At 41.9% G+C, this 54220-nt stretch carries 45 protein-coding genes and 2 pseudogenes; 23 read left to right on the top strand and 24 right to left on the bottom strand.

Features of this window, described 5'->3' with window-relative positions:
* The 6 genes and pseudogenes from RRG12_RS17085 to mfd all read right to left on the bottom strand — a co-directional run.
* Nucleotides 1-282, bottom strand: a 282-nt coding sequence (locus RRG12_RS17085; RefSeq protein ID WP_420760102.1) for a DUF5615 family PIN-like protein, incomplete at its 3' end; no start/stop codon positions are given.
* Nucleotides 279-503: a DUF433 domain-containing protein gene (locus RRG12_RS17080; RefSeq protein WP_420760101.1), complete on the bottom strand. Its 225-nt coding sequence runs from the start codon at nt 501-503 to the stop codon at nt 279-281. The genes RRG12_RS17085 and RRG12_RS17080, both read right to left, overlap by 4 nt.
* A 35-nt stretch (nt 504-538) precedes the next feature.
* A pseudogene (locus RRG12_RS17075) lies at nt 539-842 on the bottom strand (TRCF domain-containing protein); the annotation flags it as partial.
* A gap of 44 nt (nt 843-886) precedes the next feature.
* Complete coding sequence (locus RRG12_RS17070; protein ID WP_420760100.1) at nt 887-1225, bottom strand: type II toxin-antitoxin system RelE/ParE family toxin; 339 nt, start codon at nt 1223-1225, stop codon at nt 887-889.
* Nucleotides 1209-1472 carry a hypothetical protein gene (locus tag RRG12_RS17065; protein ID WP_420760099.1) on the bottom strand — a complete coding sequence of 88 codons (264 nt, stop codon included), beginning with the start codon at nt 1470-1472 and terminating at the stop codon, nt 1209-1211. The genes RRG12_RS17070 and RRG12_RS17065 overlap by 17 nt, the downstream gene beginning before the upstream one ends.
* Before the next feature lie 123 nt (nt 1473-1595).
* Nucleotides 1596-5153: a transcription-repair coupling factor gene (gene mfd, locus RRG12_RS17060; RefSeq protein WP_420760098.1), complete on the bottom strand. Its 3558-nt coding sequence runs from the start codon at nt 5151-5153 to the stop codon at nt 1596-1598.
* A 240-nt stretch (nt 5154-5393) separates the two neighbouring features.
* Between mfd and RRG12_RS17055 the strand changes: the two genes are divergently transcribed.
* Together RRG12_RS17055 and RRG12_RS17050 are read left to right on the top strand one after the other, a co-directional pair.
* Nucleotides 5394-6722 (top strand): hemolysin family protein, encoded by a 1329-nt coding sequence (locus RRG12_RS17055; protein WP_420760097.1) that lies wholly within the window; start codon nt 5394-5396, stop codon nt 6720-6722.
* A 232-nt stretch (nt 6723-6954) separates the two neighbouring features.
* Nucleotides 6955-7857, top strand: coding sequence for an ABC transporter ATP-binding protein (locus RRG12_RS17050; RefSeq protein ID WP_420760096.1), 903 nt, complete (start codon nt 6955-6957; stop codon nt 7855-7857).
* Between the two features lie 205 nt (nt 7858-8062).
* On the opposite strand, the gene RRG12_RS17045 is transcribed toward RRG12_RS17050, so the two are convergent.
* Nucleotides 8063-8743 carry a tetratricopeptide repeat protein gene (locus RRG12_RS17045; protein WP_420760095.1) on the bottom strand — a complete coding sequence of 227 codons (681 nt, stop codon included), beginning with the start codon at nt 8741-8743 and terminating at the stop codon, nt 8063-8065.
* 734 nt (nt 8744-9477) lie between these two features.
* Between RRG12_RS17045 and RRG12_RS17040 the strand changes: the two genes are divergently transcribed.
* Both RRG12_RS17040 and RRG12_RS17035 read left to right on the top strand, forming a co-directional pair.
* Nucleotides 9478-9816, top strand: coding sequence for a YbjQ family protein (locus tag RRG12_RS17040; RefSeq protein ID WP_069072825.1), 339 nt, complete (start codon nt 9478-9480; stop codon nt 9814-9816).
* 359 nt (nt 9817-10175) lie between these two features.
* Nucleotides 10176-10811 (top strand): hypothetical protein, encoded by a 636-nt coding sequence (locus tag RRG12_RS17035; RefSeq protein WP_069072824.1) that lies wholly within the window; start codon nt 10176-10178, stop codon nt 10809-10811.
* A 143-nt stretch (nt 10812-10954) separates the two neighbouring features.
* On the opposite strand, the gene RRG12_RS17030 is transcribed toward RRG12_RS17035, so the two are convergent.
* Both RRG12_RS17030 and sufR read right to left on the bottom strand, forming a co-directional pair.
* On the bottom strand, nt 10955-11215 hold the full coding sequence (locus tag RRG12_RS17030) for a hypothetical protein (protein WP_420760094.1): 261 nt from the start codon (nt 11213-11215) through the stop codon (nt 10955-10957).
* A gap of 60 nt (nt 11216-11275) precedes the next feature.
* Nucleotides 11276-11959, bottom strand: a complete 684-nt coding sequence (gene sufR, locus RRG12_RS17025; RefSeq protein ID WP_420760093.1) for an iron-sulfur cluster biosynthesis transcriptional regulator SufR — start codon at nt 11957-11959, stop codon at nt 11276-11278.
* 393 nt (nt 11960-12352) lie between these two features.
* On the opposite strand from sufR, the gene sufB reads away from it, so the two are divergent.
* The 6 genes from sufB to RRG12_RS16995 all read left to right on the top strand — a co-directional run bounded on the left by sufB (nt 12353) and on the right by RRG12_RS16995 (nt 18912).
* A complete protein-coding gene (gene sufB / locus RRG12_RS17020; RefSeq protein ID WP_420760092.1) occupies nt 12353-13792 on the top strand; it encodes a Fe-S cluster assembly protein SufB in 1440 nt (479 codons plus the stop codon).
* A 130-nt stretch (nt 13793-13922) separates the two neighbouring features.
* A complete protein-coding gene (sufC, locus tag RRG12_RS17015; RefSeq protein ID WP_069072820.1) occupies nt 13923-14714 on the top strand; it encodes a Fe-S cluster assembly ATPase SufC in 792 nt (263 codons plus the stop codon).
* Nucleotides 14714-16081: a Fe-S cluster assembly protein SufD gene (gene sufD, locus RRG12_RS17010; protein ID WP_420760091.1), complete on the top strand. Its 1368-nt coding sequence runs from the start codon at nt 14714-14716 to the stop codon at nt 16079-16081. The genes sufC and sufD overlap by 1 nt, the downstream gene beginning before the upstream one ends.
* 35 nt (nt 16082-16116) lie before the next feature.
* Complete coding sequence (locus tag RRG12_RS17005) at nt 16117-17379, top strand: cysteine desulfurase (protein ID WP_420760090.1); 1263 nt, start codon at nt 16117-16119, stop codon at nt 17377-17379.
* Between the two features lie 219 nt (nt 17380-17598).
* Nucleotides 17599-18231 (top strand): Uma2 family endonuclease, encoded by a 633-nt coding sequence (locus RRG12_RS17000; protein WP_420760089.1) that lies wholly within the window; start codon nt 17599-17601, stop codon nt 18229-18231.
* A gap of 48 nt (nt 18232-18279) precedes the next feature.
* Nucleotides 18280-18912, top strand: a complete 633-nt coding sequence (locus RRG12_RS16995; protein WP_420760088.1) for a Uma2 family endonuclease — start codon at nt 18280-18282, stop codon at nt 18910-18912.
* A gap of 30 nt (nt 18913-18942) precedes the next feature.
* Here the strand turns inward: RRG12_RS16995 and RRG12_RS16990 are convergent, their stop codons facing one another.
* On the bottom strand, nt 18943-20280 hold the full coding sequence (locus RRG12_RS16990; protein WP_420760087.1) for a hypothetical protein: 1338 nt from the start codon (nt 20278-20280) through the stop codon (nt 18943-18945).
* A gap of 250 nt (nt 20281-20530) precedes the next feature.
* Here RRG12_RS16990 and RRG12_RS16985 point away from each other — a divergent pair, with 250 nt between their 5' ends.
* Genes RRG12_RS16985 through RRG12_RS16975 form a run of 3 tightly spaced genes read left to right on the top strand, consistent with a single transcriptional unit; the run spans nt 20531 to nt 21901 of the window.
* Entirely contained in the window at nt 20531-21100 is a 570-nt protein-coding gene (locus RRG12_RS16985) for a hypothetical protein (RefSeq protein WP_069072814.1), read from the top strand.
* Entirely contained in the window at nt 21012-21641 is a 630-nt protein-coding gene (locus tag RRG12_RS16980) for an Imm1 family immunity protein (protein WP_420760086.1), read from the top strand. Before RRG12_RS16985 ends, RRG12_RS16980 begins: the two co-directional genes overlap by 89 nt.
* Before the next feature lie 38 nt (nt 21642-21679).
* Entirely contained in the window at nt 21680-21901 is a 222-nt protein-coding gene (locus RRG12_RS16975) for an addiction module protein (protein ID WP_069072813.1), read from the top strand.
* A gap of 35 nt (nt 21902-21936) precedes the next feature.
* Here the strand turns inward: RRG12_RS16975 and RRG12_RS16970 are convergent, their stop codons facing one another.
* On the bottom strand, nt 21937-22635 hold the full coding sequence (locus RRG12_RS16970) for a Uma2 family endonuclease (RefSeq protein WP_420760103.1): 699 nt from the start codon (nt 22633-22635) through the stop codon (nt 21937-21939).
* Nucleotides 22636-22769: 134 nt separating this feature from the next.
* On the opposite strand from RRG12_RS16970, the gene RRG12_RS16965 reads away from it, so the two are divergent.
* The 3 genes from RRG12_RS16965 (at nt 22770) to RRG12_RS16955 (ending at nt 26169) form a co-directional block, all read left to right on the top strand.
* On the top strand, nt 22770-24344 hold the full coding sequence (locus RRG12_RS16965) for a type II CAAX prenyl endopeptidase Rce1 family protein (RefSeq protein WP_420760085.1): 1575 nt from the start codon (nt 22770-22772) through the stop codon (nt 24342-24344).
* Nucleotides 24345-25032: 688 nt separating this feature from the next.
* Nucleotides 25033-25308, top strand: coding sequence for a TM2 domain-containing protein (locus RRG12_RS16960; RefSeq protein WP_069072810.1), 276 nt, complete (start codon nt 25033-25035; stop codon nt 25306-25308).
* Nucleotides 25309-25902: 594 nt separating this feature from the next.
* Entirely contained in the window at nt 25903-26169 is a 267-nt protein-coding gene (locus RRG12_RS16955; protein WP_069072809.1) for a TM2 domain-containing protein, read from the top strand.
* A gap of 499 nt (nt 26170-26668) precedes the next feature.
* On the opposite strand, the gene RRG12_RS16950 is transcribed toward RRG12_RS16955, so the two are convergent.
* The gene (locus RRG12_RS16950) at nt 26669-28030 is read right to left on the bottom strand and encodes a transposase (protein WP_420760034.1); all 1362 of its coding nucleotides are present in this window, start codon (nt 28028-28030) and stop codon (nt 26669-26671) included.
* A 582-nt stretch (nt 28031-28612) separates the two neighbouring features.
* Here RRG12_RS16950 and RRG12_RS16945 point away from each other — a divergent pair.
* Together RRG12_RS16945 and RRG12_RS16940 are read left to right on the top strand one after the other, a co-directional pair.
* Entirely contained in the window at nt 28613-31189 is a 2577-nt protein-coding gene (locus RRG12_RS16945; RefSeq protein WP_420760084.1) for a heavy metal translocating P-type ATPase, read from the top strand.
* 409 nt (nt 31190-31598) lie between these two features.
* Entirely contained in the window at nt 31599-32039 is a 441-nt protein-coding gene (locus tag RRG12_RS16940; RefSeq protein WP_069072807.1) for an FHA domain-containing protein, read from the top strand.
* 200 nt (nt 32040-32239) lie between these two features.
* On the opposite strand, the gene RRG12_RS16935 is transcribed toward RRG12_RS16940, so the two are convergent.
* Nucleotides 32240-32587: a hypothetical protein gene (locus RRG12_RS16935; protein ID WP_069072806.1), complete on the bottom strand. Its 348-nt coding sequence runs from the start codon at nt 32585-32587 to the stop codon at nt 32240-32242.
* Nucleotides 32588-32945: 358 nt separating this feature from the next.
* Between RRG12_RS16935 and RRG12_RS16930 the strand changes: the two genes are divergently transcribed.
* On the top strand, nt 32946-33911 hold the full coding sequence (locus RRG12_RS16930) for a TIGR01777 family oxidoreductase (RefSeq protein ID WP_420760083.1): 966 nt from the start codon (nt 32946-32948) through the stop codon (nt 33909-33911).
* A gap of 126 nt (nt 33912-34037) precedes the next feature.
* Here RRG12_RS16930 and RRG12_RS16925 read toward each other — a convergent pair whose 3' ends face one another.
* The 3 genes from RRG12_RS16925 to RRG12_RS16915 all read right to left on the bottom strand — a co-directional run bounded on the left by RRG12_RS16925 (nt 34038) and on the right by RRG12_RS16915 (nt 35298).
* The gene (locus RRG12_RS16925) at nt 34038-34295 is read right to left on the bottom strand and encodes a hypothetical protein (protein ID WP_069072804.1); all 258 of its coding nucleotides are present in this window, start codon (nt 34293-34295) and stop codon (nt 34038-34040) included.
* Between the two features lie 131 nt (nt 34296-34426).
* Nucleotides 34427-34849, bottom strand: coding sequence for a tetratricopeptide repeat protein (locus tag RRG12_RS16920; protein ID WP_069072803.1), 423 nt, complete (start codon nt 34847-34849; stop codon nt 34427-34429).
* A gap of 92 nt (nt 34850-34941) precedes the next feature.
* Nucleotides 34942-35298: an iron-sulfur cluster assembly accessory protein gene (locus RRG12_RS16915; RefSeq protein ID WP_069072802.1), complete on the bottom strand. Its 357-nt coding sequence runs from the start codon at nt 35296-35298 to the stop codon at nt 34942-34944.
* A 624-nt stretch (nt 35299-35922) separates the two neighbouring features.
* On the opposite strand from RRG12_RS16915, the gene RRG12_RS16910 reads away from it, so the two are divergent.
* From RRG12_RS16910 to RRG12_RS16895, 4 genes are all read left to right on the top strand, one after another.
* Nucleotides 35923-37551 (top strand): DUF6930 domain-containing protein, encoded by a 1629-nt coding sequence (locus RRG12_RS16910; protein ID WP_069072801.1) that lies wholly within the window; start codon nt 35923-35925, stop codon nt 37549-37551.
* Nucleotides 37552-39251: 1700 nt separating this feature from the next.
* Nucleotides 39252-39416, top strand: a complete 165-nt coding sequence (locus RRG12_RS16905; protein ID WP_069072800.1) for a CopG family transcriptional regulator — start codon at nt 39252-39254, stop codon at nt 39414-39416.
* A 279-nt stretch (nt 39417-39695) separates the two neighbouring features.
* Entirely contained in the window at nt 39696-41135 is a 1440-nt protein-coding gene (gene zds / locus RRG12_RS16900; RefSeq protein ID WP_420760082.1) for a 9,9'-di-cis-zeta-carotene desaturase, read from the top strand.
* 123 nt (nt 41136-41258) lie between these two features.
* A complete protein-coding gene (locus RRG12_RS16895) occupies nt 41259-41702 on the top strand; it encodes an SRPBCC family protein (protein ID WP_069072798.1) in 444 nt (147 codons plus the stop codon).
* 148 nt (nt 41703-41850) lie between these two features.
* On the opposite strand, the gene mtnA is transcribed toward RRG12_RS16895, so the two are convergent.
* The 8 genes and pseudogenes from mtnA to RRG12_RS16855 form a co-directional block, all read right to left on the bottom strand.
* Nucleotides 41851-42912 (bottom strand): S-methyl-5-thioribose-1-phosphate isomerase, encoded by a 1062-nt coding sequence (gene mtnA / locus RRG12_RS16890; protein ID WP_420760081.1) that lies wholly within the window; start codon nt 42910-42912, stop codon nt 41851-41853.
* 116 nt (nt 42913-43028) lie between these two features.
* Entirely contained in the window at nt 43029-45038 is a 2010-nt protein-coding gene (locus RRG12_RS16885) for a cation:proton antiporter (protein ID WP_420760080.1), read from the bottom strand.
* Nucleotides 45039-45432: 394 nt separating this feature from the next.
* Nucleotides 45433-45576: pseudogene (locus RRG12_RS16880) on the bottom strand (IS4 family transposase); the annotation flags it as partial.
* Nucleotides 45577-45672: 96 nt separating this feature from the next.
* Complete coding sequence (locus RRG12_RS16875; protein WP_256091185.1) at nt 45673-45795, bottom strand: hypothetical protein; 123 nt, start codon at nt 45793-45795, stop codon at nt 45673-45675.
* A gap of 150 nt (nt 45796-45945) precedes the next feature.
* A complete protein-coding gene (locus RRG12_RS16870; protein WP_420760079.1) occupies nt 45946-49170 on the bottom strand; it encodes a M10 family metallopeptidase C-terminal domain-containing protein in 3225 nt (1074 codons plus the stop codon).
* A gap of 357 nt (nt 49171-49527) precedes the next feature.
* Entirely contained in the window at nt 49528-51435 is a 1908-nt protein-coding gene (gene dxs / locus RRG12_RS16865) for a 1-deoxy-D-xylulose-5-phosphate synthase (RefSeq protein WP_420760078.1), read from the bottom strand.
* A 598-nt stretch (nt 51436-52033) separates the two neighbouring features.
* Nucleotides 52034-52480, bottom strand: a complete 447-nt coding sequence (locus RRG12_RS16860) for a hypothetical protein (protein WP_069074765.1) — start codon at nt 52478-52480, stop codon at nt 52034-52036.
* A gap of 475 nt (nt 52481-52955) precedes the next feature.
* The gene (locus tag RRG12_RS16855; RefSeq protein WP_420760077.1) at nt 52956-53918 is read right to left on the bottom strand and encodes an aldo/keto reductase; all 963 of its coding nucleotides are present in this window, start codon (nt 53916-53918) and stop codon (nt 52956-52958) included.
* Nucleotides 53919-54220: the final 302 nt, after the last annotated feature.

Below are 54220 nucleotides of genomic sequence, written 5' to 3'. Positions count from 1 at the left end.
ACTTTGCGATTTACTGAAAATTTCTTGCAACCGAGCATTTGATGTGTTTCCGCAAGTTAACCAGATAATTTGCGGTGGTGTTCCCAAACGCTCAACCAAGTCAACAAAGTCGCTATCCTTGGTTATCAAGATAACTCCTTGAGCTTTTGCTGCCTCAAAAATCTCAAGGTCTTCAGCATCTCTCAGACCAACATCACGTAAAGCTAAAGCTGTTATACCAAAAGTATTGCTGATCCAAGTTGCGATCGCAGGGGATAAATGTGCATCTACCCAGATTGTCATGCTACTAACACTGGATGATTAAGCTTCCGCGAAGCATATATTAGTGCTGCTTTGAGATCATCGGCTTCAAGATCAGGCATTTCTTCTAAAATTTGTTCTGCACTAAGTCCAGCAGCAAACAAGTCCAGTACATCTGATACCCGAATTCTCATGCCCCGAATGCATGGACGACCACCACATTGTTTGGAATTAACTGTAATTCTTCTAAGTAAGTCTGACATAGGTTTTCACTTGATGACTAATCTTTTTCTACTGATCAAACAACAACCGCCTCTGGAATCGCACCCTGCATTCTCCCGAAAGCATCAATCAAATTCTGCAATTGTTGATCTGCTTTAAAAACTCCTAACCCGCGCACCGTCACTTTCCCAGGAGAATACACAAAGCGCGTCTTCAGATTGTCTGGTAAAATTCCAAGTGGGTTCTTCCATCGGTGTTTCTAAAACGACGTGCTGCTTGTTTTCTGGTTTTATTCGGCTAAATCCGAGTTTTTTTGCTAGCTGTTTGAGTTCCATGACTCGCAAAAGTTGATTTGCAGGGACAGGTAAAGTACCATAGCGATGTTTGCGACGGACTTCTCTACGAGAGGCTACGCCTTGAAATGCTAAACTCCGCCTTCTAACTCCTCTAGGTCATCTGCTGTCAGTGGTGCTTGGCCGCTGTGGCGCACATACAACACATTAACTGTAATACCTCGAATCGTAAAAAGTATTCGGTATAAGTTTTTGGCTTTCCCATAAAGGAGTTGGCGTACTTCTTCTGGAAAAATTTCATGTTCGACTGCTAAAGCACAACGTTGGGGCTTCTCTTGTAAGGTAGCAATAGCATTCATCAATCCTCGAAACCAACGATCAGCAAATTCAGGATTCCGCTCTCGATACCAGCGATAAGTTTGCTCAATCTGGGTTTCCGCGATTGGGGTAATCTCAACCTGAAATGCCATACTTTTGCTGCATTTCTTGGAAAAAATCCCCAATGGGGCGAGTTTGACCAGCGTTGAGTTCCTCGAAACCTTGTCCAATTCCAGCAATTGTCTCCAACTGATCAATCAGTTGGCGTAATTTGGTAGGGTCGATTTTGCCAGGATCTAGAAAGGTAACAAGAACTTGAGAGCGATCGCTAATATCTTGCGGTAGTTGGGTAAGGTGAATTTGTCCATCCTGATAAATGCCTTCGATAGTTTTTATCATGAGTTGAAGTTGGGTTGGTATTTCCTTTAATTCTACTAATTAGTCTCAAAGGTCTGGGTCTGGAATTCCCGCCTGCTCAAAATGACATAGGTTTTCACTTGATGACTAATCTTTTTCTACTGATCAAACAACAGGCGCCTCTGGAATCGCACCCTGCATTCTCCCAAAAGCATCAATCAAATTCTGCAATTGTTGATCTGCTTTAAAAACTCCTAACCCGCGCACCGTCACTTTCCCAGGAGAATACACAAAGCGCGTCTTCAGATTGTCTGGTAAATTCGCCGCCAACAAATTCCAAGCTGGTTCTTCCATCGGTGTTTCTAAAACAACGTGCTGCTTGTTTTCTGGTTTTATTCGGCTAAATCCGAGTTTTTTCGCTAGCTGTTTGAGTTCCATGACTCGCAAAAGTTGATTTGCAGGAACAGGTAAAGTACCATAGCGATCGCTCCACTCGGCTGCAATTAGCTTTAATTCTGATTTAGATTTGGCTGTAGCTACCGCCCGGTAAGCACTCATCTTTTGATCCAAATCGGTGATGTAATCTGCTGGAATAAACGCTGTCAGGTTGAGGTCAATTTGGGTATCCTCCACTTTCGGAATTTCTTGTCCTCGGATTTCCCGAATTGCTTCTTCTAGCATTTCCATATACAAATCAAAGCCAATGGCGTCCATTTGACCAGATTGTTCTGCACCTAGCAAGTTACCCACGCCTCTAATTTCCATATCGCGCATCGCTAGCTGATATCCAGAACCTAATTGAGTAAATTCCTGAATTGCTCTTAATCGTTGCCGTGCCGCGTCAGATAACGTCCGCTGTTTTGGATAAAATAACCAAGCGTGGGCTTGGATACCTGCACGTCCCACACGACCGCGTAATTGATACAACTGTGATAACCCAAAGCGGTGAGCATCTTCAATCAAAATGGTGTTGACTCGCGGAATATCTAAGCCAGATTCAATAATTGTCGTACAAACGAGGATGTCTGCGTCGCCATTGCTGAAAGTGAGCATGGTTGACTCTAACTCGCTTTCATCCATTTGACCGTGAGCGATCGCAAATCTAGCTCCCGGTATCACTTCTCGCAAATTTGCTGTTGTCTCTTCAATTCCATCTACTCGTGGAACTACATAAAATACCTGTCCACCTCTGTCTAATTCTTGACGAATTGCAGTGCGGATACTTTCGGAATTAATTGGTGAAAGATGGGTTTTAATTGGTCGTCTGGTTGGGGGCGGCGTGGTAATCAAACTCATTTCCCGAATTCCCGACAAGGACATATACAAAGTCCGGGGAATGGGAGTAGCCGAGAGGGTAAGCACGTCCACTTGAGTTTTCAGGCTTTTAATTTTCTCTTTCTGATTCACCCCAAACCGCTGTTCTTCATCTACTACCAATAGTCCTAAATCGCGGAATGTCACACCTTTACCTAAAAGTTGGTGTGTACCAATTACTACATCTAATTCACCAGTTGCCAATCGCTTTTGAATATCACGGCGTTCTTCAGCGGAGCGAAAACGGTTGAGTAAACCGACATTCACAGGATAGGGTGCAAAACGCTCTTTAAGTGTGTGGTAGTGCTGCTGGGTTAAAATTGTCGTCGGCGCAAGGAGTGCCACTTGTTTACCGGCGGTAACTGCTTTAAAAACAGCACGAATCGCTACTTCCGTCTTCCCGAAACCGACATCACCACAAACTAAGCGATCCATTGGGCGATCGCTTTCCATGTCTCGTTTCACATCTTGGACAGCTTTGAGTTGATCCGTCGTGGGTTGGTAGGGAAAAGAATCTTCCAGTTCTTCTTGCCAAGGCATATCACCTGGGAAGCGAAAACCTTCTTGTTTCGATCGCGCTGCATACAGTTTCAACAAGTCCACCGCCAGTTTCTTAATGGCTTTGCGGACTTTATTCTTGGTATTTTCCCAAGCTTTACCAGTCATCCTGTTAAGTTCTGGTGCTTTATCACCTGCGGCGCGGAACCGAGATAAAGCACCTACTTGATCGGCTGCAACTCTGAGTAACCCATCAGCATACTGCACCACCAAATAATCACGGGTTTCGTTATTAATCGCCAAACTTTCCAGCTTGACAAATTTGCCAACACCATGATTTCTGTGAACTACATAATCACCTGGACGCAGCTTATTAGGATCAACTTGCTTAGAAGTAGCTTTGTGACGCTTGCGGATATAGCCGGGAGTCGCCAAGGAATGCTGCCCAAAAAATTCCCGATCTGTAACGATTACCAAACGGTATGTAGGCAGGATAAAACCTTCTAGTTCCGCAAGCCCAGAATATTTTAGGGCTATGGGAATATGGTTAATTTGCAGCTTATCAATCGCTTGGTAGTCACGGGGATTCGGGATAAACTGAGCCGGACAATCATGTTCTTGCAACAGCGAGACGGAACGCGAAGGTTGAGCAGAAAGCAGCCAAATCGAGAAATTGCGATCGCGTTCTTGGCGGATGGTTTCAGCTAGTTTAGCAAACTGGTGTGGCGTGGCTGGAACAGGACGACTGGCAAGATTTATCCCACTATTTTCTTCTGAAAGTTCCGATAAATACAACGTTTTAAACTTAGCAACATCAGCCAAACACTCATCAAACGAACGGTGAATTTTCGGCAATGTTACGGGAGTAGACGTAGATTCTTCCCCATGCCCCATGCCCCATGCCCTATGCCCAATTCCCCATTGTTCCTCAGCATTTTCTACCCAGCGATCGCTATGAGCATGACACTGTTCTGGCTCATCAATGGCAATCAGGGTATTTTCTGATAAGTAATTTAGCAAAGATGCTGGTTGCTCAAAAGCCAACCCCAAAAAGCGACGACTCCCTTCCAAGAGTGATGAGTTCTCAGGGCTAATTTCTGAGTTAATTTCTGACTCAGCACTCAGCACTAGGAACTGGGCACTATTTTGGAGTGCCGCCATGACGATAGGAGCAAAGCTAGTAGGGGTAAGAATTAACTGGCCAACTTTGTCAAGTGCGGAACGTTGGGTTGCTGGGTCAAATTCCCGCATTTGCTCGATTTCATCGCCAAACCATTCCAGCCTGACTGGAAACTCAGATGAAACCGGGAACACATCAACAATATCGCCCCGCCGACTCCATTGCCCTTCTGTTTCCACCAGAGGGACTCGTTCGTACCCCAGAATCGTGATTTTCTCACTGAAGGCATTCAAGTCTAATTCCATCCCCTTTTTCAGGGTAAGACAGAATTGCCCAAAAGCTTCTGGCGGAGGTAAATGGGGTTGTAGCGCCCCTTGAGTAGCCACAATCGCCATCTTGGGATTGGATGGGATCTGGTTTTCTTCCCCATGCCCCATGCCCAATGCCCCATGCCCCATTCCCAAATCCGCCAATACCTGCATTTGCCCCCAACTCATCTCAGTTTCCGGGTCAAAAGGTTCGTAGGGAGAAGCCTCGGAGGTGGGGTAAAAATGTACTGTTTGCCATCCCATTGCCTCCAGTTGTGCGTAAATGCGTCCAGCTTCTTCCAGAGTGGCGCAAACTACGAACAAATCCTTGCCCTGAGCCTGTGCTAATGCCGAAGCCACCAGAGCCTTGGGCAGTCTGGGAATGCCATTTAACCGCAATTCTTGTTGTCGATTCAGCTTAGAAATAAATTCAGTAGTGAGCGACGATCGGCCTAAGGCACGCACAATAGAAGAAAATGACATAAGTACTACTAGCGATGGGAGTCTTTGTGGATCAGCAAGTCTTGAGGCAGTTTATGTCAACTATTTTAAAAGTGTTAACAGCCTTCTTATTCCTTCGGTGGAAGAATAAACTACAGCGACTAATAAACTTAAGAACTATAACTATTACTTTGTGTACAGTCAAAGCATTTATCAAAGCACCTTTAATACTAGATACTAGGGATTGAGCTACGTTCGCTCTGATAAGCGGCAATTTTAAACATGTCCTCCATCACTTTTGAAATTTTAATCATTTTGGTGCTAATTATTGCCAATGGCTTGTTTTCTATGTCTGAGATGGCGATCGTCTCGGCACGGAAAGTTAGGCTACAGCAGCTTGCTAATCAAGGAGATGTCAAGGCAAAGGCAGCATTGAAACTAGCGGAGTCTCCAAATCATTTCCTGTCAACTGTTCAAGTGGGTATTTCCCTGATCGGTATCCTGACTGGTGCTTTTGGAGGAGCAACAATTGCCAGTCGATTGGCAGTCTATGTAAAACTTGTCCCCTTGTTAGCACCTTATAGTGAACCGCTATCTTTCGGAATAGTGGTTTTGATTATTACCTATTTGTCACTGATTGTTGGTGAATTGGTACCGAAGCGTCTGGCGTTAAATAACCCAGAAAGGATTGCATCGATTGTAGCGATTCCAATGCGTGCCTTATCGGCGATCGCTTCTCCAATGGTTTATCTCTTAAGCGCTTCTACAGATTTGATCCTGCGATTACTGGGAATTACAGCTTCTACCGAGCCGCAAGTCACCGAAGAAGAAATTAAAATCTTAATTGAGCAAGGCACTGAGGCAGGAACTTTTGAGGAAGCTGAACAGGATATGGTGGAGCGAGTCTTTCGTTTAGGCGATCGCCCTGTCAACTACTTAATGACACCCCGTCCCGATATTGTCTGGCTCGATTTAGACGACTCTCCCGAAGAAAATCGCCAAAAAATGGTTGATAGTGCCTATTCTCGTTATCCAGTTTGTCAGGGGGGACTTGACAATGTGCTGGGTGTTATCCCAGTCACCGATTTATTAGCCAGGAGTTTCCGAGGAGAACCACTCGACTTAACTATCGGATTGCGGCAACCAGTATTTGTGCCAGAAAGCACCCGTGGCTTGAAAGTTTTGGAATTGTTCAAGCAAACCATTACTCACATGGCGCTGGTAGTCGATGAATACGGCGTGATTCAAGGATTAGTCACTCTCAACGATATTATGAGTGAAATCGTGGGTGATGTTCCTTCAACAGATGGACAGGATCAACCACAAGCTGTGCAACGTGAAGATGGTTCCTGGCTTTTGGATGGGATGTTGCCTGTAGAGGAGTTTTTGGAACTTTTCGGTATGGAAGAGTGGGAATCTGATGAACGCGGCAGTTATCAAACACTAGGCGGTTTTGTCATCACCCATTTAGGACGTATTCCTGCCGCAGCAGATCATTTTGAATGGCAGGGGATGCGAATTGAAGTGATGGATATGGATGGTAACCGCGTTGATAAAGTGCTAGTCGTGCCAAAGGCAAGTAAATCAGCGGATACGAAAAAATCTGACTAGCGATTCGCTTGAGTACTGGGCATTGGGCATTGGGCATTGGGCATTGGGAATTGGGCATTGGGAATTGGGCATTGGGCATTGGGCATTGGGCATTGGGCATTGGGCATTGGCCATTGGGCATTTGACGATTATAAAGTCATGCTGTGTGCAACTTTTACTTAAACGAATACAAGTCCCTACATTTATGTATAGGGATGGTTAATTTTGAATTTTGAATTCGGAGCGAAGCGACGTGACTGCTGCTGTCTTTTTAGAAAACGTCTACAAGTTTTACAACAATGTACCTGTAGTCAATGACCTATCATTCAAAATTGAAGCGGGAGAGATATTTGCTCTACTTGGCCCGAATGGTGCGGGTAAATCAACCACAATTCGGATGCTGACTACACTCACGAAACCATCCCAAGGACGGATAGAAGTAGGTGGATATGATGTGATGAGCCAAGGAATGTTGGCAAAACAGAGTATTGGTGTAGTCTTGCAACAAGTCAGTGTGGATAATGATTTAACCGTCTGGGAAAATATGGAACTGCACGGGAGACTACATCACATTAGTAACCCGCAGCGACAAAAATTGATTAATCAATGGCTAGAGTATGTTGAACTCACAGAAAAACGCGATGATTTGGTAAAAACCCTGTCTGGGGGTATGAAACGACGGTTGCAGATTGCGAGAGCTTTATTACATCAACCGCAAATTTTGTTTTTAGATGAACCAACGGTAGGACTAGACCCCCAAACCAGGCGACGCCTCTGGGAAATTATTCGGGATTTGAATAAACAAGGGATGACGATGCTACTGACGACCCATTATATGGATGAGGTCGAATATTTGTGCGATGCTTTCGGCTCTACCAAGCCAGGACGCATCGGTATTATGGATAGCGGTAAGCTGATTTCTTTGGGAACTTTACAACAACTGCGTTCTGCTCACGGTGAAGGTTTGGTGATGAAACAATTAGGTGTGTCTGATGTGGGAAGTGATGGCGCTCGTAGTTGGGAATATCTGTTTTTCCCATCTTTGGAAGCAGCGAATATCTACTTGGATGAACAGCCCGATAAAACCGGAATGATGGTGCGTCCCTCTAACCTGGAAGATATTTTTGTGGAATTAACGGGACGCCAGTTAGATTAACGAACTTTGGGGGTTTAAGTCCCCTGCCTCTATAGGCAGCCCGTTTTGGGTCGGGGTCTAAATCTCCGGACGCTCTCTACGAGACGCTAAAAGCGTAGTTTGCTTCTCTGAAAGAGTACGCGGACTCGCTACCGCAAAACGTAATTGCGAATTGCGTTAGCGGAGCGGGGCGTTAGCCCATTGCGAATTGCGAATTGTTTTAACCTCATCCTCCTAACTGTCGCAGCATGGCTTCTACCCTTTCTACGCCATCTGAGTCATTGCGTCGCTTGTACAAGTCACGCGCTTTCTGAAGCAAGCTGTTCGCTTGTTTGGCTTGTCGTCGCTGTTTATACATCGAACCCATCAATTCATAAGTCTGGGCGTTGTTTTTATCTAAGCTGATTGCTTGCTCATAAGCCCAGGTAGCAGCAGTATAGTCTCCCATACGCGATTGCGTTACAGCCAATCCTAAATAGGCGTTAACGTTGTTACGGTTCAGTTGTATAGCACGACGGTAGCCTTCCTTTGCCCCACGTGTGTCGCCCAAATTGGCTTTGATGTAACCCACAGCGTAGTAAAAATCACTATTGTTAGGGTTGATACCGATCGCACGACGATAAGCTGTTAATGCTGCCTGGTAATTTCCCTGTTGAGCGTATAAGTAGCCAATACCTGAATGGATTTTCGCATTTTTGGGATCTAGCCTAGCTGCTTGCTGATAAACTGCGATCGCACCACCATAATCACCAGCATCTACTAACCTCCGTCCTTCTTCTAGTAGTTGCTTTAACTCTGGGTTTTTGGCTTGCGCCACTAATACCTGAGCCTGAGCTACTGAAGGTATGGTGAAGGTAAAACATCCTAGTAACACCACACTAAACACGAATGATGTTGGCTTGTACACAGTAAATTTCCTGAAATTTTAGAGGACTTTTTTTCTTGTACATTAAAACAAAAATATGGACTTTTGAAAACTGTATTTCTTCGTATTAATTAAGATGTCGATATTCCATCCACTCTTTCCTTTACAATCGGCACTACATAACAGAGTTTTTACTGAAGGATAAAGTGTAAGATATCAAGTTTCAGATGAAGTTAATCTACATATAGGAATCCGCTTTAGGCAAGAAGGCTTCTGAGTTGTACTGAGTTTTTTCACCAAATCAAATATGAGTCCTATAGAAATCGGTACAACCGCGAAATAACACTGTTTTTCGTCAGTAGTTATACGTGTTCCCTAGAAATCCCAACAGCCATCTGACTTAATCCAAAATATTGACTTACCAAGCTTACAGGCTTTGAAATTCATTCCTGTTTTTTATGGAGTTTAAGAATTTGCTGACTCTGTATCAAACTTGGCTCATCTTTTTAGTCTTTGATACTACCCTTTGAGAAGTAATGATCCAGGCGTTAACATCCTTTTTTTTTCATTACACGGTAAGATAAACTTAATCAGTCAAATGTTCCTTTATGTCCTAGTTTATGTTGAGGAAAATATTACAGATGCAAACGCGATCTAAAATTGTGTGAAAAACATTCTCTCACAATTATCTTCTGTAATCGAAGTTACAATTGCTAAAGTATTTGGATAAACACTTTGATAATAAATATCAACTATTCTATCTAGGAGGCTAATTTATGATTATAACTACCACTGATGTAATTCAAGGAGCCATGATTGAGTCGTATTTAGGCATTGTGACAGCAGAAGTAGTCTACGGAAGCAATTTCTTGCGGGATTTTTTGGCTGGTATTCGAGATATTATCGGTGGACGCACTGCTAGCTATGAGCGTCTATTTGAGCAAGGTCAACGCAAGGCACTAGAAGAATTAGAACAACGAGCACAACGTTTAGGAGCTAATGCTGTGATCGGGATTGAAATTGATACTGGCACAATCAATCTTGACCAGTCAGGAGTTCTTTTGCTGATTACTGCCACAGGCACAGCTGTAAGGATGCGTTCAAATAATTCGTAATTTGTAAAATTCGTAATTCGTAATGACGCTCCCGGACTTGCTAATTGGCAATTCAGTTTTGTATTAAGTCTAATTGCATACACAATTAAAGCTAGGTTCTTGTAAAAGTTAATAATTTAATCCTAATTTAAAAATTTTAATATTGATAATTTCTAAATAATTATTTTAGACATTAATAAATACTAAATTATATTAAAACTTGTTAAACAAAAGTCTGTTTTTTTATCACTAAAGACAGAGGTATTAACTCTTTCTATTGATAGAGATAAAAGTAGGTGATTTAGTTATTTAATCTTAAGCATAAAGATGAATATACCTGAGCAGGAACTTTGCTGAAAAAGCACTGGAGAACATAAGCTATGTCATACGTAAATCGAACAGGCAATGACGTTATTCCTACTGACACTGTGGTAGCAGGTCGAGTAGCCGAATATCATGACCGTGTTCGCTGGGGGCCAATTATTGCTGGTTTGTTGGTTTCTTTAGCTACACAACTAATTTTGAGTTCTATAATTGGTGCGATCGCAGCTGGTACAGTGGAAGGTTCAGGTGCGCCCAGATCAATTGCCCCTAACGTTGCAGGTAGTGCGGGGCTTTGGTCAACTATTGCTTTATTAATTTCCCTATTTGTTGGTGGTTGGGTTACAGCCCGTGCTTGTGGGCCAATGAACCGCAATACAGCCCTTCTTAACGGCGCAATTCTTTGGGCAACAACTTTGGCAGTTAGCTCATGGCTATTTGCAAGTGGAGTATCGGGTGCTTTTGGTGTTGCGGCTTCCAACGCCGGGGAAGTGATAAACCAGGTACAACAGCAAGGTGCTGCCCCCAACATTCCACAAACAAACGTAACTGCTCAACAAGCTCGTGAGATTGCAGCAAATGTGCGATCGGGATTGTGGTGGTTTGTGTTTGGTTCCTTATTGGGTTTAGTAGCTGCAATGATGGGAGCCGTAGCTGGTGCTCGCAGTCCCCGCACTAACAATTACACAGCTTAAATTATCTGAAAAATCAAATGTTAATAACCCAGATCCTCCACTTTTTGCTAAAAGTTGGGTATCTGGGTTATTGGTGTAGGTAATTGGTCTTTGAAGACGGGATTTATCGCGTCTCTACATGAGGGTTGACTTGTATCCTTAGTTCACCATTTCAGATATGAACCTTCAATCCCCTCTTCACGCCGAATTTTGCCATCTTTTTCAAACCAAGCAATTACTTGCTGCGTTGTCAAATCTTCAATAGCAACATCATACTCTTGGGCGATATGCTTCAAAAGCTTAAGTGATGAAATTGTCAATCTTGTTAAAAACTTTTCTGGCGAAGACAACAAAGCCGCGTCAACTTTCGCTGACTCTTCCAGAGTTAAAAATTGTGCTGATGGTTGCTGTGGTGGTACATCCATAAATGCTATCTCAAATTTAGTTGGGCATTAGTTATTAAAAAAAGGACTAATGACAAATGACTAATGACGAACTTGTACCAAATAGCCGCAACGATGTTCGCCATCAATAATCCAGTGGGTGCGTTCTACAGTACAATCTGGTAATACAGCCGCAAACATTTCTAATTCGTGACCACAGATGCTAGGGAAAGACTCGGCAACGTTAGAAATGGCACAGTTATGCTCCATTAAGATAAAGCGATCGCACTCAAAGGAGTCATTCACATCAACAGCGTGATACTCTGCCATGAAGCCTTCCGCTTTTCTGAACTCCACTAAGTTAGCTACCCGTTCTCGCAGTGAACCATTACCCAAGCGATCGCGGTATTCTTGAGCTTTGCGCTGCCACTGTTTCTCTAAAATCGATTTAAATTGGTCGTGTCCCACCGTTTCGGCTAAGGTGTCTAGCAGCGAAACCGCAAAATTTCCGCTTGCATCACCAAAGCGATCGCTCATTGTTCGGTGCAAGCGATCGCGTCCTTGACGACTCAATTCATAAAGGTGCTGCGGACGCCCCATCCCCGCCGTCTGCACTGATGTAGAATACAAAACTAGCTCCTCCGTCTCCAAATCCTTGAGATGGCGACGAATCGCTTGCGGGGTAACGTCTAAAACTTCAGCTAGCTCCAAAGCCGTTGCTTTTTCGTGTTTGTGCAGATACTCAAGGATATCTTGCTTGGTTGAGGACTGGTGGGTAGTCGCCATCTTCATTTGGTGCGAGACGTTCAGCGAACGTCCCAAAAATTTCTTTGAAAATTTGACCGTGCCGATTTTGGATTTTGGTTTTTTTGGATTAAAAAAGTTTTTTGGTATATGCCCCACTACGCGATCGTCAATCTAAAATCCCTGAGCCAAGCACCCTTGTGGCCTCTTTCAATCCAAAATTGCAAATCTAAAATCCAAAATTGTTTGACTTTGACAACATTGTTGTTGTTAATTTAGCGTAAAATGAAGATACATTAAACAACAAAGCTGTTGTTTTACTCTCCACCACTATTCTAGCAGGCGTGTAACCATTCCGTAACGGGAGATGGGAATCGGTTAGCCACAGCCCGCCTCCCATCCTAAAAGAGTTCCGAACACGAGAGATTATTACTGATGAGTGCCACTGTCAAAACCTTAGTCAACCAACCCTACAAGTACGGCTTTGTCACAGACATTGAGTCCGACACCATACCGCGTGGACTAGACGAGGACGTTATCCGCTTGATCTCCTCTAAGAAGAACGAGCCGCAGTTCATGCTGGATTTTCGCCTCAGAGCTTATCGCCAGTGGCAAAAAATGACGGAACCCACTTGGCCAAATGTCAAGTATCCGCCAATAAATTATCAGGATATCATTTACTACTCAGCGCCAAAACGCAAGAAAGACAAACTAAACAGCTTGGATGAAGTTGATCCAACCCTTTTAGAAACTTTTGAGAAGTTAGGCATTTCCCTATCTGAACAGAAGCGACTGGCAAACGTCGCTGTTGATGCGATTTTCGATAGCGTCTCTGTCGCCACTACATTTAAAGAAAAGTTAGCGGAAGACGGCGTTATTTTCTGTTCGTTTTCGGAAGCGTTGCAGGAACACCCAGAACTAATTAAAAAATATTTGGGTAGCGTTGTTCCCATCGCTGACAATTATTTTGCCGCCTTAAACGCCGCCGTATTTAGCGATGGTTCTTTTGTCTATATTCCTAAAGGCGTAAAATGCCCAATGGAACTATCTACCTACTTCCGCATCAACTCTGGTGACACGGGACAATTTGAGCGGACTTTGATTGTCGCTGAAGAAGGTAGTTATGTTTCTTACCTGGAAGGTTGCACTGCACCAATGTATGACAGCAACCAGTTGCACGCAGCCGTTGTGGAACTTGTCGCCCTTGACAACGCCGAAATTAAATATTCCACCGTCCAAAACTGGTACGCTGGCGATGCCAACGGTAAAGGCGGTATTTACAACTTTGTCACCAAGCGCGGTTTGTGTCAGGGCGTAAATTCCAAGATTTCCTGGACTCAAGTAGAAACAGGTTCGGCAATTACTTGGAAATATCCCAGCTGTGTTTTGGTGGGTGATAACTCTGTGGGTGAGTTCTACTCGGTGGCGCTGACAAATCACATGCAGCAAGCCGATACCGGCAGCAAGATGATTCACGTTGGTAAGAATACCCGCAGCACAATTATTTCTAAAGGAATCTCCGCAGGTAATTCTAGTAATAGCTATCGGGGTTTGGTGAAAGTCAATCCGACGGCTAAAGGGGCGAGAAATTATTCCCAGTGCGACTCAATGCTGATTGGGGATAATGCTCACGCGAATACTTTCCCCTATATCCAGGTGCAAAACAACACTGCGAAGGTGGAGCATGAAGCTTCTACTTCCAAGATTGGGGAAGATCAGTTATTTTACTTCGCTCAACGAGGTATTTCCTCAGAAGATGCTATTTCGATGATGATTAGCGGCTTCTGCAAGGATGTTTTCAATCAGCTACCAATGGAGTTTGCAGTGGAAGCTGATAAGTTGTTGAGTTTGAAGTTGGAAGGCAGTGTTGGATAGCGCTTGTAGTCAGCACTTGAGTGCTGTCAAGTTGCTGGGAACCGAAAAAATTAACGCTTGTAGTCAGCACTTTAACGCTTTTCTCCAGCACTAAAGTGCTGACTACGAACCAAAAAAGAAGAGAGAAAACATGATTATTGAAAATAGTGAAATTGTGCTGTCAGTAAAGAATCTGACGGCTAATGTTGATGGTACACCGATTCTGAAAGGCGTGAATCTGGATGTGCGATCGGGTGAAATTCATGCGATTATGGGGCCGAATGGTTCTGGTAAGAGTACCTTTTCTAAGGTATTGGCAGGACATCCGGCGTATGAGGTGACTGGCGGTGAGGTAATTTTCCAAGGGCAAAATCTCCTGGAATTGGAACCAGAAGAACGCGCTAGAAGCGGTGTATTTTTGGCGTTTCAGTATCCGTTAGAAATTCCCGGTGTGAGCAATTTGGATTTCTTGCGGGTGGCGTACAATTCCCGTCGCAAGGCGCAAGGATTAGAGGAAATAGACGCTTTTGATTTTGACGATTTGATTGAAGAAAAGCTGGATGTGGTGAAAATGAATCCCAGTTTTCTCAGTCGGAGTTTGAATGAAGGGTTTTCTGGTGGTGAGAAGAAGCGGAATGAAATTCTGCAAATGGCGCTCCTGGAACCCAAATTGGGAATTTTGGATGAAACAGATTCGGGTTTGGATATTGACGCGCTTAGAATTGTGGCGAATGGAGTAAATCAACTGGCAAGTCCAGAAAATGCCACAATTTTGATTACCCACTATCAGCGATTACTCGATTATATTGTGCCTGATTTTGTGCATGTGATGGCACATGGGCAGATTATTACGAGTGGTGGTAAGGAACTGGCGTTGGAATTAGAGTCTCGCGGTTATGACTGGGTACTAGAAGAATTTGCAACTGCTGGGGTGAGTGTGTAATGAGTATTCAAGTATCTCCTAGTCCAATACCCAACTCGAATTTAGTCAGTTTGACATCGACTCTGTTAGATAAAGATACCTATCTAACTGAATTGTTAAATCAGGTAACTACACCCAAAACAGAGGGTTGGTTACAGGAATTACGCCAAAGTGCTGCTAATTGGGTACGCCACTCAACTATCCCGACTACCCGCGAAGAAGAATGGCGATTTACTGATTTGTCGTCTCTGCGAAAGGTGCAATTTAGTGTAGAGACGGGAAATTACGCGTCTCTAGAATTTGATATTTTGCCAGAAGCGGCTAACAGTCGTTTGGTATTCGTCAACGGCGTTTATGCGCCGGAGTTATCCGCAGTTTCAGATTTACCATCTGGAATTGTGGTGAGTAATTTGGCTGGCTTATCTGCGGTTGAGCAGGAAGGTGTACAGCAGTATTTAGCTCAAGCTGAAGGAGCGCAAGAAGTTTTTACTGCTCTCAATACGGCTGGGATAACTGATGCAGCTGTGGTATGGGTGAAGAAGAATGTGGTAGTTGAGACACCAATTCATCTGGCGTTTATTTCGGTTGCGGGAGAGACTGCAACAATTTCGCAGCCGCGCTGTTTAGTGGTGGCGGAAAGTGGTTCGCAGGTGAGTTTGGTTGAAGAGTATACAAACCACCAAGGTGCAGAGAAAGAGGCAGTATATTTCACCAATGCAGTTACAGAAATTTGGATTGCTGACAATGCCCAAGTGAGTCACACTAGGGTTGAGTCAGAAGGTGCAGAGGCTTTTCATATTGGGAAAACTGCGATCGCACAGGCTCGTGATAGTCGATATACTTGTCATGCCATAACTCTAGGTGCAAAGCTGTCTCGGCACAATTTGGAGATTTTGCAAACTGGTGAGCAAACCCAAACTACTCTCAATGGTTTGACGATAATCTCTGGTAAGCAATTGTCTGATACTCACAGTGCGATCGCACTTAACTATCCTCACGGTACAAGTGACCAATTGCATAAATGTATTGTAGGCGATCGCGCTCATGCAGTGTTCAACGGTAAAGTCTTTGTCCCCAAACGAGCGCAGTTGACAAATGCAACCCAGTTGAATCGGAATTTGCTGCTATCATCGAAAGCCAGAGTTGATACCAAACCCCAATTGGAAATTACAGCGGATAATGTCAAATGCGCCCACGGTGCTACCGTTAGCCAATTGGAAGATGACGAAATATTCTATCTGCAAAGTCGGGGAATTGATGAAAACGATGCTCGTAAGTTGTTAATTAACGCCTTCGCTGCTGAAGTCATCAATAAAATACCAGTTCCTTCTCTCCGAGAAATCCTGTTAAACACAGTCAATAATCTTAAGTCTCTGACGAATGACTAATGACGAATGACGAATGACTAATAACTAATCTACCAATGACTTTCACCTCTACCAAAACCCTTGCTGATAAAGTTCGCGCTGACTTCCCGATATTGCATCAGGAAGTCAATGAGAAACCCTTGGTTTATCTCGATAATGCTGCGACATCGCAAAAGCCTTTGTCCGTATTAAATACCCTACGGGATTATTACGAGCAATATAATGCTAACGTGCATCGCGGTGCCCATACCCTCAGTGCTAAAGCTACTGATGCTTATGAAGGTGCTAGAGATAAAGTTGCCAAATTCATCAATGCTGCTTCGCGTCAGGAAATTGTCTACACCCGCAACGCAACTGAGGCGATTAACCTAGTAGCCTACAGTTGGGGAATGAACAATTTGCAGCCGGGAGATGAGATTATACTCTCGGTGATGGAACACCACAGTAATATTGTGCCTTGGCAATTGGTGGCACAAAAAACGGGTGCAGTACTGAAATTTGTAGAATTAACACCAGAAGAAACTTTTGATTTGGAACAGTTTAAAAAGCTGATTTCTGAGAAAACTAAGCTGGTGTCGGTGGTGCATATTTCTAATACTTTGGGTTGCATTAATCCAGTAGAAGAAATTGGTGCGATCGCTCACAAATACGGTGTTAAATTCTTAGTAGATGCTTGCCAAAGTGTTCCTCACTACCCCATTGACGTACAGAAAATAGATTGTGATTGGTTGGTAGCATCTGGTCATAAAATGTGCGCCCCAACTGGGATAGGATTTCTGTATGGCAAGTTAGAATTGTTAGAATCAATGCCACCATTTTTTGGTGGTGGTGAGATGATTGCAGAGGTATATTTAGACCATTCAACTTATGCAGAATTACCGCATAAATTTGAAGCCGGTACACCTGCAATTGGAGAAGCGATCGCGCTTGGTGCTGCGATCGATTATCTTAGCAATATCGGCATGGATAAAATCCACGCTTACGAAGCAGAATTAACAGCTTATTTGTTCCAACAATTAGAGCAAATTCCCCAAATTAGAATTTACGGCCCCAAACCAAATGCGAAAGGGGAAGGTAGAGCCGCACTTGCGTCATTCACCGCCGGGGAAGTCCACGCTAACGACTTATCTACATTATTAGATCAAGAAGGTGTTGCTATCCGTTCTGGACACCACTGCACACAACCATTACACCGTTACTTAGGACTTGCTGCAACCGCACGAGCAAGTCTATCTTTCTACAACACCCGCGAGGAAATTGATATTTTTATCAAAGCGCTGAAAGAAACTTTGGAATTTTTTGCGGGTTTCCTTGCTTAAAGTTAGAAAATATTTAGATCCTGATTGTGCCAAATATCAGCAACATATCTTGCTAATAGTTGGCACAATTTAATTATCTGGATTATTTATAGGAAAAACTAAAGTTTTTGAAGCTCATTGGGCAAGTGATTGAAATTGACTTGAGCGAGTATTATATTAATAACATAGTTAAAATTATCGGGATTTTATCTAACATCCTGACAGAATAAGTATTGTAATATGCTTGTCAAGTCAACGCCTGCTGAACAAAGAACAGTGCTACAGAACATTAGCTGGGAAACCTTTGAAGCCTTGCTGAGAGATACAGGTGAGGACAGAGGCTCAAGATTTGCTTATGACTGCGGTGTTTTAGAAATCATGACTCCACTTTTTGAACATGAAAATCCTAAAATTCAGTTTGACCGATTGATATTCGCTTTAGCAGTGGAATTAAAAACTAAAATTAGAAGTGCTGGTTCTACAACATTAAAACGTAAACCAATAGCCAAGGGAATAGAACCCGATAGTTGCTATTATATTCAAAATGAGCCACTAATTAGAGATAAACAAGAATTAGATTTAATAACAGACCCAGCACCGGATTTAGCAGTTGAAATTGATATAACTAGCACTTCTATTAATAAATTTAATATTTATGCGGCTTTAGGTGTCGGAGAATTGTGGAGATATAACGGTGAAATTTTAAAATTTTATCAACTAGTAGCAAGCGAATATATTGAAATTAAGTCGAGTATTGCTTTCCCTCTAATTTCTGTTAGTGAAATGAATAGATTTATCCAGCAAAGTAAAACTATGGATGAAATTGATTTGGTGCAATCCTTCCGCGCTTGGGTGCAGAGTAAGATAGGGTAAAGTGTACTTACATCGATAAATATAATTACTGGCTTATTTTTTTAATCTATGCTTGTCAAGTCAACGGTTGGTGAACAAAGAACAGTGCTACATAACATTAGCTGGGAAACCTTTGAAGCCTTGTTGAGAGATACAGGTGAAGATAGAGGTTCTCGGTTTGCTTATGATTGCGGTGTTTTAGAAATCATGACTCCACTTTTTGAACACGAAAACCCCAAAAGTAATTTTGGGAATTTTATTATTGCTTTAGCTGAAGAATTAGGGATTGAATTGAGAAGCGCTGGTTCTACAACATTGAAGCGGAAAATATTAAATCGGGGAATAGAACCAGATACTTGCTACTATATCCAGAATGAACTAGCTATTAGGGGTAAGCAAACTTTAGATTTAGAAAATGATCCGCCGCCTGACTTAGCAATTGAAATTGACATTACCAGCAGTTCAGTTAACAAATTGGGGATTTATTCAGCGTTGGGTGTAACTGAACTTTGGAGATATGATGGGCAGGATTTAAAATTTTATCAGTTGATAGAGGGGCAATATGTTGAGTGTAAGTTTAGTATTGCCTTTCCTATAGTATCGGTGAGTGAGATAAGTAGATTTATTGAGCAGAGTAAAAGTATGGGGGACATTGCTTTGCTTAAATCCTTTCGCGCTTGGGTGCGAGAGAAGTTAGAATAAATTCCCACCTTTTACTTACCAAGGTTACAATTACTTATGCTTACGTCGATAGTGAGGTTTAACATAAGTTCCATCTTTGCGTCTATAGCCTCCGACATATTTTTTATTAATCGCTGTATCTAAAGCTTCGTAAGTAATTTTACTTATATTCCAAATAATTTTTGCACTGTGTTTGTCTAGATGATGTTGTTCACTAGGTTGAATCTGTTTTTCTGAGCGATCCTGTTCATCCTGCCAACGCTGCTTTTGTAAACTACGCTGTTCATTTTGCAAACGCTGTTTTTCTAAGCGTTTCTCTTGTAAGCGTCGCCTTTCCTCTCGGCTACGATTGTCCTCTTCTACTTTAGCTATATTGATATTTTCTTTTGCTTTTTCAATAATAAAACTTGGCACTTTTAAGATGGATTCATTGTCTTTTGGATAAAAAACGCCAGAAATCCAACTAAATATAGAAGATTTTGGTAAAGCTTTTTCGGTTAACCAAAGTTTGACAGTTTTATCCCAACTACTACTAGCAATAGCAAATCCATCAGCACAAAAGCTAATTGAACTAATACCTGCTGAATGTGCATCAATATTAGTTATAATTTCGCCATTGACTATATGCCAAATCTTTATTGTTTTGTCATCACAACCACTTGCAATAGTTTGTCCATCAGGACTAATAGCCACAGACCAAACATTGCCTGAATGCCCAGAATATGTACGGATTAATCTGCCAGCTTTTACATCCCATAATTTTATGGTTTTATCATCACTTCCACTGGCAATAAGCTGTCCATTAGGACTAAAAGCAATTGTACGCACAGCACCTGAATGTTCAGATAAGGTGAGAATTTCTTTTCCCATCTTCCAAGCCCATAGTTTAATTGTGTTATCACAACTACCGCTAGCAAGTATTTTTCCATCAGGACTAAATGCTACTGACTGAATATAATTTGAATGACCAAACAAAGTGCAAACTTCATGACCAGTTTTTAAACACCAGATTTTTATAGAATGATCATCACTAGCACTAACAATAAATTCTCCATTATTAATAGCAATATTGGTGACTGATTTAGAATGCCCATTTAAAGTAAGAATATCTTGAGAAGTTTTCCAGTTCCATATTTTTATAGTTTTATCATCACTGCCACTGACAATTCTTTCTCCATCTGGACTGAAAGTGATTGAACGAACTGTATCTAAATGTCCAGATAAAGTGAAATATTCCTGACCAGTATTTAAATTCCATAGTTTGATATTTTTGTCATCACTACCACTTGCCAAAGTTTGATTATCAGGGCTAATTGCAACTGAACGAACTCCCCCAAACCAACCTGAATGCCCTATGAATGTATGTGAAAGATACCATTTTTGAGTCATGGTTGTATTTATGATGTTAAGTATTTATTTGAGTTATGCATATTTTAAGACATCATTATTTGAAGAGTAATGTAGGAATTACCGTATGTTCAGTTATGAAAAATAGAATCTAACTAGAAGAAGATAAGTCTTAGTAATGGTGTGATAATAGCCACATCGTCTCCCAACTCTGACGGGGCAATCAAACGCGATCGCTCCATCACTCCCTAACCCAGTATTATCTTTCTTATGATGTGTGAGGATTACTAGATTGGCTGATATCGGCTCGTATCGGGTGCGAATCCTAACTCAAGAGAGGGGCGAACAAGAGGCTGTCATTTCTCCTGCAATAGTGGATGATATGCCAAGCAATTGGACTTTTCATTGGCAAGAGTTATGGCGACGTACTGACTTTGACTTACAAAGCATTGTTAAACTGGTATATGATCGGCAAGTCTGGGGATTAATTAGGTACATTGTCTTTCCTTACCCAGGTACACCGGAGACTTTAGAAATTCAGCATCTAGAAAGTAATCCTGTGACTAGAGGCCAGGAAGCTAACCGCCTGATTGAACCGATAGGAAAATGGCTATTTTGGTATGCAACGCAAGTGGGATTGCAGTATTGTTCCGGCGGTTTGAGTGATACTCGTATTATTCTTGTATCTCTAGATTCAGCTTTTGACTACTATAGAGACATAATCGAAATGCAGTATGTGGGCGCAACAAACATTGCCCCAGGAGAAGATGGCTATGTGTTCAAATTCTCAAGAGACAACGCCGCAGCCTTCATCAGAAGACACGAAAGCCAATGGGGAATCCCCACGTTTGTTGACTCCTGAGCAAATTCGGGTAGGAACAAATGTGATAATGACCTATGCTGAACGTCAAGCCTTTTGGAAAAATTCTGAGATTGGTAAGTTACTTGGTTTCGATTGCTGGCCAGATTTGCCACAAAAAACCGAAACAAGTTTAGTATTCAAGCTATCAGCAGAAACATGGCTTACTAATAGCAATCAAGGTGAATTAAGAAAAGATCCAAATTGGCTTCAAATTGAAGCAGTTATCCGCGATTTAGATGGCAAAAACAAAAGTTTAGTAACTTTGAAATCTAATGATGAGACTTACATAAATATTGGAGGCGGTAAGTCAGATAAATATGTTGTGACTGCGACCTTTAATAACACAAAATTTTATGTTTTAGTGGATTTATCAAAATCTGATGAAATAGAAACATTAGTAGTCGGTGGAGAAGAGAAAAATTATCCTGCGAAAATGTGTGTTGATTTGCTGCACTGTTTAGTAGCTGCTAGAACATTTACCGAATCAGGTAAACTTGATGCTTTACTTGATTGGGAAGAAGATAAGTCATTTGTAATTTAAAAATAAGATTATATTGAGCAAATAGATTAATAACAACCATGCAACCTATATTAAAAGTCGATATTTCTGAACTAAGTGTATCTGAACGTATACAGCTTGCCGAGGACTTATGGGACAGCATTCTTACCACACCCGATAAAGTTCCTCTCAATGATGAGCAAAAAAAAGAATTAGATAGGCGCTTGGAGATGCATCGCCAAAATAAAAACCAAGATTCAACATGGCAATCCGTCAAAGAAAGACTAGGTTTATCTAAATGAGCTATCAGTTAATAAAGCGATCGCACCCCAAAAAGTCAACTCAAAGAATCTGGATCTATCCCTAATTTTCGCAATTCCTGTGCCAGCCTTTGAGCGCGTTCTTCAGCGGTGGTAGCGCGTTGTTCGGCAGCGATCGCACGTTCTTCTGGTGTTAAATATCTGACTCCTTGTTTGTCATACCAATACAACCAATCCCGCGTAATTCCCTGATAGGTTCCCCGTTCATAACCAATTGCTAAACCTATCTCTGACAACCAAACGAGATTTCCTGGCTGCAATACATATTCACCATTTACAAAGCGATAAACTTCTAAAGGTGGTTTTCTCCGGCGTTGGGGATTATAGACAACATAATACAAAATCTCCATCTCAGCATAAAGTTTCTTTTTGCTGGTGTATTCCCCACGCCGTCTGTGAGAAACAACTTCTAATGCCATAATCGGCATCACCTTTTCTTCCCACAACACATAACTTAAACGCAAGTTCTCATCAAAAACTCGCTCGACTCCTAAACTTAAAAACCCATCAGGCACAATCGGCGGTAATTCGGGATCGTAATATATCCCCATATCAACGCCAAAAAACCAATCCATCTGGTTTGTCCACAGCCAAGCTAATATGGCTTCTAACAAGCCAGGAATCAAATGTTGTAGTTGATTATCCACAGGTTCATCGTCAGAATCGGGCAGATCCTCGGCGGAGGGTAAGCAGTGCAATGGGTTGTAATTTAACATGGTGGGTGCGTAGGCGTAGCCCGTCGTAGACATCGCAAACTTATAATATTGATGATATCTATCCACCTCTGACTTTTTCTTGCGATAATTCCCAAGGGGGACGCGCTCCCCACTGGTTAGTCAAAGGTGGATAGATGACACTCAAGCGGTTAGTTTTAATTTTTGTGCTGACGCCGATAGCAGTTCTGTTGGCGGTTTCCTCTTTATTCAGTAGTTGGCAACAACCTCAATTTCAAAGTCGCCTGGAACTATATCAAACCAATATTGCTTTACAAGCTCAAGCTTGGCAATCAGAAGATAGCAGCGATGACAATCTCCAAGGGATTCGGGAAGCAATACTTGGTGAGCAACCCCTGGAAAGCGCTACAAAGCAGTATCAGGAGGCGCGTCAATCAGTTCAAGCTAATTTGGACAAAGTTAACAATCAACTTACACAATTACGCTCTCAACCTGAAATAACTCCCACACCTCCAAAACCTCTACCTGATGTTCCTCCCACGACTAAAACCTCTAAACAGGGACAGCAACAGTTAGAGCAGTCTTTTAAGCAATTACAAAAATTACTAGCTGAATTAGACCTGCGGCTGGGAATTTTACAAGCACAGCAAGGACAGGCGGATACAGCTCTCAAAACTTGGAGCGAATTACAAAAACGCTCAGATATCAATCCAGAATTTGGAGAAACCGCAGCTGTATTAAGTGGACTGTGGAGCGATCCTCCCCGTCTGCTGCAAAATTCTCAAGAACGAATTCAAAAGAATTTAGAAGGTTGGTTTCGCTCTACTACTTTGGTTCAACTATACCAACTCCAGCAACGACAAGATGCTTTATCAGCAGTTAAAGCTGCACAACAAGAATCTGCTGCTCAAGCAGTGTTGAAATTAGCGGTTATTGGCACTATTCCGACATTGGCAGCTTTAAGTGGTCTAATATTGCTGATTTTCTTATTTGCTCAACGCTTACTGAAAGGAAAAGCCTCTTTACTAGCTCAAAATGCTGATATCCCTTGGTCAACGCCTTGGGATGGTGAAACGATTTTGCAGGTTTTTGTCGTCGGCTTTTTCTTTATGGGGCAAATTTTTGTCCCTTTAGCCCTATCGCTACTCCCTATCCCGCGTCCCGCCTCTGATGTGCGACTTCAGGCTTTTTATGTTTTGGTTAGTTACTTGCTGGTAGCATCGGGTGCGCTGTTAGTGCTGTATTTTTCTCTAAAGCGCTTTTTTCCACTACCAGAATTTTGGTTTCGCTTTCGTTTTCAAGATAAGTGGTTTTTGTGGGGGCTGGGAGGCTATTGTGCGGCTTTACCTATAGTTGTGGTGGTATCTTTGATCAATCAACAGCTATGGCAAGGACAGGGTGGTAGTAACCCGCTGTTACAACTAGCGCTGGAAAGCCAAGATAGTGTAGCACTTGGCATATTTTTCTCCACAGCAGCGATCGCAGCACCATTTTTTGAAGAAATTTTATTTCGCGGCTTTTTGTTACCTTCTCTAACTCGCTACTTACCCGTGTGGGGATCGATTCTGATTAGCAGTTTGTTGTTTGCGATCGCTCACCTCAGCTTGTCGGAAATTCTTCCCCTCACCGCATTGGGGATCGTTTTAGGGGTCGTTTACACGCGATCGCGAAACCTCCTCGCTCCTATGCTCCTCCATAGTCTCTGGAATAGTGGTACACTATTAAGCTTATTTATTTTAGGTAGCAATTAGCACAATAATATTACTGTTGCTTAAAACGAAAATATTTGCTTTTATCTCCATAAGTGGGTACAATTGACGAATTACGTTGGCGCAGCATCTCGTAGAGAGCGGCATTACGAATTATTTTAATTGTCTTCCCAAACCGTTTTAGCTGTCATAAATTTGATTGCAATTCCGTTTTGCGCTTATGAAAGTAGGGATTGGCAACTAAAAACAGGTTAGAAAAATATGGAAGATGTCTCTTGCACTTCTATATTCAACTAGTCTCGTAATGGTGCGATGGCGTTTCACGCCCACTGGAAGCGATGTCTACGACGGGCTGCGACTACACAGAAAAATCCGGAAATAATACTGACGGACTTGTAAAAAGTAGTGTATGTAGCAGCTTTTGCTGATTACTGAGGTTCATTTTTCTCAAGAAAAATGTCTTACCTAAAAATCTGCAAAACTGCCGCACCAGGGTTTGCAATCCTCAAATCCACCAAAATTCATTAAGGAGCGTCAGATTTTTAGATTATGCTGCAAGACATCCTAGCGTCCCCTCTGGAATAGAAGTGCGCTAATTTTGCTTATTTGTCTTGGGCTTACTCATACTGGAAAATTTAAAAATTTATTGATTAAGCAAATATATTTACTTGCTTTCATTACAATAAAGACTTTATTTTTATACTCACTTATCAAGGAGCAAGACTCAATTATGTCAAATCTCAACCCCAGTCACCCAACCAAACAACTTCTATCTGGTTACTGTGGCATTATCCTTGGAGCATTTGGGGTTCATAAGTTTATTCTAGGATACGCTTCGGAAGGCTTTATCATGTTGGTGATTTCCGTAGTTGGGGGTTCTTTCACCTACGGTATTGCCTTGTTAATTATGCAACTTGTAGGTTTAATTGAAGGCATGATCTATTTGAATAAGTCCCCTGAAGGATTTGTAAATACCTACTTTGTAAATAAGCAGGGTTGGTTTTAGAAACTTATATTTCACGTTTGCATTCTCGCGTGAAGTTACGTATAACGAATTTGTCAAAATAATTAATAATTTCAACCTGTGAGAGTGCAGAGCTAACATTGAATTTTTGATTTAGTGTTGACTCTGTACTCATTCTTTAATTATGAATTATTCGATTAATGCTTACATCTAGCAAAAAACTTAGGTGTGAATTTATAGAACTGCTGTCGTATTTTTGAACAAGACCCAGTACGTATCTATCCCTTGTTTCCTTTTAATAGTTCTCTGCCCAATTGACATCCTCACCCGCGGTGATTCTGGAGTAATGAGTAATAAGTAATGAGTAAATACCCATTTTTCATCCACTCATTACTCATTACTCCTTACTCATTACTTTAAAGCATTGCGTGAAGCACGGGGCTTCTCTACGAGACGCTTCGCGAACAGACCCAAATATCTGGTAAGTAAACTCTCCGAATAAAACCAGATTTCTATATATCTTCTAAATTGGGTAAAATTTGACAATTTATTACTGCGAGAGATATGGAGATGCCAAGTAAGAATAATTACATTAAAATTGAGGCTGTCATTTATAGTTGAGGAGTATGACTCATAGTGTCTAATATCAGCCCCAGTGATACTAACAGCAAAAAAGTTGCAGCTGGCATCTGCGCTATTTTGTTAGGAGCTTTAGGTATTCACAAGTTTATTCTTGGTTACAAGACTGAAGGTCTGATCATGCTGCTTGTCACCCTACTTACATTTGGTTTGGGTGGGGCAATAATGGGGATTATCGGTTTGGTTGAGGGTATCATCTACTTAACTAAGACTGATGAACAATTTCTCAATGCTTACATTGTCGAAAAGAAAGGCTGGTTTTGATTACCTGCCTCTGAGGTTTTGTTTGCCGTTTTAATTTAATGTTCATTGGTGTTTGAATTATCGAACAGAATTCAGGAGTCAGGAGTCAGAATTCAGTTGGGTATTCTGTATGACTGGCGGTGCTTCGTAGCGTTAGCGAGTCTGCGATAGCGCAGCGGTAGCGAGTATTCGAGCGTCGCGTCTGAAATAATTGGGTTTAAGACCCAGCCCTTTCAACGCGAACAAATGAACTATATGCTCTTTTTGATAATTCAAGTTGTGAATTGCTAGAAAAAAGGCATTTTTTAGCAATTACAACGGTTCAAACTATTGAATTAGATAAATTCATACATGAATTTATTAAAGTTCAGTAATGCAATCATATATTAAGAGATTTAAGAAGCTAAAATCATGATTTTTTACAAAAAATAAATAATAAAATTTCTCTGCTTGTACCATTTTTTACATCAGGTAAGCCAGTATATTTAATCAGTTATGTAGTCGTGATTAACTGCTTTTTTTATGAATTATTGTACTGTTCTAAGAGTCGATTAGTTGAAATATGTCCCTGTTTACTATTATAAATTACTGGTAATTTCGGCTTCTTTTTTCCTCTAGTCGCTTTGACAAACTGTTTGAGATTAACACCCGTTGCCAATTGTTGTAAAAGTTGTGCGATTCTGACTATTGAAACAGTTTTGAATATCTCCCACTCCGAAGCTGGAATTGCAATCATCATTCCTCTATATGTACCTTGAATCTCATCAACTAAATAAAAATCAGATAAACCAGCTTCAATTTTTTCAACTCCATGTACACCCCCTAGAGCGGCTCTTAATGTTGCGAGTATATTGTACGCAACTAACGCCATTGAAAATGAAAATAAAGCTGCTTTTGGATAAGCTAGAGTTTGAATTTCACCGTTGAAATTTTTAGTTACTGTTTGAAATAGGCTTTCTAGAGTCCAACGATTACGATATATTTCAGCTATTTTCGCTGCTGGTACAGCGCTTGGTAAATTGCTGAAAATTGCTATTTCCCATTCTTTATCTCGCGTTGCGACAAATAACTTTACTACAACCCGCCTTAATGTTAAAGCTTTCCCTTCGTAATTTATTTCTACCTTTTGCTCAAATAATTCTCCGGTTTCTGTTGAGCCTAATGGTTTTAATTCCTCTAGTTCTTTAAATCCCATCCCCTTATGTTGTCTGATTACAAAAGATGCTTTCTTCTCTTGAATCGTAAACAAAAACTTTAATGTACAAAAATTCCTGTCTCCACACCATAAATCTTGTGGCAAAACTTTCTTTAATACTGAGTCAAATTCGGAACGTTCTTGTGCATGACCGTCTTCAATGAGAAAAATATCTGTGACTAATTTTGACAATGGTTCGAGTACTACTATCGCTTTCCCCGGTAGTGCAGATGCCGCTAGATTTCGGATTGCTTTTAGTCTGTGGTCTGTTCCTTTCAAACAAGTCCCATCTACTACTTTCATGCAATACCCTGGCAATATATTTGCTTGCTCTCCACCTACTAATTTCACTAATTCAACTAAGTCTTGTGCTGTTTCTCTTATTAATGCTTGACTTACCCCCACCTCAACACCACAAAGCTTGTTATACAATGCTGTTGTACTTACACTTAAATTCGCTGCCCTCGCTTTATAAGCTGCATGAACTGATTTCTGCATTCCACATACCACCAAGCTCATCAAATCTACAAGACTTGAAAATAGCAAATCTTGTTGGTACTGCACCTGAGCATGTCTTCTAAATAACCCATCCATCCGCTCAGATGCAAATATATGTGACATTAATGCTTGTGCCATCACGCTTACTGGACTTTCTTTTACAAATTGCTCAAAGATGGAGGACAGCATTTTTAAGCACCCTGGTACTAATATGCCAAGGATACCTTGAATTCATCTTCATAACCTATATTAGGAGCGGGTTTTAGCCTTGGCTTTAGTAGTTCATTTGTTCGCATTGAAAGGGCTGGGTTTAAGACCCCCACCAAATTGAAAATTTGGTGGTGCAACAATTCCTGCGCCGGTCTGAATCCCCGACTGATTTATTCTGACTCCTGTTAGCGGATAGCTAAGGTTTAGCCCATTCTGACTTCTGAATTCTTCTTCAATCCTACTTCTATGCCAACTATCAAACGTAAACAGCTAATCTGGATATTCTTCTTGTTGTTGGGCTTAGGCTATTTCAGCGCTATGTCTAATTTGGAAATTCACAATTTTTGGAAAAGCCTAATTGTACTCATGCCAATGCAGGTTGGAGCTATTGTTTATGTAACTTACCTACGATGGAGCCGTCAGTGACCCTCAGCAGAGTAGGATAAATTAAGAAATTTAATAGGGTTGACATACAGTCGTAGTTCCATATTTAGCCTACGCTCAAATTAGAGACGCTTTTAGTCAGGCGTTGAATTTCTGTAGCGAATCTAAACACTTGCCATGCAACTTGTCCCAAAAACTAAGCTAGCCCCAGAACTCGACCCAATCTTAGAGAAAATTATTCTCGATGTTGGGGGTATGAAGTGTGCTGGGTGTGTCAACGCAGTAGAGCGACAGCTAACTCAACATCCAGGAGTCAAGAGTGCTTGTGTGAACCTGGCCACAGAGGTAGCTGTTGTAGAGTCAGAAGTTGGTGCAGTAGATGTAGATGCACTGGCAGAGCGATTAACAGCCGTTGGATTCCCAACTCAACCCCGAAAAGCTAGCGGCACAGTCACAGGCGAAATATCTACTTTACCAGACCCAGCAGAACGACAACGCCGAGAAATGCGATCTTCTTTTAGGCAGTTGGCGATCGCAGCAATGTTGCTAATATTGTCGGGAAGTGGGCATTTTGGTAATCTTGGTAGCTCAGTGCTGCCAGTGCTGAATAACATCTGGTTTCACTGTGGATTGGCGACAGTGGCACTATTAATTCCCGGTCGCCCGATTTTAGTAGATGGTTGGCTGGGCTGGCGGCGAAATGCACCCAACATGAACACTCTGGTGGGATTAGGAACGCTGACAGCCTACATTGCTAGTTTAGTAGCGCTGCTCTTTCCCCAATTGGGTTGGGAATGCTTCTTTGATGAACCAGTAATGATGCTGGGCTTTATTCTTTTGGGAAGGACATTAGAACAACAAGCTAGAGGTCGCGCCGCTGCCGCATTTAGGAAATTACTAGCACTCCAGCCCCAAGTAGCGCGATTAATTGCCAACCCAGAGAAAGGAGGAGTGGGATCTTCTAGTGTAGAAATTCCCGCTGAACAAGTGCGTGTTGGTGAATGGTTACAAGTGCTGCCGGGTGATAAAATCCCCGTTGATGGTGAATTGATGGTTGGTCAAACAACGGTCGATGAATCAATGTTAACTGGGGAAGCCGTACCAGTAATTAAGCAACCCGGAGATACGGTGACAGGGGGCACACTAAACCAGTCAGGAGCGATCGCTATTCAGGCAACCCGTATTGGAAGTGATACAACTCTAGCTCAAATTGTCACCCTAGTAGAAGCCGCCCAAACTCGGAAAGCACCAGTACAAAAATTAGCAGATACGGTAGCTGGTTACTTTACCTACGGTGTACTGACAGCATCTATATTGACATTTGTCTTTTGGTACTTTTTCGGCACTCACATCTGGACTGATATCACCATGTCTGGTGGCATGGAAATGATGAGCCACGCTCCACATAATGCTCACCACTCCCCACTTCCCACTCCCCAATCCCCTTTATTAATTAGTTTAAAACTAGCGATCGCAGTTATGGTAGTCGCCTGTCCCTGTGCTTTGGGACTTGCTACCCCAACAGCCATTCTTGTCGGGACTGCGATGGGTGCAGAACGGGGTTTATTGATTAAAGGTGGTAACGTTTTAGAAAGAGTACACCAATTAGACACTGTAGTATTTGATAAAACCGGCACTTTGACCACAGGTAATCCCATCGTCACAGATTGTCTGTTAATTGAGGAAATGGGGAAGGTGGGGCCCCCTCTGGGGATAAGGGGTAATGGGGAAAAGGCAGAGGAACAGGAGAAGAATAACAATGCCCAATGCCCAATGCCCAATGCCCAATCCCTAATACAATTAGCAGCAGCCGTAGAAAGCGGTACTCACCACCCTCTAGCAAAAGCGATTCAGCAAGAAGCACAACGGCAACAGTTATCTATTCCAAATGCTGTGGATTTTCACACAGAACCAGGATTAGGGGTGTCTGCTGTGGTGGAGGGTACAGTTGTACTCTTGGGTAACTGGGACTGGTTGAGTTGGCACGGTATTTCAAGTAGTGAAACCGCACAGCAGGTAGCACAGGATTTAGCAGCAGATGGTAAAACAGTCGTTTGCGTAGCAGTTGGGGGAACTTTCGCCGGACTAATTGCTGTTTCTGATACTCTCAGACCAGATGCCCGTTCTACCGTAGACAAGTTGCGTCAGATGGGCTTACGGGTAATGTTGCTCAGTGGCGATCGCAAAGAAGCAGCGATCGCTATAGCCAAACAACTAGGAATAGATAGCGTTGATGTAATAGCAGGTGTCCCCCCAGCCAAAAAAGCGGCCGCAATACAATCTCTCCAGTTAGAAGGGACAAGAGGACAAAGAGCTTACGAGGGAACAAAGAAAACTCCCAACTCCCCACTCCCCACTCCCCACTCAGCACTCACCACTCAGCACTCAGTAATCGCAATGGTAGGAGATGGAATCAACGATGCTCCAGCTTTATCCCAAGCAGATGTAGGAATTGCTTTACACTCAGGGACAGATGTGGCGATGGAAACTGCTGAAATTATCCTAATGCGCGATCGCTTAAATGATGTCGTCGAATCTATTCAGCTTAGTCGCGCCACCTTCAACAAAATCCGCCAAAATTTATTTTGGGCTTTTGCATATAATACTGTTGGTATTCCTTTAGCAGCAGGTGTTTTGTTCCCTAGTCTGGGTTTTGTCCTTAACCCATCTGGTGCAGCTGCACTAATGGCTTTTAGCTCTGTTAGCGTCGTCACAAACTCAATATTATTACGGCGATTAGCTCATCACTCGTAGAATAGTCTTTTACAGGTAAATTCCCAAGCACAAATCTTGGTTATTTCCATATAAAGTTAAACTGAGTTGTATTCAGTTTTTACGCAGCCCAAAAAGCTTCTTAAGACACTTACCAAAGCTATCATAACTACTGGAGTAGAACAGATATCAATACTGCTCGGTTAAGAATTTTTAACTCGGAATTGGTTAAGGGGAAAAGGTTAAAGGGAAAAGTTAAAGGTTTTTTCTTTCCCCTTTCCCCTTCCCCTTTTCCCCTTAACCGACAAGTATTGGAACGGATATGTTCTACTCTTTCAAGGTATCATGCAATTTTAAAGCTTATTTAGACCGGCACCACATACTTATGGTGCGCGAAAATGAAAAAATACGATACTAAAAAATCTTGAATCACAGTTTCACAAATTTGTCAATGGCAGCAGAAAATAATGAAAACCATCTACTGATTATTGAAGACGATCAAGGTCGCAAAGAATTTTCTCTAGAGCAACCCGTCTACTCTATTGGTAGAGATCGCGAATGTAATATCCGTTTGATGTCGCAGTTTGTCTCCCGACGCCATGCCACATTAGTGAGATTGCCACGAGAGCATAATAGTCATAGCTACTATTACCGGATTGTAGATGGCGATGCTAAAGGTAAGTCTAGTTCTAACGGTTTAATGATTAATGGACGCAAGATACCATCTCACGATCTCAGAAATGAAGACGAGATCGTTTTTGGGCCTCAAGTACGTGCCATTTATTACCTTTTAAGAAACACTCAGCGTTTGGGACAAACGGATTCGAGCGAGTACGATATTACACTAATAAACCCCGGTATGGCCGAGGATTTAGAGGATATAGAAGACTGAATTATAACTACCAATCAAAGTTTGACCAAGCCCCGTTGGGGCGGGAGTAGGGAGTAGGGAATAGGGAAAAAAATAGCCCCAACAACCACCGGGATACAAGCCCCGTTCAATGCTGTCTTCCCCACTCCCTACTCCCTACTCCCTTCTTGTTGACATTCCCACAACTTCAAGCCGTGGGAGTGTCAACTCAACCACCAACGCTATCCTGCAAGACTTTCAATCAAATGCCAATGGCGGCTATTTTCAATAGCCTGCTTGATGAATTCAAACATTTGTCGGCAGTAATTATCTAGTTGAAGTGGTAGTTCTTCATTTTTAAGCACAATACTCATCCGGGTTTCTGTTTCAGTACATTTTGATTTATCAATCAGTACTTCTACTGTTACCAATTTAGGAAAAGGAACATTGCCAGGAACCTCACGAGCGATAATGTAATCGGCCGTATTGTATTGAATATCCAACTGACAGTCCTGTAGAAGTTCTACAAGTAACGGCAACAGATGGTCACTAGGAACAGAAACAATAAATGAACAGGTATAGCGAGCCATAATAGCCCCACGCCTTGCAACACTCCGTCCATCCTATAATACCGAAGTATCTAAACGGAAAGTCATTATAAAAGCAAAGTTTTTGAGTTTTGAGATCAGGCATGATCAAAATATACAGTTTACCCAATTTTGTGAAGAAGGCAGGAGGCAGAAGGCAGAAGGCAGAAGGCAGTGTAGGCTTCAGACCTACACTGATTGCAGGACACCTGTGGCAGAGATTTTGGAATGGGTCTTAAACCCAAGACTCGTCTGGTCGCGGTAGGAAACAAAGGGCAGTTCTCCTCCTGCCCTCTGCCTTCTTTGGTAAGCTGAAAGTTTGATCAAAAACTTTACAATAAAGGTTTGGCTGAGGTAGAAAATGAAAGTCGCAATTACTGGAGCAACAGGATTTGTTGGTAGCCGTTTGGTACAACGACTCCACGGAAAAGGTCACAAAATAGTAGTATTAACTCGGAACACCACCTTTGCTCAAAAGGTTTTTCCATCTGAGGCTTTCCCCAATGTAGAAATTGTTGCCTATACACCAAATGCATCTGGTTCTTGGCAAAGTGTCATTGCGAGTTGTGATGGCGTAGTTAATTTGGCAGGAGAACCTATCGGTGAAGGACGCTGGACACCAGAACGGAAACAAGAAATCCTCAATAGTCGGAAGTTTGGTACTCAAAAAGTAGTTGAAGCAATAGCCAACGCTAACCCCAAAACGGCAGTCGCTACAACTGGGGGAACCCCCGCAACGCGCTGCCTCCCAAGTGTGTTAATTAACGCTTCAGCCATTGGTTACTACGGCACTAGTGAAACGGCAATCTTTGATGAAACAAATATATCTGGTAACGATTTTCTTGCCCAAGTCTGCCAAGCTTGGGAAGCTGAAGCGAGAAAGGTAAAAGATGCTGGTGTCCGACTGGTAATTCTACGTTTTGGGATTGTTTTGGGCAATGGTGGTGCTTTAGGTAAAATGATTCCGCCTTTCAAACTCTTCGCTGGTGGGCCTATTGGCAGTGGTCGGCAGTGGTTCTCATGGATTCACGTAGATGATTTAGTTAGCCTGATTCTGGAAGCTTTAACTAAACCGGAAATAGAAGGCGTATATAATGCAACCGCCCCTAATCCAGTTCGGATGGCAGATTTAAGCCAAACTTTGGGAGAAGTCATGAATCGCCCTTCTTGGTTGCCTGTTCCTGCTTTTGCGATCGAAGCTCTTTTAGGAGACGGGGCTATAGTAGTTTTAGAAGGTCAGCAAGTCATCCCAAAACGCACGTTAGAAACAGGTTTTGAGTACAAATATCCTAATTTGCAATCAGCATTAACACAAATTCTTAATTAAATGGGAGTGGGGATTGGGCATTGGGCATTGGGCATTGGGCATTGGGCATTTAAAAACTTTTCCCTGTTCCCTGTTCCCTATTCCCTGTTCCCTATTCCCCAGTACCCAGTCCCTAGTCCCCAGTCCCTATTTCCCAGTCTCTTGACTAGAGAGAAATTTCCTGGAAACCCAACTGATAATACCGCTGAGAATAGCACCACCCATGAGAATACCAATTGCTGGGTTAAACACAGGTTGCCACAGTTGATGCCACAAATCCAAACCCAGGTTTATTCCCACAGCATCACCGATCGCAGCGATCGCTAACCAGCCAAAGCCAAACAAAACCAAAAAAACATCTGCGACTAAAACCATGTTTAGCCAATTTAACAATTTATCTTTCATGATTCGATTGGGGAATGGGGAATGGGGAATGGGGATTGGGGAATGGGGAATGGGGATTGGGGAGAAAAAGTATTTTTTTATTCTTCCCCTTGCCCCCTGCTCCCTGCCCCCTGCTCCCCACTCCCCATCATTTACTTTTCAAACAGCCAATTTTTGACTTTTGTCAAACTCTGCCAATCTGGTTTTCTACTTAAACCGTCTTCAATACTATTTTTTATTTCATCACTCCATTCTTCATTGACAAATATCAACTGCTGTGCTATGTCAATGTGTTCTCGCAAACCTTTTTGACCCGTTTCCAGCATTGCTAAGGCGAGATTGATTCTAGCTTGTGGATCTTGTGGGTTTAACTTGACTGCCTTTTGTGCGGCTTTGTATGCCAAGTTGGGTTTGCTATCGAGTAGATACAACCACGCTAAACAAATCCAAGCAGCACTAGTTTTAGGAGCGCGATCGCATACTTCTTTAAACACAGGGATTAAAGATTCTACTGATTCTCCAGCTTTATAGCGTTCTAAACCTGTATCAAACAGGGATTCAACTGTATTAGTCATTTGTCATTAGTCATTGGTCATTAGTCATTAGTCATTAGTCATTGGTCATTTGTGAGGGACAAAAGACAAAGGACAAATGACAAATGACAATATTACACCCCAAATGACTTACCGCAACCACAAGTTTGGCTGGCATTGGGGTTAGTAAATTGGAAGCCACCGCCAATCATGGCATCGCTATAATCGAGCATTAAACCGTAGAGATATAACAGGCTCTTGCGATCGCTGACAATTTTGAAGCCATCGTAGTCAAAAACTTCATCCTGAGGGGTGATCTTGCTAGTGTCTTCAAAGTCCATCATGTAAGACATCCCAGAACAGCCACCCTGACGGACTCCCACCCGTAAGCAGAAGTCTGTGCCTTGCTTGTCCCGGAGGGATTTTACCTGCTTCAATGCGGCTTCACTCAACAGAATTCCGCGTTGTTGAGCCTGAATTGCTTGTGTCATCTACTTTTTCACTCCTTAATTTAGTTTAAGCTTTACCCTATATCAGCTTGTTAATGCCTGTAGGTTGCCCTTGGTGTTTTTGTATTCATTCTAGCGGCTTAGATGCCGCTAGATGCCAAATTGTAAACACTCCGTTAAAAGCAGCCAAAAATTTTTATTCTAGAATTGAGAGACTCAGTGTGTTTATACGAGAAGGCAGGAGGCAGGAGGCAAGAGGCAGGAGGAAATAATTATGAATGAAAGTTTTAATTCTCGGTATAAGATTCATTTTAAAAAGATGAATTGTATCGAGACATATATCGGAAAATACATTCGTAGCCGATCTGGTCTTCTCCATTGGCGTCTCCCTTTCTTCTACAAGGAAGTAAGCTACGCGCAGTGTCTCCTAGAGAGAGTCTAGGATGCATTCCAAATGGATTATTTGGCATCGTTGTCCACAGCCTAAGTCTCACGCTTTTAAATATGGGTTACTCCTGCCTCCTGCCTCCTGAAACATTCGGTATTTTTGAAGTTCAAGCCTTGTGGCAACCTGAAAAGCAACCACCTTCAGGTGCAGCCATAAAAATTTAATCTGAGGCTAGCTATCCTCCAAAGTTTACTTCCAAATTGCTTCTTTTGATCTCTATGACAAGTTTTAATCGCTCTACCAGTCGTCGGTTGAAGAAATTAACTCAAATTCCTTCTGTATGGGAGGGCGATCGCCGTCCGTTGTCATCACCAAACCAGTTCTCAGACTCAGAGGCAAAGGGAGAATGCATTCTTTGGGTAGATTACTCCCAAGGTGTTGTCCGAGGAATGGATGTGGTAGCTTCAGATATCGGCCCAGAAGCAATTGTTCGCACCTTAATGCAAGCAATGGAGCATCCCCAGAGTCCGGCAAGACCTGCTAGACCCCAAAGAATTGTAGTCAAAGACCGCGAGATCCAGTTTTACCTGCGGGGAGTGCTACAAGATTTGGATATTGCCATTGATTACGCACCAGAACTGCCTTTAATTGACGAACTATTTCGTGGATTTGCCGACATCCTCGATAGTCAAACCCCCGACTTACCCCCACAGTATGCACAAATCTTGCGAGAAAAAGCATTTGCAATTTGGCAAGCAGCACCTTGGGAATTTTTGGAAGAACAGCAAATTTTATCCATTGAGATTAATAAGTGGGATGTTGGCACACTCTACGCCTCAATCATGGGAATGCTGGGAATGGAGTATGGGATTTTGTTTTATCGCTCAGAAGAGTCTTTAAAACAGTTTCGTGCCGCTGTTTTAAGAGATGAAGAATCAACGGAGCATCTAGAAGAAGCATTCCTTAAGCAAGATTGCCTATTTCTCACTTTTGAGACTGCTGATGAAGATGATGAGGATGAGGATGAAGATGATGATTTGGTCGATCTGCCATTATCAGAAATTGACCCCACCTTCGGTAATATCCACCCCTTAGAAGGACTGCGTTCTGTTTTGTATGACGAAGAAGCATTGGTAATCTTGGTTGCGATCGAAAGCCTGATCCGCTTTATTCGCGATCACCGTCGCCCGCTTCATGAAGACATCTTTCCTACCCTCAGCCGTCGCTATCGGATTGCTCTACCACAGTCGGAAGAATCAACTAAATCTGTACCTGTGACAGTCTCTACAATGCCGCAGTTAGCCGCAGAGTTAGAGGAAATGGCAGGTTTTGGTGTTGATGATCAAGAGATTGACAATCTTGATTTCCAATCATTGCAAGATGACTTGATACCTGAAGATTCCTTCCTGAGCTTAGGTGTGGTGTCCTGGGAAATGTTGGAACACCTGCGTAAGGGAGTCAGCTACCATCCGGCTGGTGAAATCAAACACGTGGGTGATGGTTTGCCGGTGATTTTAATTCAAACTTCTCGGCCCAAGGCGAAGACTGTAATTGAAAGAATTGAAACAGCAGGTGGATTGAGAGCAATTTGTTTTAATCCAGGTGCCGACCCCTTCGATGGCGATCGCTACGACCTGGGTTTATTACAAACTCAAAATGGCGAATTGTTCCTATTCGGTGAATTTTTAGACGAAGATCCGATTCATGTAGAAGCCCGAAAGAAATGGAATCAACGGTGTAAAAATACTAAGGGCTACTGTGGCTTAATCATTGCTAAAGGCTTAACGGGAGCTTCCCGTGGCAATCCTCAGTTACGAGATATGATGGCTTTGTTTGAAGCGCGATCGCTTTCACCAAAAGATTTAGGTATTGGCACTCTCCAACTGATGCCCCAATTTAAACTTTGAATAGTTGCACCAATTGCTGCAATCCTTAAATCTCAAATTATAAGTATGAAAAATTAAGTCAATGTGTATTTGATTTACATGTTAACTGAAATTGCACTTGGGAGGGGAAAAGGGAAAGGCTTTCTTTACCTTTTAAAATTTACCGAAAAAAGCAGAGGGCAGGAGGTAGGATAGCGCAGCGTTAGCGAGTTTGCGAGCGTCGGCAGAAGAAATGATTCCTGCCCTCTGCCTCCTACCTTTCTTTGTAAAAATACTCAGGGTTATCGCATTTGTACATAGCTCACCTTTAAATGATTGGAAGTTAACTTTACCTCAATTTCATGAAGTACCTATATTTTCATCGTTTCCCAGTTATTTTTATTGGGATGTTTTCAGTATAAATAGCTACGAACTACCTACGAATTACCTGCAAAGTTGGGTTTAATCAAACCTAGCTGACAGTCTTAGATAGCGGAATCTTTTTTACAAGTTTTGCAGTTTAGCATCTTGTTTATATATCAATATCATTAAGCAAAGGTTCAGATGTATATCTTTTTCTTTGTAAGTTTTTTATAAAGGATAAAAATGAGATTGTTTAGTCTCTAAATGAAGATTATTTAAAGTGCGGAAATAATGGCTATAATAAACACACCAGCAAAAAACATTGAAATATACAATTGTTTTTACGGGTATACTTACCAAATACAAAATGATTGAAAATCAATACTTTTTTGAAAATGATTTATCTCTTAGTTTAAATCTAAGAAGAAGGTTTGTTGTCAATTTTTTAGCGCCATAATTGGCTAAAAATGATTTTACTAACCTCTAGATAGATGAATACAAACAATGGAAAAAATCTCTGGGTTGAAATTAAACTATATCGCTAGAGGGAAGATAAAAAATAGGCAAAATTTCATCGTATCTTTACGGGAAGTTATTGTAAAAGCATGAAACAAAACTAAAATATTATTATCGGCAACAGTCAACTAACATCATAACTATTACGGGCTAATTCATCTGTGTAAAATTACAGATAATGCTGTAAAATTTTACCAATGCGCTGGGCTATTGACACCCAGTAAACTGAGTTTTCTCCTCTTTTTTCTGGTTAATATATTGGCATGTAAAAGCAATGAGCTTGATTGAGGGAAGCCAAAAATCATAGCCATTCAAGTCGCTCTTAACTTATTGGGTGCAGATGGGTGTTTGTTATGGAGCGATCGCTTATTTGCCTACTTCATAGGGGATTATTCACGATCTACAAATACCACTCTAACCTGCGTGTAAGGTAGCATTTCAGCATAATAATGATTCTGAAAGCCTCATTTTATGGTGTTTTAGCAGATATTCTCTCTGAGTGGGTTTGGCAAGCTTGCTCAAGAGATAAGGTCGAATGCTTTCAATGAAGAATAACTTTGGAAATCTTAATTGAGCCAACATTAGGTGTCTCAATTCATCCATCAAATTTAATTCTCAGGCTTTACTCATGCTGTTAGGAGGGTTATTATCTTCAAAAGCAACAATGTGCTTTTTCTGCTGTCGCAATAGTAACCAATTAAAGTGTAGTTCTTTGATTTTTTTAGAAAATGATGAATCCTTGGACAAAACGAATATTTTTAATATTAATGATATGACTTGTTTCCTGAGACAAACTCTGATAATGTTATCGGTTCCCTCTTTACTTAGACTCTTTCGACAACCTAAAATATACAGCAGATAGCATGATAATGACAAATAAAAAATGGGCGGTTAAACGTATAACAGTCAATCTCGCAACACAGGAAGCGGAAAAACTGGAAAAATATTGCCAACAAACAGGTAGACCCGCAACCGATGTGATTCGTGAACTGATTAGAAGTTTGCCTGTTTCCGAAGACGGCAAATAGGTAAGAGGATGCTTTAAGTACTTATCCAGATAACTGCTTTGCCACCAAAAAATAGCTATCATACCTTTTTGAGTCCACGGCTATGGACAATACTTTGTCTAGCTGATACAGACGCGAGAAAAACGCGTCTGGTAATCTTTAGGGACTAAAAAAAGTGATCAAAGAGGTTTTAGTATCAACATTGCCATAACTTAATATGCTGGTGGAGTTGATATTAAGTAGCAAATTCCGACACCAACCCAGTTACAATCTGTAAAGAAACTGAAAAGGAACGACGGAATGCGCGTTGCAATCGTAGGTGCGGGACTGGCTGGACTAGCAACCGCAGTAGATCTAGCTGATGCTGGTTGTGAAATCGAGATTTTTGAGTCTCGTCCGTTTGTGGGTGGTAAAGTTGGCAGTTGGGTCGATGGAGATGGCAACCATCTAGAAATGGGGTTGCATGTATTTTTTGGGTGCTACTACCAACTATTTGACTTGATGAAGAAAGTGGGGGTGTTAGAAAACTTACGCCTCAAGGAACATACCCACACTTTTATTAATAAAGGGGGGCGCACCGGTGCTTTGGATTTTCGCTTCCTCACAGGTGCGCCTTTCAATGGCTTAAAGGCATTTTTTACTACTTCTCAACTATCGTTGCAGGATAAACTGCAAAATGCGATCGCTTTGGGTACTAGTCCGATAGTTCGAGGATTGGTAGACTTTAATGGGGCGATGAAAACCATCCGCAATTTAGATAAAGTTAGCTTTGCCGACTGGTTCCGCAGTCACGGTGGGAGCAATGGCAGCATTAAGCGTATGTGGAACCCCATTGCCTACGCATTAGGATTTATTGATTGCGAAAATATGTCTGCTCGTTGTATGTTAACCATATTCCAGCTATTTGCAGTTAGAACTGAAGCTTCAGTTTTGCGAATGCTGGAAGGTTCACCATCTGAATATTTACACAAACCCATTCTGGAATATCTCGAAGTTAGAGGCACGAAAGTTTACACGCGTCGGCAAGTCAGGGAAATCCAGTTTACAGAGTCAGACGGACAAACCCGCGTCACTGGTATAGTAGTTGCCCAAGGTGATACCGTAGAAACTATCACCGCGGATGCTTACGTTTTTGCTTGTGATGTTCCAGGAATTCAACGCATCCTCCCCAACGAGTGGCGTAAGTGGTCAGAATTTGACAATATTTACAAACTGGATGCAGTGCCAGTGGCTACAGTGCAGTTACGCTTCGATGGTTGGGTAACAGAATTGAACGATGGAAAGGAACGTAAACAGCTAAATCATGCGGCTGGAATCGATAATTTACTTTACACAGCCGATGCTGACTTTTCTTGTTTTGCGGATTTGGCGTTGACTAGCCCTGCTGATTATTATCGCCCAGGACAGGGGTCTTTGTTACAACTAGTGCTGACACCGGGAGATCCGTTTATTGCACAAAGTAATGAAGCGATCGCACAGCATGTCCTCAAGCAAGTTCATGAACTATTTCCCTCGTCGCGGGAACTAAATATGACTTGGTATAGCGTAGTAAAACTTGCTCAGTCTCTCTACCGAGAAGCGCCAGGTATGGATGCGTACCGTCCCAACCAAAAAACACCAGTGGATAATTTCTTCCTTGCAGGGAGTTATACTCAGCAAGACTACATCGACAGCATGGAAGGAGCAACTATTTCTGGGCGGCGTGCGGCCAAAGTGATTTTGGAGAGTTTGAAGAATTGACATAGACACGGAGTGGCTTGCCACAGGCTACCGCGTTCGCGTAAAGGGAAGGGCGCAAAGGGCCCGTACTCCTGCAAACAAGCAAGCTACGCAAAGCGTCTCGTAGAGAAGGAAAAATAGATCATGTCAGATTGGTTAGAGCATACTGTGCAGGTAGAAGTAGAAGTTCCTATAGATTTAGTATGGAGCCTCTGGTCTGATTTAGAGCAAATGCCTCGGTGGATGAAATGGATTGATTCGGTGAAAATTCCCCCAGAGAATCCAGATATATCTCTTTGGAAATTAAAAACTGGCAGTCTAGAATTTAATTGGCAATCCCGAATTCTTAAAGTTATTCCCAATCAAATTATCCAATGGGAATCGATTGATGGTTTGCCCAATCAAGGAGCAATTCGCTTTTACGATCGCCACAATAGTAGCATTGTTAAAATGACCATTTCCTATGCGATTCCTGGCATTATTGGCAAAATTATGGATAACTTATTTTTGGGACGGATAGTTGAATCGACGATTCAAGCTGATTTGGAAAGGTTTAAAGAATATGCGCTGAATATTAAAGCTAATTGATACATAATTGATATCAATACTTGTCGGTTAAGGGGAAAAGGAGAATGGGAAAGGGGAAAGAAAAAACTTTTAACCTAAACTCAGTAATCTTTTCCCCAAACCAAATTCCAGTTTAAAATCCAAAACTCCAGCAGTATTGGGATTAATTTTAGGCTACTTGCTGTGGCTGAGATTTCACTAATTCACCAGGAGCAAATACTCCATTCTCTGTAATAATTGCTGTAATCAACTCAGCTGGAGTGACATCAAATGCTGGATTGTAAAACTCTACACCCGCAGGTGTGAGAATAGTATCACCAACTTGATAGATTTCTGTTGGTTCGCGTTCTTCAATGGGAATTTTGCTGCCATCGGCTAATTCAAAATCAACGGTGGAAAGGGGTGCAGCCACAAAGAAGGGTATATTATGAGCTTTAGCTGCGATCGCAACACTATATGTACCAATTTTATTAGCAGTGTCGCCATTAGCAGCAATTCGGTCAGCACCCACAACTACAGCATGAATCAAACCCTGTTTCATGCAATGGGCTGCCATATTATCAGTAATTAATGTAACTGGAATACCTTCTTGGACACATTCCCAAGTAGTGAGTTTTGCACCTTGTAAGCGGGGACGGGTTTCATCGGCAAATAAACGCTCCAAACGTCCTTCCCTCCAAGCAGAACGCACCACACCCAAAGCAGTGCCATAGCCAGCTGTCGCTAATGCCCCGGCGTTACAGTGAGTAAGTAGCCTTAGCTTTTCTGGGGTATTAGGTAACACTGCCAAACCATGATCGCCAATTGCTTGACAAGTTTGCAAATCTTCAATATTAATCGCTTGGGCTGTTTGGAAAAGGGTTTGCTTAATGTCTTCTACTGTTCCTAGAGTTTCGTTGGCGGCTTTGATCATTCGGCTAATTGCCCAAAATAAATTTACCGCCGTCGGACGAGTAGAACGCAACAACTGGGCTACTTTATCTAAGTCTTGCAAAAAATCGTGGCGATCGCTTGTTTCAATTTCTCTTGCACCAAGATACATTCCATAAGCCGCAGCTACACCAATTGCAGGCGCACCCCGGACAATCATGGTTTTAATCGCCCGCGCCATATCTTCACTGCGGTGAATTTCCACAAATGTATATTCGTTGGGTAAGCGAGTTTGGTCAATTAGTGACACTGAGTTGTTGTGCCAAATAACGGGATAAACTTGGTTTGGGGAAGGTGTCACGTTGCTTCGCTCCGAATTCAAAATTAAAAATTCAAAATTTAAAAGTCATAGGAAGATATTGGGTATTGAGGATTGGACATTTTCACCTCTTCCCCTACTTCTTCCTCATCTTGGGACTATTTGGGAAAGTAGGCAATAATCATAGCAACTTCAGGATGATTGCGAGCGATCGCTTCTGGTATTCGACCAAAAAGTGAAACTAGTTGAGTTTTCTGTTCAACAGTCCCGTTTAACACTAGCAGATCGTTGGTTTTGAGTAAACGAGAAACTTGCTGCACAAAATTGCCTCGCACTTTTTGAATTGGTGTATCTTCTGGCAATCCGGTTTTAGTCAAATCGATATCTACTCCTTGTTTTGTGACAACTTGCAAAAGTTGTACGGTAGCTTTGAGTTCCGTTGCCAAACTTTTGACTAATTGAATACTTTCTCCAAAAGAACTAGCATAAGTTTGTTGGGTGGTGAAAGCCAGAAAGACTCGTGTTGTATGCTCAATTGGCAAGGGGAATCGAGTTACCAAAACAGGCACCGTACTGCGATTCACAATCTTGTCAATGACACCGCCAAAGAGATTTTCCTGATAAGTAGAGTAACCTTTCCAGCCGCAGACAATCACACTGGCCTGCTTTTCTTCTGCTACACGAGCAATTCCCTTATCAATTGATTCGTCAATCCGACCAATGGGACTAACATTGACCACGGCAGCATGGGCAATCATTTCTGCGGTTGATAGTAATTGGCTTTGTCTGGCTTTGTCCCCTGGAGAAATTGGGGAACTTTGTTCTAGTAAAATATGGAGTGGTAATAAAGTCCCGTCTGCTGATTTTGTTAAGAGTATTGCCAACTTCAGCAAGTTATCTTCAGTGCTAGGGTTGGCAACTGGTACTAAAACGCGATCGCCTAGATTTCCTAACTGATGACTTTCAATACTAGTTTCTCCTGGCCTGATTTTTTTCCCCCACCGATCTGTCACCCAAGGAGAAGCAATGCAGGTAACTAAGATCATGGCGATCGTACCATTCACTGTTAACTGATCGACCAACTCGATTTTGTAAGCAACAGTGATTGCAGCTAGGGTAGAGGCTGCCTGAGCTACTGATAGCCCAAACATCAACATGATATTGTCAAAGTTGAATCCGAATAACTTGCCCGAACCCCATGCAGGAATGAACTTAGCGATAATGGCAACAGTTACCATAACAGCGGATACTAGAAGCGATCGCGGTTCTTGAATCAGAATCAGGGGATTCACCAACATTCCCACAGAAATCAAGAAAAAGGGTACAAACAGCGTATTTCCGATAAATTGAATCCGATTCATCAGAGGACTAAGTTGGGGAATTAGCTGGGTAATAGCAACTCCAGCTAAAAAAGCCCCAATAATCGGCTCAATTTGGATTAATTCTGCCCCATAGGAAACCACAAACAGGGTAGCTAGGACAAAAGTAAATTCTGCCCCTTCATCGTGTCCAAACCGCTGAAAGAACCAGCGACCAAGACGAGGTAGACCCCATAGTGTCAGAAATGTGTAGATAATTAGTGAAGGAATCAGGAATAACCAAAACTGTATGCTTAAGCTGCCTTGATGCGCTCTCACTACCACCGCTAAAACCAAAAGTGCTAAAACATTGGTGATTAATGTGCCTCCGAGAGTGGTCGTCAATGTCTGAGAGCGCATAATTCCCAATTTACTGACTATCGGTAGTGCTAGTAGCGTATGGGAAGCAAAACAAGAAGCAACTAAAATGGCAGGTAATACACCATAGCCAATGGCCATCATGGCTGCGGTACCTAATACCATCGGCACACCAAAGGTAGCTAATCCGAATATGATTGCTTTATCAGCGTTATATTTCAGATCATCCAAGCTAGTTTCCAGTCCTGCCATGAACATGAGAAATAGCAAACCAACTGTGCCTAAAAGCACAATTGTGTTATCTCGTGCCAATAATCCCAGTCCATTTGGCCCGACTACAACACCGGCCAAAATTAATCCGACAATACCCGGTAGTTTGATTTTTTCAAATAGCAGGGGCGCGATTAGCATAATCCCCAACATCATCAGAAAAACCGGTACTGGGTCTTTAATTGGTGTAGATAATACAGAAGCTAGTAAAAAATTTGTCATACTCTGCTCTAGAGTTGCGTTAACATCTGAATTTCATCCGAGAGCGTTAATGGGACAAAGCCCAATGTAGGCACACTCATACTTTGGCAATAGATTTAATATTGTTTGATATGGCCATGTTGCATAGTTAGCATGAATATTTTTAAATTAATAGTGGTAAATGCTAGCACAGTACGGCGAAAATAAATCACTCATTTCAAATGTCTGAAACCCTTGCAAAAATGGTAATTACGTTAACGATCAAGCGTCCGTAGGAGCATCATTACGAATTACGGATTATGAATTATGCAAAGTAGTACTAGCGACTTAACTCTATACTGCTTAGTATTTATATGCAATACACTGTGGTAAGAAAAAGTATCTACGGCGTGTTTTCAAAGTTGCGTGGATGTTAAATTGTGTATTCAATCACTCGTAGCAGTATTGGTTGACAACCTTTTTTTCTAAGCTTGCCCGATTGATAAATATATGACAGGTAAGAGCCGTCTTCTAAAGGTTGTTCTGCAAGAAATTTCACATTGGCAGGAATTCTTCCTAAATTGGTTTCAGTACATCACTACTTTGTATATCTGGAGACACCAATAAGAAGTCTTTGAGATGCACCACACGCTCATTTTTATTCTTGGGAAAATGCTTAATTTACAAGACTTTCAGGCTTAACTGAACCGTACTGGGTGATAGCGTAACGGTGGTGAGTCTGAGAACGAGCGATCGCCACTAACTCTTTAACAATCCAAAATCCAAAATTGTAAATCAAAAATAGTATTAGAAATTCCTAAGCATTTATATTTTCTAATTAAGGCAAGGTGATACTAGTACTTTTTTAAGCTAGTTTTGAGGGTTTGTAGTAAAGACTTTAGTCCTTACTACAAACTTGATTATCTATCAATTGAAAGTTGACAGAGTACTAAGCAATCAGACTAAAATTGCTACTACTCAAAGTAATATTAGGATTCCCCAAACGGGCAAACTCAAACACTGTTCCTGTACCCAGAACGTTGCCATCTTGGTTATAGAATAAGCTGCCACTACTTTGGCTAAAGACAATACGCGCATTACTAGCGTTGACGAATTGATTACCAGTGACAACTGCAAAGTCAGTTAAAGCCTGACCCACAGTATTAGTAACAGTATTGAAGGTGGTTTTACTCAGCACAATCTGGTCTTGTCCGGCTTCAAAGTCAGTGATGGTATCAATACCTAAGCTTGTGTTAAACACACTATTACTTTGGAACAGATATTTATCACTACCAATTCCACCTGTAAGAGTATCATTACCATTACCTCCCAAGAGGGTGTCATTTCCTGCTAACCCTTGGAGTTGGTCATTTCCATCACCACCAATTAGAGTGTTATTCAGTGTATTGCCAGTGAGAATATCATTACCTGTGCCACCCGTTGCATTTTCAATAACGTTGTTGGCAGAGAGAATGAGTTTGAGATTGCTATTAACCGTTTGCGAAGTTGTGACACCTAAATTTAGGTTGACGGCAACTGTAGTACCGCTAAAGTTAATAGTGTCAGTACCACCTGTTGTGGTTTCTATAATTGTGTCCGTTCCCAAGGCACTATTAGCTACAAAAGAATAGGTATCATTTCCTGTTAATCCTTGGAGTCGGTCATTTCCGCCACCGCCAATTAAAGTGTTATTCAGTGTATTACCAGTGAGAGTGTCATTTCCTGTGCCACCCGTTGCATTTTCAATAACGTTGTTGGCAGAAAGAATGAGATTGAGATTGCTATTAACTGTTTGCGAAGTTGTTACACCTAGATTTAGATTGACCGCAACTGTAGTACCGCTAAAGTTAATAGTATCAGTACCGCCTGTTGTGGTTTCTATAATTGTGTCAGTTCCCAAGGCAGTATTAGCTACAAAAGAATAAGTATCATTTCCTGTTAAACCTTGGAGTCGGTCATTTCCACCACCACCAATGAGAGTGTTATTCAGTGTATTACCAGTGAGAGTGTCATTACCCGTGCCACCCGTTGCATTTTCAATAACGTTGTTGGCAGAGAGAATGAGTTTGAGATTGCTATTAACCGTTTGCGAAGTTGTGACACCTAGATTTAAATTGACGGCAACTGTAGTACCGCTAAAGTTAATAGTATCAGTACCACCTGTTGTGGTTTCTATTATTGTGTCGGTTCCTAAGGCAGTACTCGCTACAAAAGAATAAGTATCATTTCCTACGCCACCATACAAAGTATCATTTCCAGCATCACCTGATAATCTGTCATCTCCTTGTTCGCCAAACAAACTGTCATTTCCATCATCACCAAGAAGGGTATCGTTACCGAAACCACCAAACAAATCATCATTTAAAAAAGTTCCTGTGATGGTGTCATTTACAACTGCACTCTTGAAAATGAAATCACTAGCTTGTAATTGACTTTTGCTAATGCCGTTGATTTGAAGTCGATAATAATAATCGCCATCGGCAAGGCGATATCTTGTAGTAATGATGGCGTTACCAACTGTGTTATCACTTAACAGAAGTGACAAAGTATTGAAGTCACTGATGCCGATGGTACTCAGGTCAATTTTGTCTTCTCCTTTCTTAAAATCAGTGACGATATCTAAGTCTTGAACAAAACCAGAACCACTAAAGTTCTCTAAGACAAATTGGTCTTTTCCTGCACCGCCATACAAGGTATCGTTTCCTTCACCACCTGATAATCTGTCATCTCCTTGTTCGCCAAACAAACTGTCATTTCCATCATCACCAAGAAGGGTATCGTTACCGAAACCACCAAACAAATCATCATTTAAAAAAGTTCCTGTGATGGTGTCATTTACAACTGCACTCTTGAAAATGAAATCACTAGCTTGTAATTGGCTTTTGCTAATGCCGTTGATTTGAAGTCGATAATAATAATCGCCATCGGCAAGGCGATATCTTGTAGTAATGATGGCGTTACCAACTGTGTTATCACTTAACAGAAGTGACAAAGTATTGAAGTCACTGATGCCGATGGTACTCAGGTCAATTTTGTCTTCTCCTTTCTTAAAATCAGTGACGATATCTAAGTCTTGAACAAAACCAGAACCACTAAAGTTCTCTAAGACAAATTGGTCTTTTCCTGCACCGCCATACAAGGTATCGTTTCCTTCACCACCTGATAATCTGTCATCTCCTTGTTCGCCAAACAAACTGTCATTTCCATCATCACCAAGAAGGGTATCGTTACCGAAACCACCAAACAAATCATCATTTAAAAAAGTTCCTGTGATGGTGTCATTTACAACTGCACTCTTGAAAATGAAATCACTAGCTTGTAATTGGCTTTTGCTAATGCCGTTGATTTGAAGTCGATAATAATAATCGCCATCGGCAAGGCGATATCTTGTAGTAATGATGGCGTTACCAACTGTGTTATCACTTAACAGAAGTGACAAAGTATTGAAGTCACTGATGCCGATGGTACTCAGGTCAATTTTGTCTTCTCCTTTCTTAAAATCAGTGACGATATCTAAGTCTTGAACAAAACCAGAACCACTAAAGTTCTCTAAGACAAATTGGTCTTTTCCTGCACCGCCATACAAGGTATCGTTTCCTTCACCACCTGATAATCTGTCATCTCCTTGTTCGCCAAACAAACTGTCATTTCCATCATCACCAAGAAGGGTATCGTTACCGAAACCACCAAACAAATCATCATTTAAAAAAGTTCCTGTGATGGTGTCATTTACAACTGCACTCTTGAAAATGAAATCACTAGCTTGTAATTGGCTTTTGCTAATGCCGTTGATTTGAAGTCGATAATAATAATCGCCATCGGCAAGGCGATATCTTGTAGTAATGATGGCGTTACCAACTGTGTTATCACTTAACAGAAGTGACAGAGTATTGAAGTCACTGATGCCGATGGTACTCAGGTCAATTTTGTCTTCTCCTTTCTTAAAATCAGTGACGATATCTAAGTCTTGAACAAAACCAGAACCACTAAAGTTCTCTAAGACAAATTGGTCGTTCGCTGCACCGCCAGATAAGGTATCACTTCCAGCACCACCTGATAATCGATCGTTTCCACCTAGTCCAGAAAGGCTATCATTACCGTTTAAGCCTTGAATAGTATCATTTCCAGAAGTGCCGACTAAATTATCGTTATTGTTTGTTCCTACAATAGCCATACTTTTACAGTCCTTTGAATATTGGAATTCGGTTTGATTGTTGAAAAAGACCAAGACAAAAGAGGGGGTTCAACGATTGAAGTTAAACCCATGAAAACTAGAAAGCGATCGCTTGCTACTAAATTGATATTGCTAGTGAATTGATGGTATAAGAATCGTAGTAATTAACTAGATTAAGTATACAGATAATAAAGCGATAAAAATTAATTTAAGTAATTATTTAATACCTGATAGTTTTCGGTAATTGATTAAGGTTTAACCAAACATCATATTACGGATATTAAACTTGTCGTTTTCAAAAGGGAATCGCCCACACCTGAGTAACAAGTATGGGCGATTTATTCTACAAAGAATTAGCTAAACCACAGCAGATACTTGCTGTTTAAAGAAAGCTTGCAAAACTCTCTCTGCTATTTGATGGCTAGTTAAACCTAGTTCTGTTTTAGATTCATTGGGTTCAGCATGATCTACTAACACATCTGGTACACCGAATCGTTTCACAGGAACTAGAATCTCTGCATCCATTAAAGCTTCTGCGATCGCACTACCAAAGCCACCCATGACACAGCCTTCCTCTAAGGTGACAACGCGGCCGATTTTCTTAGCTAAAGGCAAAATCAACTCGGTATCTAAAGGCTTCACAAAACGGGCATTAATTACAGTTGCTTCAATGCCATGTTCGCTGAGAATTTCAGCGGCTTGCATTCCTGGATAAACCATTGTGCCATAAGCGACGATTAACACGTCATCGCCTGTACGCAGAATCTCGCCTTTGCCTATTTCCAAAGGTTCCCAACCTTCTTCCATCAGGGGAACGCCGTAGCCATTGCCACGCGGATAGCGCATGGCGATGGGGCCACTGGTATGATTAACACCAGTTACTACCATGCGTTGCAGTTCTGCTTCGTCTTTGGGTGCCATGATTGCTATGTTGGGAATGCAACGCAGATAAGCAATGTCATACATACCTTGGTGGGTGGGGCCATCAGATCCGACAATTCCTGCCCGATCCAAGCAGAAGAATACTGGCAGGTTTTGGATGCAGACATCATGAATTATCTGATCGTAAGCACGTTGCAGGAAGGTGGAATAAATAGCCGCAACGGGGCGCATTCCTTCGGTTGCAAGTCCTGCTGCTAGGGTGATTGCATGTTGTTCAGCAATGCCGACATCAACATATTGATTGGGCAATTTGGCCTGAAGTTTATCTAAGCCTGTTCCCGTTGCCATCGCCGCAGTAATGCCGACGATTTTTGGGTTTTGTTCGGCAAGTTTTACCAGAGTGTGAGAAAAGACTTTGGCATAAGCCGGGGGTTTGGGTTTATTGGAAGGAATGGCTTTGCCAGTTGCTACGTTGAAGGGGCTTTGGGCGTGGTAGCCAACTTGATCTAGTTCAGCAATTTCATAGCCTTTGCCCTTGATTGTTGCTACATGTACCAAAACTGGGCCTTGTATCTGATGTGCCTGTTGGAATGTGGCAATCAATTCTTCGAGATTATGACCATCTACTGGCCCAATGTAGGTAAAGCCGAGTTCTTCAAAAACTGCACCTACCTTGGGAACAGCCAAGCGCTTCATACCTTCCTTGATGCGTCCGAGTTCGGGAGACAGGGATTCACCCACAAAGGGAATTTGCTTTAACTGTTCCTCAAGATTATCTTTAATAAATTGCACCGGTTGGCTGAGGCGCATTTTGTTGAGATAGCGGGGAATCGCGCCGACGTTGCGGGATATAGACATGTCGTTGTCGTTGAGAACAACCAACAGGTTAGTTTTCGGCATGTGTCCAGCATGGTTGATGGCTTCTAAAGCCATACCCCCAGTCAGCGCCCCATCGCCAATAACAGCAACGGCTTTAAACTTTTCGCCTTTCAAGTCTCGCGCTAAAGCCATACCCAATGCCGCTGAAATACTTGTAGAAGCGTGTCCAGCCCCAAAGTGGTCAAACTTGTTTTCACCGCGTTTGAGATAACCTGCAACTCCGTCTTTTTGTCTGAGGGTGTGAAAGCTATCGTAACGTCCTGTAAGCAGTTTGTGGGGATAAGCCTGGTGTCCTACATCCCAAATCACTTTATCCCGATCTAAGTCCAGTGTTTGGTAAAGTCCTAGTGTTAATTCGACAACACCCAATCCTGGCCCCAAGTGTCCACCATTAACCGCTACCGTTTGGAGATGCTTATCTCGAATCTGACGGGCAATCTGTTGCAGTTGGCGAACAGATAAACCGTGCAACTGATTAGGATGGGTGATTTCGCTCAGATGCATATTATAGGGTTTTCCTCTCTAACTTCTAGTCTCGGTATTTTGATTTTCCCACGGTCGGGTTGTCCACAGAATCAAACTCTTACATTGTTACTAAGTTGTAGTGGAAAGTATAACTTCGTAATTGATAATGGTGAAAAATTTGTTACCCATTAACAATTCGTCAAGTGAGGTTGCAATCAATTAAAGCTACAACACATTTGTCAATAAGCAATACTACTTAAAAGTAGCCTGTAGCACGTATAGAAAAACAAGTTTTTCAGAAGCAATTTGCGGAAATATCCTAAGCGGATTCTTAAATCTTAACCTTTAAAGTTAGTAAAAAAGAAAGTTAAATATTTTATTTTTAACTATCTATCTAGGATAATTCCTGATAAATATTTAACAATTGTTTCTTCTCTTCTTCAGTGATAGCAGTTAGTTTTCTGAGCGATCGCTAGTTCATACGGACGCAGTGATAACGTATGTAAAAATACTTGCTAGTTTGATATAACTTCGGTATTTATTTAGCTTAAACAGCAAGATTTCCGACTTCTCTAAGAAATCGGAAATCTGAGGTTTTCGATTTTCACAAATCCAATAGGATTGCTATATCTATTCTCTATTGACCAAAAGCATCCTTGATGCTGTCTACAGTACGTTCAACAACATTCTTAGTGTCGTCTACTGCTTTTTTAGTCCGAGCGGCATCTTCGTCTGCTCTTTTCTGAATTGTAGCCGCATCTTTCTTGGCTTTGCGCTCAACAAAACTACCATTGTCTGTTGCTTGGTCAACTTTATTGGCATTGCTCTTGGCAGCTTGCTTAACTTTATCTGCCGTATCTTCGATGAAATTTTTGGTTCGTCCAGCATCTTTACTGGCTTTTTCTTGAGCGCGATCGCCTGCATCTGACGATGCAATCAGGGTTGCAGCGGGATCAGCCATTGCTGAAGTGTTCGAGAAAAATGCACCTTGCCAAACAAAAGCGATCGCTAACATACAAAACAGTGTTGTGGCCATCCAGCGTTTTACCGTGGAAAGCTGTTTTGCAACATAATTTGATTTCATACAATACAATCTCATGTGATGTAGTATACTATTTTTACTTCATTTAGCTTATTAGCCATATCGATCCTTAGATAGAGGTTCTAGCGTCATTAGTTATTAGATGAATTCACTATTTTGATAGATTGAATTTTAAGCTTGGAAGATTTTTGACAATTATTGGCGGATGGGATTCACTACTACAAAAGCAAAATCCACCGGCATGGACTAATTTCAGGAGGCAGGAGGATAAAGGCAGGAGGCAGGAGGTAACCCACCCTTAAAAGAGTGGGATTGAAGCAAGGACGTTTTATACCTAGCTGCAAGCAGTCTCAGTATAATTATTGCTTTGAACTGGGCTTTAGACCCAGAACTAAAGTTTTAATTGATACTTCTTACCTCCTGCCTTCTGCCTTTCTTCGGTAAAATCAAGAATTTCAAACCCATGCAGGTGTATTTTGCCTGTGTAGCAGCGACTTTTCGGCTGCCTGCTGAAGCATCACGTTGGCATCAATTGCTGGATGCGCTGTGGCTCCTCTCCCAGCCAATCTGGATTTTGGGCAGTGCTGTCGAAAATTGACGAGGTTTTGAAAGGTTCAAACTCGCCGCTTGATGCCACTTCTGCTGTTTTTGCTAAGAGCGATCGCACCTGTTCGTCATTCATTGGCTGGAACGTCCGCACTGCTTCAAAGGCTTGCTCTAAAATCTCCATACTGTCAATTCCGGTAATCACAACCGATGTAGGCAGATTCAAAGCATAATGTAAACATTCAATTGGCGTTACAGTGTTTGACCGCAAAAGAATACCGTTCGCCAAGCTTTTCATCCCCAGAACACCAATGTTTTGTTTAACCAGTTCTGGTAGAACTAGTTTTGCAAAGCTTCGGTAGTGAGCATCCATCACATTTAGCGGCATCTGCACTGTATCAAATTTAAAGCCATAAGTAGCTGCAACTTCCAGTGTATGCAGATGAATATGGGGATCTTTGTGCCCAGTAAAGCCGATGTATCGGAGTTTGCCAGCTTCCCGCGCCTCAATTAAGGCAGCATTCGCTCCTTCTTTGTCAAAGATTCGATGGGGATCTTCGTATCGAATAATTTCATGGTGCTGCACAAGATCGATGTAATCAACTTGCAGACGTTGAAGTGATTCGTCTAGCTGTCTTGTTGCTTCTTTCTTAGAACGACCGTCGATTTTCGTCATCAGGAACGCTTTGTCTCGATAGCGATCGCGCAGCGCTTTTCCCATGCGAATCTCACTAACTCCACCGTTGTAATCCCAACTGTTATCCATAAAGTTGATGCCACGATCAATGGCTGTTCTAACAATGCGGATAGCCAGTTGTTCATCAATGTGCTTCAAGCCGATGTGCCAACCACCCAATCCAATAGCGGAAACTTTTTCTCCCGTATTGCCGAGAACTCGGTATGGCATTTCTAAATTTGGCATACTTCTTGACATGTATTCTCCAAGTCTATCAGCTATTACTTAAGTACATATAGCTGTGCTAATTGAAACACAAGGAAAAGTTAATAATATCTTGCTGAAGAGACACTTTTTGATCCAATCAAGAAAATACTCAGGAAGCCAAAATACCGATGGCGATTTAGGATTTGTGAGGTAAAGAATTGAGATTATTGTAGAGACGGCGATTCATCGCGTCTCTTGCCTGTGATTCATCGCGTCTCTTGCCTTAACCGAGCAGTATTGAGGGCACAGCATTGCTCATTGGTGTCAACTTAAGCTAGAAATAGCTGCGCTGC

The sequence above is a fragment of the Nostoc sp. CALU 546 genome (assembly GCF_048836525.1).
The sequence above is the reverse complement of the archived record's forward strand: the minus strand, read 5'-3'. Positions and strand labels throughout refer to the sequence as shown.

Excerpts from the sequence above, each read along its gene's own strand:
- RRG12_RS17080 (WP_420760101.1), bottom strand. The coding sequence starts at position 503 with ATGTCAGACTTACTTAGAAGAATTACAGTTAATTCCAAACAATGTGGT.
- RRG12_RS17070 (WP_420760100.1), bottom strand. The coding sequence starts at position 1,225 with ATGGCATTTCAGGTTGAGATTACCCCAATCGCGGAAACCCAGATTGAG.
- RRG12_RS17065 (WP_420760099.1), bottom strand. The coding sequence starts at position 1,472 with ATGATAAAAACTATCGAAGGCATTTATCAGGATGGACAAATTCACCTT.
- mfd (WP_420760098.1), bottom strand. The coding sequence starts at position 5,153 with ATGTCATTTTCTTCTATTGTGCGTGCCTTAGGCCGATCGTCGCTCACT.
- RRG12_RS17055 (WP_420760097.1), top strand. The coding sequence starts at position 5,394 with ATGTCCTCCATCACTTTTGAAATTTTAATCATTTTGGTGCTAATTATT.
- RRG12_RS17040 (WP_069072825.1), top strand. The coding sequence starts at position 9,478 with ATGATTATAACTACCACTGATGTAATTCAAGGAGCCATGATTGAGTCG.
- RRG12_RS17035 (WP_069072824.1), top strand. The coding sequence starts at position 10,176 with ATGTCATACGTAAATCGAACAGGCAATGACGTTATTCCTACTGACACT.
- RRG12_RS17030 (WP_420760094.1), bottom strand. The coding sequence starts at position 11,215 with ATGGATGTACCACCACAGCAACCATCAGCACAATTTTTAACTCTGGAA.
- sufR (WP_420760093.1), bottom strand. The coding sequence starts at position 11,959 with ATGGCGACTACCCACCAGTCCTCAACCAAGCAAGATATCCTTGAGTAT.
- sufB (WP_420760092.1), top strand. The coding sequence starts at position 12,353 with ATGAGTGCCACTGTCAAAACCTTAGTCAACCAACCCTACAAGTACGGC.
- sufC (WP_069072820.1), top strand. The coding sequence starts at position 13,923 with ATGATTATTGAAAATAGTGAAATTGTGCTGTCAGTAAAGAATCTGACG.
- sufD (WP_420760091.1), top strand. The coding sequence starts at position 14,714 with ATGAGTATTCAAGTATCTCCTAGTCCAATACCCAACTCGAATTTAGTC.
- RRG12_RS17005 (WP_420760090.1), top strand. The coding sequence starts at position 16,117 with ATGACTTTCACCTCTACCAAAACCCTTGCTGATAAAGTTCGCGCTGAC.
- RRG12_RS17000 (WP_420760089.1), top strand. The coding sequence starts at position 17,599 with ATGCTTGTCAAGTCAACGCCTGCTGAACAAAGAACAGTGCTACAGAAC.
- RRG12_RS16995 (WP_420760088.1), top strand. The coding sequence starts at position 18,280 with ATGCTTGTCAAGTCAACGGTTGGTGAACAAAGAACAGTGCTACATAAC.
- RRG12_RS16990 (WP_420760087.1), bottom strand. The coding sequence starts at position 20,280 with ATGACTCAAAAATGGTATCTTTCACATACATTCATAGGGCATTCAGGT.
- RRG12_RS16980 (WP_420760086.1), top strand. The coding sequence starts at position 21,012 with ATGTGTTCAAATTCTCAAGAGACAACGCCGCAGCCTTCATCAGAAGAC.
- RRG12_RS16975 (WP_069072813.1), top strand. The coding sequence starts at position 21,680 with ATGCAACCTATATTAAAAGTCGATATTTCTGAACTAAGTGTATCTGAA.
- RRG12_RS16970 (WP_420760103.1), bottom strand. The coding sequence starts at position 22,635 with ATGTTAAATTACAACCCATTGCACTGCTTACCCTCCGCCGAGGATCTG.
- RRG12_RS16965 (WP_420760085.1), top strand. The coding sequence starts at position 22,770 with ATGACACTCAAGCGGTTAGTTTTAATTTTTGTGCTGACGCCGATAGCA.
- RRG12_RS16960 (WP_069072810.1), top strand. The coding sequence starts at position 25,033 with ATGTCAAATCTCAACCCCAGTCACCCAACCAAACAACTTCTATCTGGT.
- RRG12_RS16950 (WP_420760034.1), bottom strand. The coding sequence starts at position 28,030 with ATGCTGTCCTCCATCTTTGAGCAATTTGTAAAAGAAAGTCCAGTAAGC.
- RRG12_RS16945 (WP_420760084.1), top strand. The coding sequence starts at position 28,613 with ATGCAACTTGTCCCAAAAACTAAGCTAGCCCCAGAACTCGACCCAATC.
- RRG12_RS16940 (WP_069072807.1), top strand. The coding sequence starts at position 31,599 with ATGGCAGCAGAAAATAATGAAAACCATCTACTGATTATTGAAGACGAT.
- RRG12_RS16935 (WP_069072806.1), bottom strand. The coding sequence starts at position 32,587 with ATGGCTCGCTATACCTGTTCATTTATTGTTTCTGTTCCTAGTGACCAT.
- RRG12_RS16930 (WP_420760083.1), top strand. The coding sequence starts at position 32,946 with ATGAAAGTCGCAATTACTGGAGCAACAGGATTTGTTGGTAGCCGTTTG.
- RRG12_RS16925 (WP_069072804.1), bottom strand. The coding sequence starts at position 34,295 with ATGAAAGATAAATTGTTAAATTGGCTAAACATGGTTTTAGTCGCAGAT.
- RRG12_RS16920 (WP_069072803.1), bottom strand. The coding sequence starts at position 34,849 with ATGACTAATACAGTTGAATCCCTGTTTGATACAGGTTTAGAACGCTAT.
- RRG12_RS16915 (WP_069072802.1), bottom strand. The coding sequence starts at position 35,298 with ATGACACAAGCAATTCAGGCTCAACAACGCGGAATTCTGTTGAGTGAA.
- RRG12_RS16910 (WP_069072801.1), top strand. The coding sequence starts at position 35,923 with ATGACAAGTTTTAATCGCTCTACCAGTCGTCGGTTGAAGAAATTAACT.
- RRG12_RS16905 (WP_069072800.1), top strand. The coding sequence starts at position 39,252 with ATGATAATGACAAATAAAAAATGGGCGGTTAAACGTATAACAGTCAAT.
- zds (WP_420760082.1), top strand. The coding sequence starts at position 39,696 with ATGCGCGTTGCAATCGTAGGTGCGGGACTGGCTGGACTAGCAACCGCA.
- RRG12_RS16895 (WP_069072798.1), top strand. The coding sequence starts at position 41,259 with ATGTCAGATTGGTTAGAGCATACTGTGCAGGTAGAAGTAGAAGTTCCT.
- RRG12_RS16885 (WP_420760080.1), bottom strand. The coding sequence starts at position 45,038 with ATGACAAATTTTTTACTAGCTTCTGTATTATCTACACCAATTAAAGAC.
- RRG12_RS16870 (WP_420760079.1), bottom strand. The coding sequence starts at position 49,170 with ATGGCTATTGTAGGAACAAACAATAACGATAATTTAGTCGGCACTTCT.
- dxs (WP_420760078.1), bottom strand. The coding sequence starts at position 51,435 with ATGCATCTGAGCGAAATCACCCATCCTAATCAGTTGCACGGTTTATCT.
- RRG12_RS16860 (WP_069074765.1), bottom strand. The coding sequence starts at position 52,480 with ATGAAATCAAATTATGTTGCAAAACAGCTTTCCACGGTAAAACGCTGG.
- RRG12_RS16855 (WP_420760077.1), bottom strand. The coding sequence starts at position 53,918 with ATGTCAAGAAGTATGCCAAATTTAGAAATGCCATACCGAGTTCTCGGC.